The 57671-nt window shown below is 75.5% G+C and carries 33 protein-coding genes (2 of these 33 running past the window's edge); 19 read left to right on the top strand and 14 right to left on the bottom strand.

The window, feature by feature from the left end:
• The 5 genes from FHX73_RS34665 to FHX73_RS34685 form a co-directional block, all read left to right on the top strand.
• On the top strand, nt 1-304 hold the 3' end of the coding sequence (locus FHX73_RS34665) for a non-ribosomal peptide synthetase (protein WP_170305210.1). It extends 9407 nt beyond the left edge of the window; 304 of the gene's 9711 nt are visible here — the last part of the coding sequence; the start codon falls outside the window, past its left edge; the stop codon is at nt 302-304.
• 293 nt (nt 305-597) lie between these two features.
• A complete protein-coding gene (locus tag FHX73_RS34670) occupies nt 598-1218 on the top strand; it encodes a helix-turn-helix transcriptional regulator (RefSeq protein ID WP_145909971.1) in 621 nt (206 codons plus the stop codon).
• Nucleotides 1219-1253: 35 nt separating this feature from the next.
• Nucleotides 1254-1445 carry a response regulator transcription factor gene (locus FHX73_RS34675; RefSeq protein WP_246214074.1) on the top strand — a complete coding sequence of 64 codons (192 nt, stop codon included), beginning with the start codon at nt 1254-1256 and terminating at the stop codon, nt 1443-1445.
• A 107-nt stretch (nt 1446-1552) separates the two neighbouring features.
• A complete protein-coding gene (ectB, locus tag FHX73_RS34680; protein ID WP_145909972.1) occupies nt 1553-2866 on the top strand; it encodes a diaminobutyrate--2-oxoglutarate transaminase in 1314 nt (437 codons plus the stop codon).
• Nucleotides 2867-2902: 36 nt separating this feature from the next.
• A complete protein-coding gene (locus tag FHX73_RS34685; protein ID WP_145909973.1) occupies nt 2903-3832 on the top strand; it encodes an ornithine carbamoyltransferase in 930 nt (309 codons plus the stop codon).
• A gap of 104 nt (nt 3833-3936) precedes the next feature.
• Here FHX73_RS34685 and FHX73_RS34690 read toward each other — a convergent pair whose 3' ends face one another.
• Nucleotides 3937-11238, bottom strand: a complete 7302-nt coding sequence (locus FHX73_RS34690; protein WP_145909974.1) for a non-ribosomal peptide synthetase — start codon at nt 11236-11238, stop codon at nt 3937-3939.
• A 184-nt stretch (nt 11239-11422) separates the two neighbouring features.
• Between FHX73_RS34690 and FHX73_RS34695 the strand changes: the two genes are divergently transcribed.
• Nucleotides 11423-12670, top strand: a complete 1248-nt coding sequence (locus FHX73_RS34695; protein WP_145909975.1) for an MFS transporter — start codon at nt 11423-11425, stop codon at nt 12668-12670.
• A gap of 14 nt (nt 12671-12684) precedes the next feature.
• Here the strand turns inward: FHX73_RS34695 and FHX73_RS34700 are convergent, their stop codons facing one another.
• From FHX73_RS34700 to FHX73_RS34710, 3 genes are all read right to left on the bottom strand, one after another.
• Nucleotides 12685-15627 (bottom strand): helix-turn-helix transcriptional regulator, encoded by a 2943-nt coding sequence (locus FHX73_RS34700; protein ID WP_145909976.1) that lies wholly within the window; start codon nt 15625-15627, stop codon nt 12685-12687.
• A gap of 142 nt (nt 15628-15769) precedes the next feature.
• Entirely contained in the window at nt 15770-15982 is a 213-nt protein-coding gene (locus FHX73_RS34705) for a hypothetical protein (RefSeq protein WP_145909977.1), read from the bottom strand.
• Nucleotides 15983-16005: 23 nt separating this feature from the next.
• A complete protein-coding gene (locus FHX73_RS34710; RefSeq protein ID WP_170305211.1) occupies nt 16006-19014 on the bottom strand; it encodes a type 2 lanthipeptide synthetase LanM family protein in 3009 nt (1002 codons plus the stop codon).
• Nucleotides 19015-19695: 681 nt separating this feature from the next.
• On the opposite strand from FHX73_RS34710, the gene FHX73_RS34715 reads away from it, so the two are divergent.
• The gene (locus FHX73_RS34715) at nt 19696-21717 is read left to right on the top strand and encodes an AfsR/SARP family transcriptional regulator (protein WP_170305212.1); all 2022 of its coding nucleotides are present in this window, start codon (nt 19696-19698) and stop codon (nt 21715-21717) included.
• Between the two features lie 63 nt (nt 21718-21780).
• Here FHX73_RS34715 and FHX73_RS34720 read toward each other — a convergent pair whose 3' ends face one another.
• The 6 genes from FHX73_RS34720 to FHX73_RS34745 are packed head-to-tail and all read right to left on the bottom strand — an operon-like array spanning nt 21781 to nt 31967.
• Complete coding sequence (locus FHX73_RS34720; RefSeq protein WP_145909980.1) at nt 21781-23541, bottom strand: acyl-CoA dehydrogenase family protein; 1761 nt, start codon at nt 23539-23541, stop codon at nt 21781-21783.
• Complete coding sequence (locus tag FHX73_RS34725) at nt 23477-24235, bottom strand: thioesterase II family protein (protein WP_145909981.1); 759 nt, start codon at nt 24233-24235, stop codon at nt 23477-23479. The genes FHX73_RS34720 and FHX73_RS34725 overlap by 65 nt, the downstream gene beginning before the upstream one ends.
• On the bottom strand, nt 24232-27153 hold the full coding sequence (locus FHX73_RS34730; protein WP_145909982.1) for a type I polyketide synthase: 2922 nt from the start codon (nt 27151-27153) through the stop codon (nt 24232-24234). Before FHX73_RS34730 ends, FHX73_RS34725 begins: the two co-directional genes overlap by 4 nt.
• Nucleotides 27153-28448 (bottom strand): MFS transporter, encoded by a 1296-nt coding sequence (locus FHX73_RS34735; protein ID WP_145909983.1) that lies wholly within the window; start codon nt 28446-28448, stop codon nt 27153-27155. The genes FHX73_RS34730 and FHX73_RS34735 overlap by 1 nt, the downstream gene beginning before the upstream one ends.
• A complete protein-coding gene (locus FHX73_RS34740) occupies nt 28445-28660 on the bottom strand; it encodes an MbtH family protein (protein ID WP_145909984.1) in 216 nt (71 codons plus the stop codon). Before FHX73_RS34740 ends, FHX73_RS34735 begins: the two co-directional genes overlap by 4 nt.
• The gene (locus FHX73_RS34745) at nt 28650-31967 is read right to left on the bottom strand and encodes a non-ribosomal peptide synthetase (RefSeq protein WP_145909985.1); all 3318 of its coding nucleotides are present in this window, start codon (nt 31965-31967) and stop codon (nt 28650-28652) included. The genes FHX73_RS34740 and FHX73_RS34745 overlap by 11 nt, the downstream gene beginning before the upstream one ends.
• Nucleotides 31968-32158: 191 nt before the next feature.
• On the opposite strand from FHX73_RS34745, the gene FHX73_RS45725 reads away from it, so the two are divergent.
• The 3 genes from FHX73_RS45725 to FHX73_RS34760 are packed head-to-tail and all read left to right on the top strand — an operon-like array spanning nt 32159 to nt 38885.
• The gene (locus FHX73_RS45725) at nt 32159-33910 is read left to right on the top strand and encodes a condensation domain-containing protein (protein WP_211786425.1); all 1752 of its coding nucleotides are present in this window, start codon (nt 32159-32161) and stop codon (nt 33908-33910) included.
• Entirely contained in the window at nt 33907-35694 is a 1788-nt protein-coding gene (locus FHX73_RS34755; protein WP_170305213.1) for a non-ribosomal peptide synthetase, read from the top strand. Before FHX73_RS45725 ends, FHX73_RS34755 begins: the two co-directional genes overlap by 4 nt.
• Complete coding sequence (locus FHX73_RS34760) at nt 35691-38885, top strand: non-ribosomal peptide synthetase (RefSeq protein ID WP_145909987.1); 3195 nt, start codon at nt 35691-35693, stop codon at nt 38883-38885. The genes FHX73_RS34755 and FHX73_RS34760 overlap by 4 nt, the downstream gene beginning before the upstream one ends.
• Nucleotides 38886-38929: 44 nt before the next feature.
• Here the strand turns inward: FHX73_RS34760 and FHX73_RS34765 are convergent, their stop codons facing one another.
• Nucleotides 38930-42064 (bottom strand): putative bifunctional diguanylate cyclase/phosphodiesterase, encoded by a 3135-nt coding sequence (locus FHX73_RS34765; protein ID WP_145909988.1) that lies wholly within the window; start codon nt 42062-42064, stop codon nt 38930-38932.
• A 207-nt stretch (nt 42065-42271) separates the two neighbouring features.
• On the opposite strand from FHX73_RS34765, the gene FHX73_RS34770 reads away from it, so the two are divergent.
• A complete protein-coding gene (locus FHX73_RS34770) occupies nt 42272-45565 on the top strand; it encodes an amino acid adenylation domain-containing protein (protein WP_145909989.1) in 3294 nt (1097 codons plus the stop codon).
• Nucleotides 45562-46359 carry a leucyl/phenylalanyl-tRNA--protein transferase gene (locus tag FHX73_RS34775; RefSeq protein WP_145909990.1) on the top strand — a complete coding sequence of 266 codons (798 nt, stop codon included), beginning with the start codon at nt 45562-45564 and terminating at the stop codon, nt 46357-46359. Before FHX73_RS34770 ends, FHX73_RS34775 begins: the two co-directional genes overlap by 4 nt.
• Before the next feature lie 7 nt (nt 46360-46366).
• Here the strand turns inward: FHX73_RS34775 and FHX73_RS34780 are convergent, their stop codons facing one another.
• Nucleotides 46367-47080 (bottom strand): TetR/AcrR family transcriptional regulator, encoded by a 714-nt coding sequence (locus tag FHX73_RS34780; protein ID WP_145909991.1) that lies wholly within the window; start codon nt 47078-47080, stop codon nt 46367-46369.
• Nucleotides 47081-47291: 211 nt separating this feature from the next.
• Here FHX73_RS34780 and FHX73_RS34785 point away from each other — a divergent pair, with 211 nt between their 5' ends.
• Genes FHX73_RS34785 through FHX73_RS34815 form a run of 7 tightly spaced genes read left to right on the top strand, consistent with a single transcriptional unit; the run spans nt 47292 to nt 56944 of the window.
• On the top strand, nt 47292-48050 hold the full coding sequence (locus FHX73_RS34785; RefSeq protein ID WP_145909992.1) for a glycosyltransferase: 759 nt from the start codon (nt 47292-47294) through the stop codon (nt 48048-48050).
• A gap of 6 nt (nt 48051-48056) precedes the next feature.
• The gene (locus tag FHX73_RS34790) at nt 48057-49496 is read left to right on the top strand and encodes a glycosyltransferase family 4 protein (protein WP_145909993.1); all 1440 of its coding nucleotides are present in this window, start codon (nt 48057-48059) and stop codon (nt 49494-49496) included.
• The gene (locus FHX73_RS34795; protein ID WP_145909994.1) at nt 49493-52075 is read left to right on the top strand and encodes a glycosyltransferase; all 2583 of its coding nucleotides are present in this window, start codon (nt 49493-49495) and stop codon (nt 52073-52075) included. Before FHX73_RS34790 ends, FHX73_RS34795 begins: the two co-directional genes overlap by 4 nt.
• A gap of 11 nt (nt 52076-52086) precedes the next feature.
• Nucleotides 52087-52953, top strand: coding sequence for a PIG-L family deacetylase (locus FHX73_RS34800; protein ID WP_170305214.1), 867 nt, complete (start codon nt 52087-52089; stop codon nt 52951-52953).
• Nucleotides 52950-54539, top strand: a complete 1590-nt coding sequence (locus FHX73_RS34805; protein ID WP_145909996.1) for a phospholipid carrier-dependent glycosyltransferase — start codon at nt 52950-52952, stop codon at nt 54537-54539. The genes FHX73_RS34800 and FHX73_RS34805 overlap by 4 nt, the downstream gene beginning before the upstream one ends.
• On the top strand, nt 54532-55857 hold the full coding sequence (locus FHX73_RS34810) for a hypothetical protein (protein WP_145909997.1): 1326 nt from the start codon (nt 54532-54534) through the stop codon (nt 55855-55857). Before FHX73_RS34805 ends, FHX73_RS34810 begins: the two co-directional genes overlap by 8 nt.
• A gap of 13 nt (nt 55858-55870) precedes the next feature.
• Nucleotides 55871-56944 carry a GNAT family N-acetyltransferase gene (locus FHX73_RS34815; protein ID WP_145909998.1) on the top strand — a complete coding sequence of 358 codons (1074 nt, stop codon included), beginning with the start codon at nt 55871-55873 and terminating at the stop codon, nt 56942-56944.
• A 37-nt stretch (nt 56945-56981) separates the two neighbouring features.
• Here the strand turns inward: FHX73_RS34815 and FHX73_RS34820 are convergent, their stop codons facing one another.
• Nucleotides 56982-57527, bottom strand: coding sequence for a hypothetical protein (locus tag FHX73_RS34820; protein ID WP_145909999.1), 546 nt, complete (start codon nt 57525-57527; stop codon nt 56982-56984).
• Between the two features lie 78 nt (nt 57528-57605).
• Nucleotides 57606-57671 carry the end of a mycothiol transferase gene (locus tag FHX73_RS34825; protein ID WP_145910000.1) on the bottom strand. Its footprint extends 453 nt past the window's final position, so only the last 66 of its 519 coding nucleotides appear in the window; its start codon lies beyond the right edge, outside the window — the gene reads right to left on this strand; its stop codon occupies nt 57606-57608.

Genomic DNA, 57671 nt, shown 5'->3' on the forward strand with positions numbered 1-57671 from the left:
CGCCTACCTCGCGCCCCGCACCCCCCTGGAGACGGCGCTGGCCGGGATCTGGGCCGACATCCTCCGCCTCGACCGGGTCGGGGTGGACGACGGGTTCTTCGACCTCGGCGGGCACTCGCTGCTCGCCACCAGGGTGCTGGCCCAGATCCGCCAGGCCTTCGGGGTCGACCTGCCGCTGCGCCGCCTCTTCGAGGCACCGACGGTCGCCCTGCTGGCCGAGTCCGTCGAGCAGGCCGTCGAGGCGCAGATCGCGGAGCTCTCCGACGAGGAGGTCGAGCGGCTGCTCGCGGCGGAAGGCGAGTAGGCATCGCGCGAATGGGGGCGCGGCCCCCATTTTCCCGGGCGGCGGGGTGGGCACCCGCCGCCCGGCCGGGTGGGCCGTGCGTGGGCGGGTACCGCCGGTGCGCGGTTCGCGGGGCCAGCCCCGCGCACCGGCACGTGGCCGACCGGCCGACCCCGGCCCGCACCGGCCGTACCCGCCTACGCACGGTCCCCCAGGCACCGCGCGCAAATCTGGGTGCCGGTCACGGATGCCCCGGGCCCGCGGTCCGCGCAGGATCTCCACCGAGACCTGTGCAGCCGACTTGAGGGGTCCCGATGGGTGAGCCAGTGGCAGTCAGCATCGTCGCGATGGATCCGGTGCTGGGAGCCGGCGTCAGAAGCATGTTGCAGAGTCAGGCCGATGTCGCCGTGGTGCTGCCCGGCGAGCAGTCCGCGGTCGCGGTCGTCGTCGTCGACCAGGTGGCCCGTCCGGTGCTGGACCTCGTGCGGACGGCCAGGAACGCGGCCCACCGGCCCGAAGTCGTCCTGGTCGCCACCGATCTGGGCTCCGCCGGGACGATGCACGCGATCACCGCGGGCGCCCGGGGGCTGCTGCGCCGCAGCGAGGCGAGCGCCGACCGGCTGACCCGGACGGTGCTCGCGGCCGCCGGCGGCGACTACACGGTGCCGCCCGACCTGCTGGACGGCCTGCTGGAGCAGCGCGCCGCCACCCGCGCGCCCGCCGCCGAGGCCCCGGCGGCGGCCGGCAGCCTCAGCGACCGGGAGCGCTCGGTGCTGCGGCTGGTCGCCGAGGGCCGCGAGACGGCCGAGATCGCCCGGGAGCTGAGCTACTCCCCGCGCACCGTGACGACCGTGGTGCACGACATCACCCACCGGTTCCAACTCCGCAACCGCGCCCACGCGGTGGCGTACGCGATGCGGGCGGGGCTGCTGTGACGGGCGCGGCCGGGACCGAGCTGGCAGCCACGGCCGTGACGCTGACCGCCCGGCAGACCGAGGTGCTCGCCCTGATCGCCGACGGACACGGCAACGCGGCGATCGCCCGGCAGCTGTCCTGCTCGGAGCACACCGTGAAGAACGTCATCTACGAGCTGATGGCCCGTCTCCAGGCGCGCAACCGGGCCCACGCGGTGGCCCACGCGGTGCGGGACGGGCTGATCTGATCCACCCCTGCTGGTCCTTCCCTGGTGCCGCGTCCGAGCGCGTCGGCACCCTGATCCTGCCCCGCGTCCGCTGCCAGGACGCGGAACTCCCCCTGAGAGGACACCAGATGAACACCGCCACCGCCGGGACGAACGCCCCCGCCGACCAGCACGGCGGGCCGGACGACCCCACCGGCACCGCCGTCTTCGAGGACCTGGAGTCCGAGGTGCGGATGTACTGCCGCAAGTTCCCCGCCGTCTTCCACCGGGCCAAGGGCGCCGAGCTGTTCGCCGAGGACGGGCGGGCGTTCCTGGACTTCTTCTGCGGCGCGGGCGCGCTCAACTACGGGCACAACAACGACTTCATCAAGGGCCGGATCAGCGAGTACCTCGCCGCCGACGGCATCTCGCACGGCCTCGACCTGCACACCGTGGCCAAGCGCGAGTTCCTCGCCACCTTCGCCGACGTGGTGCTGCGCCCGCGCGGCCTGGACTACCGGACCCAGTTCGTCGGCCCCACCGGCACCGACGCCGTGGAGGCCGCGCTCAAGCTCGCCCGCAAGGCGACGGGCCGCAGCGGGATCATCGCGTTCACCGGCGCCTTCCACGGCATGTCCCGCGGCTCGCTGGCGGTGACCGGCAGCCGGCGCGCCCGGTCGGCCGGCGGGGTGAGCGGCGGGGACGTCACCTTCGTCCCGTACGAGGACGGCCCGCAGGGCCCGTTCGACTCGATCGCGTACCTGGAGCGGCTGCTCGCCGACCCGTCGTCGGGGGTCGGGCTGCCGGCCGCGGTGATCGTGGAGCCCATGCAGATGGAGGGCGGCGTCTACCCGGCGTCGGGCGAGTGGCTGCGCGGGCTGCGCGAGTTGACGCAGCGCTGGGGGGTGCTGCTGATCCTGGACGAGATCCAGGCGGGCTGCGGCCGCACCGGCGGCTTCTTCTGCTTCGAGGACGCCGGGATCACCCCGGACATCGTGACCCTCTCCAAGTCGATCGGCGGCTACGGCCTGCCGCTCTCCCTCGCCCTGTTCCGGCGCGAGTTGGACGTCTGGGAGCCCGGGGAGCACACCGGCACCTTCCGCGGCAACCAGCTCGCCTTCGTCGCCGCCACCGCGGCCCTGGAGCTGTGGCGCCAGGACTCGTTCCACACCGGCCGCGCGGCCGCCTCGGCGCGGCTGGCCGATTTCCGGGACGAACTCGCCGTGCTCGAACCGGCCCTGACGGTCCGCGGCCGCGGCATGGTCCTGGGCATCGACACCGGCGCCGCCGGCGGTGCGCTGCGGGCCGACCGGGTCCAGCAGTACGCCTTCGAGCACGGCCTGATCGTCGAACTGTGCGGACGCCACGACGAGGTGATCAAGCTGCTGCCGCCGCTGACCATCGAGCTCGCCCAGCTGGACCGCGGCCTCGACATCATCCGGCGCGCACTGCACACCTCCTGACGGTCCCTCATGTCACAACCCTCCATGGAGACTCCCATGCCCACGTCAGCACGCCGCCATCTGATCTCCATCGACGACCTCGACACCGAGGACCTGCACCGGATCGTGCGGCGCGGCGCCGAGTACGCGGCCGGCCGGCTCGACGAGGAGCGGCCGCTGCGCGACACCGTCGTCGGCGTCCTGTTCCGCAAGACCTCGACCCGCACCCGCACCGCGTTCAGCGCGGGCGCGCTGCGGCTCGGCGCCCAGTTGATCACCTACGGCCCGGGCGACCTGCAGGAGAACACCGGCGAGACGGTCGAGGACACCGCAGCGGTGCTCTCCCGGATGCTCGACGTCCTGGTCGCCCGGACCGCCGGCAGCGAGGCCGAGCTGCGCGCCTTCGCCGCCCAGCAGCGGATGTCGGTGGTCAACGCGATGAGCGCCGCCGAGCACCCCACCCAGGCGCTCGCCGATCTCAGCACGCTGCTGGGGCGGTTCGGCAAGATCGAGGGCCTGCGGGTGCTCTACGTCGGCGAGGGCAACAACACCGCCTCCGCCCTGGCCCTCGCGCTGTCCCGATTCGCCGGCGTCTCGCTCCAGCTCCGGACACCGCCCGGGTACGGGGTCGAGCAGCGCTTCCTCGACAGCGCCGCGGCGCACGCCGCGCAGAGCGGCGCCACCGTCGAGCAGCGCCACGACATGGCCGACCTGCCGCAGGTCGACGTCGTCTACACCACCCGGTGGCAGACCACCGGCACGACCAAGCCGGACCCGGACTGGCGCACCGTCTTCGCGCCCTTCCAGGTCAACTCGGGCGTGCTGGCCGCCACCCCGGGCGCCCTCTTCATGCACGACCTGCCCGCGCACCGCGGCGAGGAGGTGACCGCCGAGGTGCTCGACGGCCCGGCCAGCATCGCCTTCGAGCAGGCCGAGCACAAGTACCACAGCGCGCGGGCGGTCCTGGAGTGGTGCGCGGGCTCCTGACGGTCCGCCACATCTTCGTTCTCACAAGGGATATGACACGCCGCAGTGGTGAGGTTCCGTCGGACGGAACCCCACCACTGCGGCCTTTGTCGCTCCCCGCCCCGTTACTCGCGGGCCTCCATCAGCCGGGTCAGCAGGCGCGCGAGGTGGACCACGTGCGGCGGGCGCAGCACGCCGAGGTGGTCGCCGCCCACCCGGTGGATGTCGAGGCCGCCGGGCGAGAGCTCGGACCAGCGGCCCAGGTAGTCGGTGAGCGACTGGCCGATCGCGACCTCGTGGGCACCGCCGGCGAGTTCGTCGCCGATCAGCAGGTGCATCCGGCCGGGGTAGGGCCGCTGCCGGTGGTTGAGGGTGGCCTCGGCCAGCTCCCGCCAGACCCGCAGCCGGCCCGCCCAGAACGTGTCACCGGGCTCCGGTGCCAACTTGGCGCCCTCGTCGATGATGCGGTCGAGCACCTTGAGGAACTCGGCCTGGATCTCGGCGATCTCCGCCGCGGAGCCGGCCCGGTCGAGCTGTTCGAGCAGTTCCTCCCCCCGGGCGAAGGTCGCGACCTCCTCGCGGAAGTTGCTCCTGGTGTGGCTGTCGAGCGCGGGGTCGAGCAGGGCGAAGGTGACCCGCTCGCCGTCGCGCAGCAGCCGCTGGGCCATCTCGCTGGTGACCGGTCCGGCCCCGCACCAACCCAGCAGGTGGTAAGGGCCGTTCGGCCGGACCGCGCGGATCTGGGCGAGGAAGAACTCGGCGACGTCGCCGATGCTCTGCGGGGAGGGCACCTGCTGGTTGAGGCCCGGCCACTCCAGCGCCGCCACCGGCCGGTCCTCGTCCAGGCTCTCGGCCAGGTGCACGTACCACTGGCCGCCGCCGGGGTAGACGCAGAACAGCGGCGGCTTGCTGCCGGTGCGGCGGAACCAGAGCAGCGCCTCGGCGCCGCCGTCCTGCGCCGGGTCGGCCCCCGCGGCGTTCGGGTCGGCGGCGGCCCGGTCCACCGCGCGGGCCAGGTCGGCGACCGTGCGGTGCTGGTAGAAGGCCCGGAACGTCATCGAGATCCCGTGCTCCTCGCGGAGCTTGACGATCACTCGCATCGCGGTCAGCGAGTGGCCGCCGAGGTCGGTGAACGCGTCGTCGGCGCCGACCCGGTCGAGCCCGAGCACCTGGGCCAGCGCCGTGGCCAGCAGCTGCTCGGTGGCGGTGCGCGGCGCCGTGTAGGGGGCCCGGGCGTCGCGCGGGCCGGGGGCCGGCAGCGCGGCCGGGTCGACCTTGCCGCTCGGGGTGAGCGGCAGGGCGTCCAGCACGACGTAGCCGGACGGCACCATGTACTCGGGCAGCGCCCCGGACAGCCACTCCCGCAGCACGGCCGGCTCCAGCTGCTCCCCCTCGGTCGGGACCAGGTAGGCCACCAGGTCCTGGTCCCCGCCGGTGACGGTGCGCACCCGCACCGCGACCTCGCGGACCGCCGGGTGGCGGCGCAGCACCGCCTCGACCTCTCCGGGCTCGATCCGGTACCCGCGGATCTTCACCTGCCCGTCGATCCGGCCGGCGAACTCCAGGGCCCCGTCCGCGCGGTAGCTCGCCAGGTCGCCGGTGCGGTACAGCCGCCGGCCCGGCACCGCCGAGAACGGGTCCGGCACGAAGCGCTCGGCGGTCAGCCCCGGCCGCTCCGCGTAGCCGCGCCCGACCTGCGCGCCGCCGATGTACAGCTCGCCCGGCACGCCGACCGGCACGGGCTCCAGGTTCCGGTCGACCACCCAGAGCGTGGTGTTGCTGAGCGGGCGCCCGATCGGCAGCACGCCCGCCGCCAACTCCCCGGCGGTGACCGAGAGCACGCTGGCGCCGACGGCGGCCTCGGTGGGGCCGTACTCGTTGTCGATCACGGTGTCCGGGGCGTACTGGGCCCAGGCGCTGACCATCTCCCTGGTCAGCGACTCGCCGCCGGAGACCAGCCGGCTCGCCGCGGTGCGCAGCGCCTCGGGCGACAGGGTCTGGTTCAGCAGGGCCAGGTGGGTCGGCGTCACCTTGAGCAGCCCGAACCCGCCCTGCTCCAGGGCCGCGACCAGGCCGTCGATCCCGGGCGTGCCGTCGTCGGGCGTGAGGGTCAGCGCCTGTCCGCAGAGCAGCGGGGGGTAGAGCCCGGTGACCGGGAGGTCGAAGGCCACCGCGGAGTACAGCGGCGCGCCGTCTCCGGCCAGCGGCGCGAGGTGCTCCACCGACCAGCACAGGTAGTTGACCAGGTTGCGGTGCTCGATCATCACGCCCTTCGGCGTGCCGGTCGAGCCGGAGGTGTAGATCACGTACACCAGCGAGTCCGGTGTCGTGGTCCGCCCCAGGTCAGCGTCCGGGTAGCCGGCGATCCGGTCGGCGTCCCGATCGACCAGGACGGTGGGCCGGGAGCCGTCGTCCAGCGGGCCGGCCAGCTCCTGCTGGGTGACCAGGGCTGCGGCCCTGGTCCCGGCGAGCAGCGCGGCCAGCCGCGGCGCCGGGTGCGTGGGGTCGAGCGGCAGGTAGGCCGCGCCCGCCTTCAGCACGCCGAGCAGGGCGACCACCAGCTCGGGGCCCCGGCGCAGCAGCACGCCGACCCGGTCCTCCTGGCCGACGCCGAGCGAGCGCAGGTGGCGGGCCAACCGGTTGGCCCGGGCGTTCAGTTCGGCGTAGCCGACGGTGCCGCCGTCGGCGGTGCGCAGCGCGACGGCTCCCGGGGTGCGGGCGACCTGGGCCTCGAACAGCTCGTGCAGGCACAGCTCGGGGTAGTCGTCGGCGGGGCCGGTGGCGAAGGCCGACGCCTGCCGGTGCTCGTGCTCGTCGAGGACGCCGCGCCGGGCGTCGCCCGCCGGGTCGGCGGCCATCTCCTCCAGTACCCTGCGGTACATCCCGGCCATCCGCTGCGCGTTGGCCCGGCTGAGCCGTTCGGGCCGCCCGTAGAGGTTGACCACGCCCGGGAAGCTCGCCACGTCCAGCGCGAACTCGTTGGGGCTGACGTCGACGACGTCGGCCGATTCGATCTGCTGCTGGTCGAGCACGTGGAAGTCCAGGTAGGTGAAGGCGACGTCGACCAGGGGTGCGCCGTCGCCCCAGGCGCGCTGCATCTCCGGCAGCGGGAAGCGGCGGTGCGGCCAGAGGGCCAGCTCCTCGGCGAAGACCTGGCCGACCAGCTCGGTCCAGGTGGCGCCGGTCAGCTCGACGGCGAACGGCACGGTGTTCAGGTGCATGCCGCGCACCAGGTCGCCGCCCTCGGTCTCCAGCCGGCTGTTGGAGACCAGGCCGCTGTGGAAGCGGTGCGTGCCGCCGACCGCGCCGAGCACCTTGAGGTGGGCGGCGAGCAGCACGCTCTTCATCGGGGCCCCGGCGGCGGCGGCCAGTCGGCGCAGGCCCGGCTCCAGGTCCTCGTACTCCACGGCGATCTGGTAGAACCGCTCCCCCGCCTCCGGTGCGGCGGCCCAGCCGGCGGGCAGGGCGACCGGGTCGAAGCCGCCGAGCCGGTCCTGCCAGAACTCGCGGTCCGCCGTGGCGGCGAGCGAGCGCCGCTCCATGGCGATGTGGTCGGCGAAGCGCACCGTGTGGTCCAGGGCGACGGGGGCGGGTTCGCCGCCGGCCCGGATCGCCCGGTAGTCCGCCAGCACCTCGGTGATCAGCGAGTTGTGGCTCCAGCCGTCGAGGATGGCGTGGCACTCGATGAACGAGAGGGTCCAGCGGTCCTCGGCGCTCTGGTGCACGTGGAACCGGAGCAGCGGGGGCCGCCCGATGTCGAACGGCTCCCGGCGGGTCCGCTCGGTGAACTCGTCCAGTTCCCGGCGCACCTCGTCGGCGCCCAGGCCCCGCAGGTCGTCGTAGCCGACCTGCACCGCACCGGTGGTGTGCACCAGCTGGAGCGGCTCCTGATAGCTCGTCAGGTCGAAGCTGGTGCGCAGCAGTTCGTGCCGCTGGGCGAGCAGCGCCGCGGCGGCGCGCAGGGCGGGCAGCGAGAACGGGGCGTCGTCGATGAAGGGGTAGCGGGTGATGTTGTGGTACGGGTTCTCGTCCCGGTCGGCGAGCATCTGGTAGAGCATGCCCGCCTGCACCATGGAGGTCGGGTAGGCGTCGGCCAGGCCCGGCGGCAGGGCCGCCCGGTCGGCCTCGCCCAGCAGCGCGAACGGGGCGACCCGCTCCTCCTCGGCGCCGGCCTCGGAGGTCGGCCCGGCCGACTCGACGAACTGCGCCAGCGCCTCGACCGTCTGGTGCACCAGCAGGTCCTGCACCGTCAGTTCCACGGCGCTGCGGCGCAGCGCGCCGACCACCCGGATGGCCCGGATCGAGTCGCCGCCGAGGGCGAAGAAGTTGTCGTGCACGCCCACCTCGGCCACGCCCAGCGCCTCGGCCCAGGTCTGGGCGACGGTCCGCTCGACCGGGGTGCGCGGCGCGATCCGCTCGGCGGCGGCGAGCACCCGGTGCAGGTCCGGGTCGGGCAGCGCCCGGCGGTCGGTCTTGCCGTTGACCGTCAGCGGGAGCGCGTCCAGCGGGACGAAGAGCGCCGGGACCATGTAGGCGGGCAGCAGCCGGCCGAGGTGGGCGCGCAGCTCGGCGACCTCGATCGACCGGCCGGCCGCGGGCGTGACGTAGGCGACCAGCCGTGCGTCGCGCTCCCCGGCGCGCCGGTGGGCCAGCACCACGGCGTGCTCCACGTCGGCGTGCCCGGTGAGCGCCGCCTCGATCTCGCCCGGCTCGATCCGGTAGCCGCGGATCTTCACCTGGTCGTCGGCGCGACCGAGGAACTCCAGCTCGCCGTCCGGTCCCAGGCGCGCCAGGTCCCCGGTGCGGTACATCCTTTCGCCGCGCATGACGGCGTAGGGGTCCGGCACGAACCGGTCGGCGGTCAGGCCCGGGCGGCCGAGGTAGCCGTGGGCCAGGCCCGGCCCGGACAGGTGGAGTTGTCCGGGCACGCCGACCGGCACCCGGTTGAGGTCCGCGTCGAGCAGGTGGAAGCGCAGGTCGCCGAGCGGGCGCCCGATCGGGCTGCGGTGCGGCCCGGCCAGGTCGGCCACCCGGATCCGGCGGTAACTCGCGTGCACCGTGGTCTCGGTGGTGCCGTACATGTTCACCACGGCGGTGTCCGCGTCGCCGAACCGGTCGAACCAGGGTGCCAGCTCGGCCACGTCCAGCGCCTCGCCCGCGAAGACCACCGCCCGCACCGCCAGGTCGGCGGGCGCCGGATCGGCCTCGGTGACGGCCTCCAGCAGCCCGCGGAAGGCGGACGGCGTCTGGCTGAGCACGGTGACCCGCTCGTCGCGCAGCAGCCGCAGGAAGTCCTGCGGGGAGCGCGCGGTCTCGACCGGGACGACGACGACCCGTCCGCCGTGCAGCAGCGCACCCCACAACTCCCAGACGGAGACGTCGAAGGCGTAGGAGTGGAAGAGCGACCACACGTCGTCGGGGCCGAACCCGAAGTCCTGCTCGCAGGAGCGCAGCAGCCGCAGCACGTTGTGGTGGGTGACCACCACGCCCTTGGGGGCGCCGGTGGAGCCGGAGGTGTAGATGACGTACGCGACGCCGTCGGAGCTCGCGACCGGCTCGGGGTCGGTGCCGGGCCAGTCGGCGGCCCCGTCGGCCACCGGCACGGTGGTGACGCCGTCCAGCGGCTCGGTGCCGATCACCACGCGCACCCCGGCGTCGCCGAGCATGTAGGCGAGGCGCTCGGCCGGCTGCGCCGGGTCCAGCGGCAGGTAGCCGGCCCCGGTCTTGAGCACGCCGAGCAGCGCCACCACCAGGTCCAGGCTGCGCTCCAGCCGGACGCCGACCAGCGTGTCCGGGCCCACGCCGTGCGAACTCAAGGCGTGGGCCAGCCGGTTGGCCCGCAGGTTCAGCTCGGCGTAGCTCAGCGACCGGCCCTGGCAGCTGACCGCGACCGCGTCCGGCGAGCGCTCCACCTGGGCCCGGAAGGCCTCGGTCAGGCTCGGCTCGGTCGGGTACCGGTGGCCGGGCCCCGCCCACTCGGCGAGTTGCTCGTGCTCGGCGTCGGTCAGCAGGTCCAGGCCGCCCACCGCGGCGTCCGGGGCCGCCGCGGCGCCGGCCAGCAGCCGCAGGTAGTGCCCGACCAGCCGGTGCATCCTCGACTCGTCGAACAGCGCGGTCGCGTAGGTCAGTTCACCGGTGAACGAGCCGTCGGCCGCGGCGCCGAGGCTGAGCGCCAGGTCGAACTTGGCGACGCCCCAGTCCACCGGCTCCCAGGCGGCCCGCACGGCGGGCCCCAGCGCAGCCGGCTCGCCGGACTCGTCGGCCGTCAGCTGGAAGGCCACCTGGAAGAGCGGGTTGCGGGACGGGTCGCGCTCGGGCGCCAGCTCGTCGACCAGGCGCTCGAACGGCGTCTCCTGGTGCGCGAAGGCGCCGAGCGCCATCTCCCTTACCCGGCCCAGCAGTTCCACGAAGGAGGGGGCGCCGGACAGGTCGGCGCGCAGCACCAGCATGGTGGCGAACAGGCCGATCAGCTCGTGCGTCTCGCCCCGGTCCCGGCCCGCCACCGGGCTGCCCAGCACCACGTCGCTCTGCCTGCTGTAGCGGCCGAGCAGGGCTTGGAAGGCGGCGAGGAAGACCATGAACGGGGTCGCGCCGTGCTCGCGGCCGAGCCGCACCAGCGGCTCGGCCAGGTCGGCGGGCACGGTGAACGACACGGTGGCGCCGGCCGCCTCGCGCACCGACCCGCGCGGCCGGTCGGTCGGCAGCTCCAGCGGCGCCAGGTCGGCCAGTGTCTTCCGCCAGTAGTCGAGTTGACCGTCGAGCAACTCACCGGAGAGCCGATCGCGCTGCCAGGCGGCGAAGTCCGCGTACTGCACCGCAAGCGCCGGAGCCCCGACCGGCCGGCCGGCCGCCGGCTCCGGGTAGAACCGCCCCAGTTCGGCCAACAGCACCGCCTCGGACCAGCCGTCCGAGGCGATGTGATGGAGCGTCAGCAGCAGCACCCACTCGTCCGGCGCCAGTTGCGCCAGCAGCGCCCGCACCGGCCACTCGGCGGCCAGGTCGAAGGGCCGCTCGCCGGCCTCGGCGAGCAGTGCGGCCAGCCGCCGCTCGGCCTCCACCGGGCCGGCGCCCCGCAGGTCCGCCTCGGCGAACGCGATCGGCCCCGGCGGGTCGATCAGTTGGACCGGCTCGCCCTCCGTCGACGGGTAGCGGGTGCGCAGCACCTCGTGCCGGGCGACGATCTCCTCCAGCGCCCCGCGCAACGCCGCCGGATCCACCTCGCCGCGCAGCCGCAGCGCCACCGGCATCAGGTACTCGGTGCTGCCGGGCCGCATCTGGTCGAGCACCCAGATGCGGCGCTGGGCGTAGGAGAGCGGCAGCTCGCCCTCCCGCGCCACGGGAGCGATCCCGTCGTCCTGCTGCGCCTTCGACAGGCCACGCAGGCGCCGCTGCAGCAGCTCCGCGCGGGAGATCGAGCTCGTGCTCATCCTTCGCCTTCCTGTGCACGCCTATGGCCCGCCTCGGAGTTGGGCAGACCCAAGCCCAAGGATGCTCAGCCGACCGGCGCGGTCAGCAGGGTCAGCGCAGTGCCAGCGCGCGCAGCCCGGGACTGCGCGCGTGAGTGCCGGTCCTTCTCTGGGACGGCGGTGGCGGCCGCCCGAGCATGGGAGCATGACGGACAAGGTGCCTTCACTGCTTCGCAATCGGGACTTCCTGCTGCTCTGGCAGGGCTCCGCAGTGTCGAGTCTCGGCTCGAACGCCTCGGCCATCGCCTACCCGCTGCTGGTGCTCGCGCTGACCGGCTCGCCGGTCTCGGCGGGGCTCACCGGGTTCGTCGCGCTGCTGCCGCAGCTGCTCCTCCAGCTCCCGGCCGGGGCGCTGGTCGACCGCTGCAACCGCAAGCACGTGATGATCTGGTGCGACGTGCTGCGCGGCCTCGGCGTCGGCAGCATCGCGCTGGCCCTGCTCGCGGGCCGGCTGGCGCTGCCGCAGATCCTGGTCGTCGGGTTCGTCGAGGGCACCCTCACCGTCTGCTTCCAGATCGCCGCGGCGGCGGCGGTGCCCAACGTGGTGCTCCCGGCCCAGCTGGCGACGGCGCTCTCCCAGGAGGAGGCCCGCACCCGCGGCGCCACCATGGTCGGCCGGCCGCTCGGCGGGCTGATGTTCCAGTTCGGCCGGGCGATCCCGTTCGCCTTCGACGCGCTGAGCTACGTGGTGTCGCTGGTGACGCTGCTGCTGATCCGCCGGGACTTCCAGGCCCCCCGCACGCACACCCGGGAGCGGCTGCGCACCGAGATCGCCGAGGGCATCGCCTGGGCCTGGCGCCAGCCCTTCCTGCGCATCACCACCCTGCTGATCGCCGGCAGCAACCTGCTCTTCCAGGCCCTCTTCCTGAGCCTGATCGTGCTGGTCGGCCACAAGTCGTCGGCCGCGATCGGCGTGATGTTCGGCGTCGCCGCGATCGGCGGGGTGCTCGGCTCGCTGGTCGCGCCCCGGCTGGAACGCCGGTACTCCATGCGCGCGGTGGTGATCGGGGCGAACTGGGCCTGGGCGCTGCTGGTCCCGCTGCTGCTGCTGGTGCACGACCCGTACCTGCTCGGCGGGGTGTACGCGCTGATGTGCTTCGTCGGCCCGGTGTGGAACGTGGTCATCTCGGCCTACCAGCTCGCCGTCACCCCCGACCGGATCCAGGGCCGGGTGCTCGGCTCGGTGGGCATGGTCGCCTTCGGCGCCGTCCCGCTCGGCTCGCTGCTCGGCGGGCTGATGCTGAGCCGCCTCGGCGCGGACACCACCGTGTGGGTACTGACCGGCTGGATGCTGCTGATGGCCCTGATCGCCTCGGTCAGCCCCTCGGTGCGCAGGGCGCCGAGCCTGGCCGACACCCACCCGCTGCCGCCGACCCCGGTGGCGGCGGGCTGAACCGGGCCGGGCCCTCAGTGTCCGCCACCGGCCGGCGGGCGGCCCCCGCCGGCGTCGCAGAGCTCGACCGCCAGCCGGCACAGGGCCGCCCGATCCGGCCGGCCGGTCTTCCGCAGCAGGCTCGCGACGTGCTTCTCCACCGTGCGCGGCGAGATGAACAGCCGTCGGGCGATGCCCTGGTTGCCGGGGCAGTCGGGCAGCAGCTCCAGCACCTCGTACTCACGCGGCGTCAGACCCTGGGCGCGCAGCTCGGCGGGTATCAGCTCCCGCCCGCTGCGGCGCTGCCCCACGTTCGCCCCCGCCTGCCGCAGCAGCGCCCGGCAGGCGGCGGCCACCGCCGGGACGTCGAGCTCGTGGAAGTACTCCTCGGCGGTGCGCAGCCAGGCCACCGGCTCGCCCCAGCCGTCGGCCAGGGCCGCCTCGGCGACCAGCCGCAGCCCGAGGTGGTACCCGGTCGGGAAGACCCCGGCGGTCTCGCCGACCTCCTCGACGGCGCGCGCCGCCTCCGCCGCCCGGCCCTCGCGGCCCAGCACCACGGCCTCGGCCAACCGCAGGAACTGCCGGTTCCAGGCCAGCCGGCCCACCGGGGCCGCCGCCGCGGCGGCGTACTCGGCCCGGCCCCCGGCCCCGGGGAGCACGGCCAGCAGCGGGCGCAGGCCGTACCGCCCGGACAGGTAGTACAGGTTCGGGTGCCGCTCCTCCCAGGCGACGCTCGCCGCCAGTTCGGCCCGAGCCGTCTCCCGGTCCTCCTCCAGCAGGGCGCAGACCGCTCGGCACAGCCCGTGCATCAGCGGCACGAGCATCGACTCGCCGCCGCCCGCCTTGTCGAACCGCAGCAGCGCCTTGTCCATCTCCCGGCGACGGCCGCGGTGCGCCTCCAGGGTGGCCGCGATCAGCAGCAGGTAGCGGTGGGTGGCGATGTTGTGCATCCGCTCGCTGGGGTCCAGGCAGCGCTCGACGATCGCCCCGGCCGTGCCCGGGTCGCCGCGGAGCACGGCCCGCAGCGCCAGCACCGCGTCGGCCTCCTGGGTGAGCGCGAGCGCCCCCAGCTCCCGGGCGCTCTCCCGGGCCTGTTCGATCCGGCGGCCCTCGCCGGTGCGCAGGAAGGCGTTCACGCCCAGCCGCATGAGCGCCTCGACCCGCCACTGGGGCAGCGAGTTGGCCTCGGCGACGGCGAGCATCCGCTCCAGGCAGGAGTCCGCGACCTCGAACCCCAGCTCGCGCGAGAGCAGCGCGAGCACCTGCCAGGACTGGCAGGCCAGCACCGGCAGCTTCGCCCGCTCGGCCAGCTCGACCGCCTCCCGGACCAGCCGTTCGGCGTCGACGGCGCGGCCGTGCTGGCCGGGGAGCAGGGCGAGGTGCCCCTCGACGACGGCCAGCGCGGCGAGTTGCTCCGGGGTGCCGCCGGGGCCGAGCAACTCGCGGGCCAGCGCGGCCTGTTCCACCGCGTCCGCGGGCCGCTCGGCGGCCACCGCCGCCCAGGCCAGCCGGGTGCGCAGGGCGATCCGGCGGTCGTGGTCGAGCGCCTGCGCCCCGGCCGAGGGCAGGGTCTGCGCGAGGGCGACGGCGGCGTCCAGCTGGCCGGCCTCGGTCAGCGCGTACAGCAGCGACTCGGTGATGGCGGGCCGGCTGGCCGGGGCGGCCAGCTCGTGGCCGCGTTGCAGCAGCAGCACGGCCGATCCGGTCATGCCGTCGGCCAGGGCCCGGCGCCCGGCTTCGGCGAAGAGCAGGGCCGCGTCGCCCGGGTGGCCCGCCGCCACCAGCAGCCCGGCGACCAACTGGCAGCGGTCGTCCGGCAGTTCCGGATCGGCACGGTGCAGCGCCGCGGCGGCGTGCCGGGCGATGGCGGCGCGCTCCGCCGGGGGCAGGCCCGCCAGCACCGCCTCGCCGGTGAGCGCGTGGCGGAACATGTACCCGAACGGCGCCGCCGGGTCCGGCACGATCAGGCCCGCCTCGGCCGCCGCCCTGAGGTGGGCGAACAGGGCCCGGTCGTCGTGCCCGGTGATCACCCGCAGGTGGGCGACCGAGAAGCCGACGCCCAACGAGGCCGCCAGCAGCACGACTTCCCGCACCTGCGGGTCGAGCCGGGCGATCCGCTGGCCGTAGCCGCGGACCACGGTCGCCGGGAGGGTCGCGGACAGGTCGCCGACCACCTGCCAGCCCTGCGGGCCCTCGCGCAGCAGGCCGGAGCCGACCATCTCGGCCAGCAGCTCCTCGATCAGGTAGGGGTTGCCGTCGGCCACGTCGACCAGGCGCGCGACGACCGCCGCCGGGATCCGGTCGGCCGGGGTGCCCAGGCAGCCGGCGGCCAGCGCCCGCACCGCCGACGGCTCCAGCGCCCGCAGCTCGGTGACGGCGGCGGCCCGGCGCCGGTCGGCGGCGCGGGCCAGCTCCAGGGCCGGGCTCGGCTCGGGCCGCAGGGTGGCCAGCAGCAGCACCGGCAGTCCGGCGAGGTTGTCCACCAGGTACTCCGCGACGGCGATCGTCTCGGAGTCCGCGTCGTGCAGGTCCTCCAGCAGCAGCACGCAGCCGCCCTGCCGGCCCAGCACGGCGAGCAGTCGCAGCAGCGCCTCGGCCAGCTCGACCAGGCTCTCGAAGTGGGTGTGCGCGCCCGGCGCCTGCCGCCACTCCGGGACCAGCCGGGCCAGCGCGGGCCGGTACGGCAGCAGTTCGGGGTCGGTGGGCGGCCCGCCGACCCGCAGCCGCGAGGCCAGCGCCTCGGCCAGCGGACGGAACGGTGTGCCCGCACCGGTCGGCCGCCCGCGCCCGCGCAGCACCGGCAGGCCGAGCTCGCCCGCCCGGGCCGCGCATTCCTCGACCAGCCGGGACTTGCCGATCCCCGCCTCGCCCAGCAGGAACACCGCCTTGCCGGCGGGGCTCCGAAGGCCCGTCACCAGGCCGCTGAGCAGCGCGATTTCGGCGTCCCGGCCGACGGTCGCCGATGAAGTGGTCCGCATGGGACCGAGGCTAATGGATCACACTGACCACGTCACCGGACCGGCGGCCGGCGCATCCGTCCCCCGAGGGGATGCACCGGCATCCGGCCTCCCGGCACGCCCCGCACGGCTCGGCAGGGCGGGTCGGGGTGCGGCGGGTGGGTCAGAGCGACTCGTCCCCGGGCGTGAGCGGGCAGCTCGGGGTGAGCGTGGGCACGACGACGACGGTGACGTCCATGGAGGCGGACAGCAGCCCGGAGCGGCGGGCGAGCCGTCCGCCGGGGCGCAGCGTGATCTCGCCGCTGGGGTGGTCGGTGGCCGGGCCGCGCCGCGAACCCGGCTGCTTCCAGCTACGGACCAGCTCTTCGGTGTGCACTGTGATGGTTCCTTTCCGAGGGATCACGGCTTCCGTGGTGACGTCCGCCGTTGGATCGGCGGCTGCAGGAGCAGCGCCGAGGCTGTGCGCTCGGGGAACCCGAGCCGGAGGAGCCCGTGGCCGATGCCGGACAGGCCGGCCAGCAGGCCGGGCACGGGCAGGCCGCCGGGCGTCGCGCAGCGCGGCCCGGCGCGGTCGAGCGCGGCGAGCAGCGCGGCCGAGCGGCGCTCCAGGGCCGCCCGCGCGGCGGGCGCGGCAGGGCCGCCGGCCGCGCCCAGGCGGGCGAGCAGTTCCAGGGCGCCCGTCTCACCGTGGCACAGGCCGTGGTCGGGCAGCGGCCCGGCGGTGGCGAGCGCCCGGGTGGCGCGGGCGACCAACTCGGCCGATTCCGACTCCGACTCCGACCCCGGGTCCGCCGCCGCGCCCGGGCTGTCGGCGATCGCCAGCGCGATCCCGGCCGTCCCCCGGCACCAGGTCGGCGCGGTCGGCGCGCTCGCCGCGGCGGCGGCGGCGGAGCGTGCGGCCGAGCGCAGCGCCGCCAGCCCCGCGCGCTCGTGCCGCTCCGTGGCCTGGCCGGCCGCCGCGTAGCGCAGCAGGGCCCAGCCGATCCCGGCCTCGCCCGCGGCGAAGCCGGCCGGCCGCGGGGCGTCGGGGGCCGGCGGCGGGCGGTCGGCGAGCCGGTCGGCGCACAGCCGGGCGCCCTGCCGGGCCGTGGCGCTGCCCATTGCCCGGTACACGGCGAGCAGGGTGGCGAGGCCGCCGGCCGTTCCCTCGGCCACTCCTGACTGCTCGTCGGGTTCGCGCTCGGCCGCGGCGGCGGTGAGCCGGGCGGCGGGTTCGATCCAGCCGTGGACCTCGGGGTCGTCCAGCAGGACGGCCACCTGGGTGAGGGCGTAGACGAGGCCGCCCAGGCCGGTGAAGGCGCCCGAGCCGAGCAGCCCCAACTCCTCGGGCGCGGCGGCGAACCGGTCCAGCAGGCGCGGCACCGGGCGCAGCGCGTGCCGGGCGGTCTCGGCGTAGCGCGCCTGCCCGGTGAGCGCGGCGAGTTGGGCGAGGAAGAGCGCCGGGCCCGGGAAGCCGCAGCCCAGGTCGGCGCCGGCCGGGCCGAGCCGCCAGTAGCGGTCGGCGAGCAGGTCCAGGCCGAGCCAGTTCGCCCGGCCGGCGCCCCGGTGGGCGAGTTCGACCAGCCGGTCGCCGATGGCCCGGGCGGCGTCCGGCGCGGTCAGGGCCGGGGCCGGGCCAGGACTCAGGGCCACCGGCGCAGCGACCTCATGGGCCGGGACGGTGGACCTGGCGGCCATCGAGGCCCGGATGATCCACTCCTGCGCGCCGAGGTCGGCCTCCCCCATGGCCGCGACCTTGGCCAGCACCCGGTCCAGGCCGGTCCGCGCCAGCGCGCCCGGTATCCGCGCGCCCGTGCCGCTCCACAGGTCGGCCGAGCCCGGCCGGGTGGTGAACAGCGGCACGTCGCCGTCCCACAGCTCCGCGACCTCGGCATCGACCAGCGCGGGCCAGGCGGGCTCGCCGAGCGCGTCGGTCTCCAGCAGCCGCAGCACGCCGGTCCGCTCGGCCGGGTCCCGCAGGACGTCCGGATGGGTCGACTCGTCCAGCAGCGTCAGGTACGACTGGGTGGCGCGCACCACCACCCGCGCCTCGTCCCCGGCGAAGCGGTGCAACAGGCCCTGCGGGCCGACCAGTTCGGCCCGCGCGGCGGCGATCGTCCGGTAGCCCGCGCGGAACCCGGCGACCAGCGCCTCGGTGTGGTCCGCCGGATCGGCCCACGCCCCGGCCCCGGTGAGCCCGGGGCGGTTGTCGGCTCCGGCGATGTCCCCGTCCCGGCGGACCAGCCGCATCCGGTCGGTGCCGGCGTCCGCCCACTCCACACCGGCGGTCGGCGCCGGTGCTCCGGCGTCGCCGCCGAGGCCGGAGGCGTCCAACGCCGTCTCGTCGCCGAGCAGCAGGTGCGGCAGCAGCCCGGTGCGGTAGACGGAGGCGCCCAGCACCAGCGCGGCCGGGTCCTGGTCGGCGGGGTCCGGGGGCGCGGGCGGGTGGAAGAGCGTCTCGACGTCGACCGGGACGGGGTGGTCGGCGCAGGCGATCAGGTTCTCGTAGTGCTGGTCGGTCCCGTCCAGCGCGTGCAGCAGGGCGAGCCAGGCGCCCTGGCGCAGGTAGAACCGGTCCAGTTCGGCGGCCTCGGTGCACGGCCGGGCGGCGACGTGCTCCAACCAGCCGTAGCCGGGCCGCTCCAGCAGCGCCACGGTGCGCAGGCCGGGCGTCCCCGGCTGCGTGTTGAACCAGTCGACCACCTCGTTGAAGTGCCGGTGCAGGCCCAGCGGCCGCGGCTTGTAGACCAGCCGCGCCCCGCTCGCGAAGCGCAGCACCGCGACGCCCCGGCCGTGCCGGTGGCCGTCGCCGGCGCCCTGTCGGACGGCGGCCAGGGTCCCGGGGTCGTCGCCGGACAGCAGCGCGGCGACCAGCTCCGCGCGGTCGGCGGCGAACCGGACCAGCAGTTCGCCCAGCGCGTCGGCGGCGTGGCCGCTGGTCTGCGCCAGCAGCCGGGCCAGCACCGGGTACTGGTCGAGCAGCGCGGTCAGCCCGTCCCGGCCGGCGGCCTGGGCGAGGAAGTCCCGGAAGCGCTCGGCCGGCGTGTCACCGGCCAACTGCCCGGTGACCCTGGCGACGTTCAGCTCCAGCACCAGGGTGCGGGCGGCCTGGCGGGCCAGCTGCCCGGCGAGGCGCTCGACGAAGCGGGCGCGGATGGCGGGGAGGTCGACGACGCCGGCGGCCGGTCCGGCCGCCCGGGCCAGCCGGGCGCCGGCCAGCTCGGCGAAGGGGGCCAGCACGGCCTGGAAGCCGGTGGTGCCGGGGAGCGCTCCCGGCGGCAGGGCGACAGGCGCGGCGGGGGCGCCCGCGAGGGCCTGGGCGAGGAACTCCGCCCAGGGCTCGCCGGCGGCCCGCTCCGCTGCGGGAACGCGGTCCGACGACCCGTCAGACCCGGTCGATCCGGCCGCAATCGTCCCCTCGATGATCACGGGGCCAAGACTGGCAGACCCCACGCGACCCGGACAAGGGTCTGCCCGGATTCCCGATCATCGACGCCGCGACCCGGGCGCGGACCGGCGAGTCGGGCCGGACGCGAGGCATTTGACGCCCCGTCACCCACTCGAACCAGCCACCGGGCGGCCCATCCGCCCCGGCCTGGGGCGCTACCGAGCCCGGACGGCCGGAACCCGCCGGGCACTTGAATACTCTGCCCACGAGCAAACGCACATCCGAGGGGGTACGGACGGAATGTACGGGGGCCCCCGATTGGTTCACCGGCACCGCTGTTCCTGGCCATTGTTCGACCCGGTGCCACGAAACTGCGGACCGCGTGACCCCAGGTCAGCGCGAGTGACCCAATGGTTCATGTACGAATGTTCGCACCGCCGACCCCGGTCGCACGACCCGGATCCCACCGCACGCATGACGCAGTGTCACAGTTTTTGCGGAACAGATGGTTCCATCTCATCCCGGAATGCCGTCCGCGGTATGGATCCGTGATCGAGCCGCACGAAAATTGGCCGGAAACCGGGTCATGATCACCCTCACCCCCGACCGAGCGTTCGACTGGTGCGAGGGCGGGGGTAGAGCTGCCCGGGGGCGACATCAGGGACGAACCCAACCCGATGGCAGCACACCCCGTGCCCGCACCCGACCAAGGGAGTACTGACATGCCGCAGTCCGCGCCCGAGGGCGGTCTACAGTTCCGGGTCCTCGGCCCGATCGAGCTCTGGAACAGCCGCCGCGTCGACCTCGGCGGCCTCAAACAGCGCACCCTGATGGCGGCCCTGTTGCTCGGCGCCGGGCACGTACAGTCGGTGGACCGGTTGATCGAGACGCTCTGGGACGGCCCGCCACCGGCCAGCGCGCCCAACCTGGTCCGGTTCTACGTGCACCAGCTGCGCAAGCGCCTCGGCCCGGAGGGCGCCGCGCTGCTGCGCACGGCGCCGCCCGGCTACCTGCTGCCCACCGAGGGGCACCAGCTGGACCTCCTGCTCTTCGAGCAGCTGGCCGCCGAGGCCCGGCAGGCCGCCGCCCAGGGCGACCACCGGCTGGCGGTCTCCAGGTTCCGGGCCGGTCTCGCGCTCTGGCGCGGGCAGCTGCTCTCCGGCACCGAGTCCGCGCTGCTGGAACGCCTCTACGCGCCGCGGATCGAGGAGTCCCGGCTGACCGCCGTCGAGGACCTGGTGGACAGCGAGCTGGCCATGGGCGACCTGGCGGGCGTGGTCGGCGAGCTCAGCACGCTGGTCGCCCACCACCCGTTCCGGGAGCGGATGCACCATCAGCTGATGCTGGCCCTCTACCGCTCGGGCCGCCGGGTCGAGGCGCTGGAGGTGTTCCGGCGCCTGCGCGAGCAGCTGGCCGAGGAGATGGGCATCGACCCCGGGCCGAACCTGCGCCAGCTGATGCAGGAGATCCTGACCGACCAGGTGCCGACCGCCCCACCCGTGCCGGCGGCGACGGTGACCCTCACCTCGGCGCCCGCCCCGGCCGAACCGCCGGCACCGGCCGGCCCGGTGGCCGACCCCGGCCTGCCCCGCGGCCCGCAGCCGGAGTCACTGCCGCAGCCCGCGGCCGGCGACGACGCGGTGCCGCCCCCGGAGCCGCCGACCCCGGTGCGCTCCCCCTTCGGTGCGGCCGCCCCCGCGATGCGGGCGCCCGCGGCGATCGCCTCCCTGGTCGGCCGCGACCGGGAGCGCCGGCTGATCACCGACTGGTTCCGGCTCCCCCGCGAGGCGAACCCGTCCAGCTCCCCGGTGGCCGTGATCAGCGGACTGCCCGGCGTCGGCAAGAGCGCCCTGCTCGCCGCCTGCGCCCAGGACCTCCACCACCTCTACCCCGACGGCCAGTTGTACGCGGACCTGGCCGAGACGCCGATCGCCGACGCGTTGGCCGACTTCCTGGTCGCGCTCGGAGTCTCCCGGCGCGAGCTGCCGCGCGGCGCCAGCCAGCGGGCCGGGTTCTTCCGCGGGGTCACCCACGACCGCCGGGTGCTGGTGCTGCTCGACAACGTGCCGTCCGAACAGCAGGCCCGCCCGCTGCTCCCGGCCTCCCCGGGCAGCGCCGTCCTGCTCACCGCCGCCCAGCGGTTGGCGGCCCTGGAGAACGCCCTGCCGGTGAGCCTGGAGGTGCTGGACCCGGCCGGCGGGGTGGCGATGCTGGAGCAGCTGCTCGGCGCCGAGCGGGTGGCGCAGGAGCGGCGGGCCGCGCTGGAGATCGTCCAGTTCTGCGAGGGGCTGCCGCTGGCGATCCGGATCGTGGCCGCCCGCCTGGCGCTGCGCCCGGACCTGCTGCTGGCGCAGCTGGCGCACCGGCTGCGCGACCCGGGGCGCAGACTCGACGAGCTGCGGTTCGGCGACCTCGACCTGCGCGCCCGGCTGCGGCACGGCTACCAGGGCCTGGAGCGCCCGGCCCAGCACCTGTTCCGCCTGCTGGGCAGCACCACGCACGCGGAGCTGACCCTGGACCGGCTGACCCGGCTGGTGGGCGGGGACCCGACCACCGGGACCGACGCCCTGGTCCGGGCGCACTACCTGACGGTCGGCAACCGGGACGGCGCCTACCGGCGGCTCGGCCTGGTGGACTCCTTCGCCGCCGAGCTGTACGGCGGGGACCGGCTGCGCCGGTTGGCTCCCCGCGCGCTCGGCGAGCGTCCTCGCGCGCAGACGCTGGCCCGACCGGCGACCGGCTGACGTGCTCTGCCGACCCGGCGGGGCCGGGCGGGCCCGGGGCTCGCCCGGCCCCGCCCGGTCGCCTCACCGCGCCGGCGGCGTGGTGGTCAGCACGTCGTCCAGCAGCCCGGGCCACTGCTCGGCGCCGAGCCAGGCCGCGCCGGCCGCCGCCCAGTCGGGCTCCTCGCCCACCCCGTCGAGCTCGGCCCGCAGGGCGGCGATCCGCTGCCGGGCGCCGGCGCAGAACAGGTCGGCCAGCAGCCCGGTGCCGGGCTCGGCCGCCGCGCGGGCCAGCACCGCGCTGATCGCCAGCAGCTCGTTGGCGATCCGGTTCAGCGTGATCAGCAGGTGCTGACGGGCGAACAGCCGGGCGTGATCCGGCTGACCGTCCATCAGCTCTCGGCACTGACGGCCGAGTTCGGCCGCCGCCGCGCGGGCCGCCCGCAGGTGCTCCAGGTTGCGGCCGGTCAGGCCCGTCTCCCCGTCCGCCCCCTCATCGGGCGCACCCGCATCGGGCGCACCGGCATCGGGCGCCTGGTCCTGGGCGGCCAGGCGTCCCCGGGCGGCGAACCAGTCCAGCAGGAAGTCCACCCCGCCCGCGATCCGCAGACCGCGCGCGTCCCGGAAGAACCGCTCCACCGGCAGCGGGTCGGCGCCCCGCCGGGCCTTGCTGACCGCGGTCTCGAAGCCCTCGCCGCCCAGCAGGCTCATGGTCCGGTCGACCACCCGCCAACAGGCCAGCGAGGCGATGTTCTTGAGCGCCACGTGCTCGAACAGCGTGTCCGCGCCCGGGGCCCCGAGCAGGGTCCAGTCGGCCACGCTCTCGATCGCGAAGACGTCGGCCAGCGAGTCGCCGAGGATCCGCTGGATCTCCTCGTGGTCGCCGAGGCTGCGCCCGTCCACCGTGCGGCGGTTGACGAACTCCCGCGACCAGTGCAGGCACAGCCGGGCGATGGCCAGCGCCGGGGCGCCGACCACCAGGGTCCGGGCCAGGTAGCCGATCTCCGCGAGTTCGCGGGAGCGGCGCAGCTCGGTGTTGCTGCCGGCGAAGGCGTGCTGCCGGGGCACCCGCACGTCGGTCAGGCGCAGCGCGCCGTTGGGCGCCCCGCCGAGTCCCATGTACTCGTGCCGGGCCACCACTTCGAAGCCCGGGCTGTCGGTCTCGACGAAGAACGCCTGGGTCTGCGGCTCGCCGTCCACCAGCACGGTGGCGGTGACGTCCAGCAGTTCGGCGATCGGGGCGTTGCCGATGAAGACCTTCTCGCCGTTGAGCAGGTAGCCCTCGCCGTCGGCGGTCAACGTGGCGGTGGTCCGGCGCAGGCTGTTGGCCGTGCCGGTCGGTTCGGCGTCGGCCCCGGCGCCGATCGCGCCGCCGCCGATCCGCCGGTGCACCAGGTCGTGCAGCGGCCCGTCGCCCAGCAGCGGCAGGTAGGCGCCGGCGCCGAAGCCGTTGCCGATCGCCAGGGTGAAGGCCACCGCGCTCGACCAGCTGGCGGCGGTCTCCACCAGGCGGAAGGTGTTGACGGCGGACAGGCCGAGCCCGCCGAGCGCGGGGTCGAGCATCGCCCGCAGGTAGCCGCGCCCGCGCAGCTCCTCGACCAGTTCGTCGGGGAGCCGGCGGTCCCGGTCGATCGCGGTGGCGTCGACCCGGTCCACCAGGAAGGCCCGGAAGCCGGCGAGCACGGCGTCCCCGGCCTCGCGGTCGGCCTTGTCCTGCCGGGGGAAGTCCCGCATCAGGTCCCAGCGCAGCCGCCCGCGGTAGAGCCCGTCGAGGAAGCTCTCAGCCGGCCGGCTCGGGGACGGCGCGGTGGAGCGCTCCGGCGATGGTGCGGTGGGCGGCGTCATGCTGTTCCCTCAGGTAGAAGTGGCCGCCGGGCAGCAGCTCCAGCTGCGTCGGGGCGGTGGTGTGGTCGGCCCAGTCGCGCAGTTGCCGCTCGGGCTCGGTGTCCTCGCGCCCGGCCAGCACGGTGATCGGCAGGTCCAGCGGTTCGCCCGGGCGGTGGCGGTAGCCGTCCAGCAGCCGGATGTCGGCCCGCAGGCAGCCCAGCAGTTGGGCGCGCAGCTCGTCGTCGGCGAGCAGGTCGGGCGGCAGTGACTCGCCCTGGGCCGCCAGCGCGGCGATCAGCCGGGCGTCGTCGACCTCGCCCAGCGGCGGCCGACCGGGCTGGTGCCGGGGGGCGCCCAGGCCCGAGGCGATCAGCGCCACCGGCTGTTCGCGCCCGGCCGCACGCAGCGCCCGGGCGGTCTCGAAGGCGACCAGGGCGCCCAGGCTGTGCCCGAAGAAGGCGAACGGCCCGTCGAACTCGGCCTCTGCCAGCAGCCGTTGGACCAGCTGGTCGAGCCGGTCGATCGGCGGCTCCGCCATCCGGCCGGCCCGGCCCGGCGGTTGGACGCCCCAGACCTCGACCCCGGGCAGCCCGGCGCCCCAGCGCAGGTACTCGCCGGCCGAGCCGCCGCTGTGCGGGAAGAAGTAGAGGCGCAACCGGGCTCCGGGGTCGCGGTCGCGGCAGAGCAGCCAGCGGGATCGCCGGGCGGTCATCGCTCCGTCACCTGCTCCTCCTCGGCGCCGCCGGCCGCGGCCGCCTCCTCGATCAGCGGCAGCAGGCCCGCCACCGTGCGCGCCTTGAACACGGCGCGCACCGACAGCCCGACCCCGAAGGCCTCCCGCACCAGGGCGAGCAGCCGGCTGGCGATCAGCGAGTCGCCGCCGAGGTCGAAGAAGTCGTCGGTGCGGCCGAGCCCGCGCACCCCGAGCACCTGGCCGAAGAGTTCGGCCAGCCGGGCCTCGTCCGGGTTCGCGGTGGCCTCGAACTCCTGCTCCAGCTCGGGCCGTTCGGCCTCCTCCCGAGCCTCCTGGGTGGCGCCCAGGCGGTAACTGGCGTGCTGGAAGGGGTAGCTGGGCAGGATCAGCCGGCGCCCGGGGCGGCCGCCCGCGAGTGCCGTCCAGTCGATCCGCACCCCGGCCGCCCAGGCCCCGCCGACCGCGGTGAGCAGTTCGGTGCGGGCGGGCGTCTCGTCGTTGGGGTGCGGCAGGCAGGAGAGCACGGTGTGCCGGGCCCCGGCTGCGGGGTGGCGGCGGGCCAGGGTGCCGAGCGTGCGGCCGGGGCCGGCCTCGATCAGCACCTGGTCGGTCTCGTCGTCCAGCAGGGTGTCCAGCGCCTCGCCGAACCGCACGGTGTGGCGCAGGTGGCGGGCCCAGAACGCGGGGTCGGTCGCCTCCTGCGCGGTGACCGGCCGCCCGGTGGTGTCGCTGATCCAGCGCAGCTCGGGTGCCCGCAGCTCGATGCCCGCCATGAACGCGCGGAAGCCCTCGACGGCGGGCTCCACCAGCGCGGAGTGGGCGGCGCTGGAGATGTGCAGCTTGCGGTTGTCCACGCCGTCCGCGGTGAGCTGCTCGGCCAGTTCGGCCACCGCCTCGGCGGGGCCGGCCAGCACGACCTGGTCCGGGCCGTTCACGGCGGCCACCGACAGGGATTCGGGCAGCCGGGTGCGCAGCTCGGCCTCCGGCAGGCCGACCGCGAGCATCGCCCCCGGCCGCAGCGAGCCGAGCAGCCGGCCGCGCTCCACCACGACGGCGAGCGCGTCGGGCAGCGTGAGCACCCCGGCGACGCAGGCCGCCGCGTAGGCGCCCAGGCTGTGCCCGAGGACGGTCCGCGGCTCGACGCCCCAGCTGCGCCAGAGCTGGGCGAGCGCGTACTCCACGGTGAAGACGGCGGGTTGGGCCAGCTCCATCCGGTGCAGCCGCTGCCCGTCGCCGGTGGTCGGGTAGAGCACCTCGCGCAGGTCGAGCCCGAGGGCGGGGGCCAGGAGTTCGGCGCAGGCGTCCACCTCGGCGCGGAACACCGGTTCGCGCTCGTAGAGTTCGGCCGCCATGCCGGGGTACTGGCCGCCCTGGCCGGGGAAGAGGAAGCCGACCGCGGGCGGGCGGGCGCCGGCCACCCCGGTGCGCGGCCCCTCGCGCAGCCGGGCGGCGGCGGCCGCCGGGTCGCCGGCGACCACGAAGGCGCGCTGCGCGAACTCGCCCCGGCCCTCCTGCAAGGTCCAGGCGACGTCGGCGAGTTGAACCTCCGGCCGGTCCGTCAGGTGAGCGGCGAGCCGGGTGCCGGCCTGCTCCAGGGCGGCACCGGTGCGGGCCGACAGGACCAGCAGTTCGGCGCCCCGGCCGCCTTCGGCGGTCGGTCGGGCGGGCGGCTGCTGCAGCACCGCGTGGGCGTTGGTGCCGCCCAGGCCGACCGAGTTGACGCCGGCCCGGCGCGGCCCGGGCCCCTCGCTCCACCGCTCCAGCTCGGTGTTGACGGTGAACGGGGTCCTGGACAGGTCGAGTTGCGGGTTCGGCTCGGTGAACTGCGCGTTCGGCGGGATCAGTCCGTGTTCGACCGCGAGTGCGGCCTTGATCAGCCCGATCACGCCGGCGGCGGTGTCGGGGTGGCCGATGGCGCCCTTGACCGAGCCGAGGCGGCAGAACTCCTTCTCGGCGGTGCCGGCCCGGAAGGCCTGGGTGAGCGCCTCGACCTCGATCGGGTCGCCCATCGCGGTCGCCGTGCCGTGCGCCTCCAGGTAGCCGATGGTGGCGGGGTCGATGCCGGCCACCAGGTGGGCGGCCCGCACCGCGGCGGCCTGGCCGGAGACGCTGGGCGCGGTGAAGCCGATCTTGTCGTTGCCGTCGTTGTTGACGGCGGTGGCCAGGATGACGGCGTGCACGTGGTCGCCGTCGGCCAGCGCGTCCTCCAGTCGGCGCAGCACCACCACGCCGGCGCCGTCCGCGCCGACGGTGCCGTCGGCGCGGGCGTCGAACGGGCGGCAGTGGCCGTCCATCGACAGGATCCCGCCCTCGGTGGGCACCGGCACCGGGTGCGGCACCTGCACGGTGACCCCGCCGGCCAGCGCCAGGTCGCACTCGCCGGCGAGCAGCGCCTGCCCGGCCTGGTGGACGGCGACCAGCGAGGTGGAGCAGGCGGTCTGCACGGTGACGGCCGGGCCGGTGAGGCCGAGCTTGTAGGAGACCCGGCTGGTGAGGAAGTCGACGGCGGTGGCCAGCCGCAGCTCCCAGCCGGGCACGGCGGCGGACAACTCCGGGTCGGCGTAGAGGCGTTGCAGGTGGGTGGGCTCGCCGCAGCCGGCGTAGACGCCGATCCGGCCGGGGAACCGGGCGGGGTCGTGGGCGGAGCGCTCCAGCGCCTCCCAGGCGCACTCCAGGAAGACCCGGTGCTGCGGGTCGAGCATCAGCGCCTCGCGCGGCGAGTAGCCGAAGAAGGCCGCGTCGAAGCGGTCGGACTCCGCGAAGACGCCGTAGGCGGGCACCGGTCGGCCCGGTTCGGCGGGGAACCTGGTGATGAGTTCGTCGCCGTCCAGCAGGTGCTGCCAGAACCGGTCGACGTCGGCGGTGCCGGGGAACCGGCCGGCCAGGCCGACCACGGCGATCAGGTCACCGTCGGCGGGCTGCTCGAAGGCGGTCATCAGTTCGCCCCCGCGGCGGCCTCGGTGGCGGTCGCACCAGCGGCCGGGTCAGCTGCGGGCTGCGGGTCGGTGGCCGGCACGGGGTCGCGCAGCACGCTCGGGGTGAGCAGCAGCGGCAGCACGGCCGTGGCGTTCAGCGCCGCGGCCACCCACAGGTAGCCGCGCAGGCTCCAGCCCTGCGCCACGAGGCCGGCCAGCGCGGCGCCGAGCGGCACCGTGCCCCACATCACGAACCGCATGGTGGCGTTCATCCGGCCGAGCAGCGCCCGGGGCGTGATGATCTGACGGATCGTCACCTGACCCACGTTGTAGGCCATGATGCCGAGGAAGGTGACGAACAGGGCGCCGGCGAACAGCGGCAGGCCGCCGGCCAGCGGCAGCAGCCAGGCCCCGAGGTTGAACACCACGACGCCGACGATCATCAGCCCGCCGTAGCCGAACCGCTTGCGCACCGGCTCGCAGCAGAACATCGCCAGCAGCCCGCCGGCGTTGCCGATCGCCAGCGCGACACCGACCAGGCCGGAGGACAGGTGCAGGCCGCGGGTGCCGTAGAGCACCACCACGGCGAGCACGCCGCCGAAGGCGAGGTTGGCCAGCGCGGTGCAGAACATCAGCGCCCGCAGGGTCGGGGTGCCGAAGACGAAGCGCAGGCCCTCGCCGATCTCGCGGCGCAGGCTGCGCTCGCCCGCCACGGCCGCGGGCGCCGGCTCGGTGGCCCGGATCCGGGAGAGCAGGCCGGCCGAGGCCAGGTAGCTGAGGCTGTCGGCCAGCACCGCGAGCGGCGCCGAGAGCAGGCCGGTCAGCAGCCCGCCGAGGGCGGGGCCGGCCAGCTGGCTCATCGACTGGCTGCCCTGGAGCTTGCCGTTGCCGTCGCCGAGCCGGTCCTCGTCGATCAGGGTGGGCAGCAGCGACTGGTGGCCGACGTCGGAGAAGACCGTGCCGGCGCCGACCACCAGCACCGCCGCGTACACCAGCGGCAGGCTGAGGAAGCCGAGCCAGGCGGCCAGCGGGAGCAGCCCGAGGGCCACCGCCCTGGCCAGGTCGGCCAGCACCAGCACCGGTCGGATCGCCCGCCGGTCCAGCCACACCCCGGCGGGCAGGCCGATCAGCAGGAAGGGCAGGAACTCGAAGCTGGCGAGCAGCGTGGTCTGCAGTGGTCCGGCGTGCAGCCGGCCCAGGGCGAGCAGCGGCAGCGCCACCACGGTCACCTGGGTGCCGAGCGAGCTGACGGTCTGTGAGGACCACAGCCGCCGGAAGTCCGGCTGGCGGAACAGGCTGGTGGTGGACCCGGTCATCGGCCCGCCCCGCCGGTGAGGGGGGCGGCGCGCAGGCTCTTGGGGCGCATGTCGGTCCACACCGCGTCGATGTGGGCCAGGCAGTCCGCCTTGGTGCCGCTGGTCCCCTCGGCGTGCCAGCCGGCGGGCAGGTCGCGGTCCTCGGGCCAGAGCGAGTACTGCTCCTCGTCGTTGAGCACGACCTGGAAGCTGCGGGTCTCGTCATCGAACATGGTGGGTCTCCTCCTCGGTAGCGGCGGTGAGCCGGTTGCGGCGGTCGGCGAGTCGCCGGCGGCCGCCGGCGGCGGTGCCCGGCGGGGCGGACTCGGGAGCGGCGGGTGCCGGCCGGTCCGCGCCGACGTGGCCGGCCAGGGCGGCCACGGTGGTGAACTGGTAGAGCGCCACCATCGGTACGGTGACGCCGAGTTCGTCGGCGATCCGGCGGTGGACGGTGGCCAGGGCGAGTGAGTTCCCGCCCAGGTCGAAGAAGTTGTCGTGGATGCCGACCCCGTCCAGGCCCAGCACCTCGCGCCAGATCGTGGCGAGCACCGTCTCGGTGCCGGAGCACGGCGTGCCGGGGCGCCCGGTGTCGGCCGGGCGGCTGAAGTCCGGTGCGGGCAGGGCCCGCAGGTCGACCTTGCCGTTGGCGGTCAGCGGCAGGTCGGGCACCGGGACGATCGCCCGGGGCACCAGGTAGGGCGGCAGGTGCTCGGCCAGGTGGGCGCGCAGCGCCTCCGGGGTGGCGGTGGGGTCGGTCAGCACCACGTGGGCGACCAGCTGCGGTTCGCCGTTCAGCGGCCAGGTGCCGGCCACCGCCCGGGCGACGGCGGGGTGGCCGGTGAGCGCCGCCTGGATCTCCGCCGGTTCGATCCGGTAGCCGCGCAGCTTGATCTGCTCGTCGGAGCGGCCCAGCAGCACCAGGGTGCCGTCGCTCGCCCGGCGGGCCCGGTCGCCGGTGCGGTGCAGCCGCTCGCCGGGCGTGCGGGGGTGGGGGTGCGGCACGAACCGCTCGGCCGTGGCGCCCGGCCGGTCCAGGTAGCCGCGTGCCAGCCCGGCGCCGCCCAGGTAGAGGTCGCCCGGGGTGCCGGGCGGCACCGGGTGGAGGGCGGCGTCCAGGACCAGGGCGTGCAGCCCGTCGATCGGGTGGCCGACCGGGACGGGCAGGTCGGGGTCGGCGGCCGCCACGGTGTGGGCGGTGGCGGTGATGGTGGTCTCGGTCAGGCCGTAGGCGTTGACCAGTTCGGCGGCCGTGGCCGCGCGCCAGGCCAGCGCGGCGGCGCCGTCGACCCGTTCGCTGCCGGTGACCAGCAGGCGCAGCTCCGCGGGGACCGGCGCGCCGTCCAGTTCGGTGGTCCAGCGCTGCCAGTACCCGGCGGGCAGGTTGGCGACGGTGATCCGCTCGGCGGCCAGGAACTCGGCGAGCGGGGCGGGCGGCGGGGTGGGCTCGGGCAGCACGGTGACCCGGGCGCCGGCCACCCAGCTGGGGAACAACTCCTCGGCCGCGACGTCGAAGGCGACCGGCGCGAACTGCAGCACCCGGTCGGCGCCGGTCAGCCGGTAGCGGTCGGCGATCGCCTGCGCGTGGTTGGCCAGCGAGCGGTGGGTGACGGCGACGCCCTTGGGCGTGCCGGTGGAGCCGGAGGTGTAGATGACGTAGGCGAGGTTGTCGGGGGCGGCGCGGCGCGGCGGGTCGCTCGCCGCCACGGCGTCCGGTGTCTCCGAAAGCTCCGGCGCGTCCAGGCAGAGCGCCGGTACGCCCGCCGCCGCGAGCCGGTCGGCCGACTCGCGGTCCGCCGCGATCAGCAGCCGGGCGCCCGCCGCCGTCAGCAGCCCGGTGAGCCGGGCGGTGGGCTGGGTCGGGTCCAGCGGCAGGTAGCCGCCGCCGGCCTTGAGCACGGCCAGCACCGCCCGGGCGAAGCCCGCGCCGCGCGGCAGGCAGACACCGACCAGCTGCTCCGGGCCCACGCCGCGGGCGATCAGCAGATGGGCCAGCCGGTTGGCCTCGGCGTTGAGGGTCGCGTAGTCGGTCTCCCGGCCGTCGGCGGCGAGCGCGACGGCCGCCGGGGTGCGGGCGGCCCGGTCGGCGACCAGGTCGGGCAGCAGCCGGTCGACCGGCCGGGCCGGGCCCGGGCGGCCGAAGTCGCCGAGCAGCGCGGTGCGCAGCGCGGGCGGGGCCAGTTCCAGGCGCCGCGGATCGCACTCCGGCGCGGCCACCGCCGATCGCACCAACTGCCGGTATCCTGCGAGCAGTTGCTCGGCATCCTGGTGGTCGAGAAGCGAACTGTCGTAGCCGAGGGCCAGTTGGTGGCCGCCGTCGGCGGTGCCGCTCGGCGCGATGGCCAGGTCCAGGTCGAACTTCGCCGTGCTGGGAGCCAGTTGGATCGTCTCGACGGACAGGCCGGCCAGCTGCGGGGTGGCCGCCGGGGCGTGCTGCATGGTGAACACCGCCTGGACCAGCGGCGAGTGGCCCGGCCGGCGCTCGGGCCGCACCGCGTCCACGATCCGGTCGAACGGCACCTGGTCGTGCCCGAGCGCGGCCAGCGCGCTGTCGCGCACCTGGTCCACCAGCTCGGTGAAGCTCGCCGCGCCGGCCAGGTCGACCCGGATCGGCACGGTGTTGACGAAGAAGCCGACCATCTCCTCCAGTTCGGGCCGGGAGCGGCCGGCCACCGGGGTGCCGATCAGCACGCTGGTGCTCTCGGTGCGGCGGGCCAACAGGGTCGCGTAGGCGGCCAGCAGCACCATGTACGGGGTGGCCGAGCGGCTGCGGGCCAGCGCCCGGACCCCGGCCATGGTCTCCGGGTCGATCCGGTCCAGCAGCAGCGCGCCCGGCACCGGACCGGCCGTGGCGCGGCGCGGGCGGTCGGGGGCGAGCTCCAGGAAGGTCGGGGCGGCGTCCAGGTAGCGGCGCCACCAGTCGGCCGCCGCGTCCAGCCGGGGGCCGGAGAGCACGGCGCGCTGCCAGACCGCGAAGTCGGCGTACTGCAGCGGGTCGGGCGCCGACCGGCCATCCGGCTCGGCGTAGTCGGCGGCCAGCTGCTTGAAGAGCACCTCGATCGACCAGCCGTCGCAGATCGCGTGGTGCAGGCAGAGCCCGAACAGGTGGTCCTGCGGCCCCAGTTCGGCCAGCCGGGCGCGCACCAGCGGGCCGGCCTGCAGGTCGAACGGCTCCTCGGCCCAGCGGGTGGCCTCCGCCAGGGCCTGCTCGGGCCGGTCCGTCAGGTCGGTCACCGGCAGCGGCAGGTCGAGCACGGCGGCCGGCGCCTGCCGGGGCTCCCCGGTCGGGCCGGCCGGGAAGGTGGTGCGCAGGCTCTCGTGGCGCGCCACGGCGCGGCGCAGGGCCCGGTGCAGCGCGGCCCGGTCGAGCGGGCCGCGCAGCCGCACGGTGATGTGCACGTTGTAGGTGGCACTCGGACCGGTCAGCCGGTCGAGGAACCAGAGGCGTTGTTGGGCGTGGGAGAGCGGGACGTGGTCCGAGCGGTCCACCGGGGTGATGGCGGGCGTCCTCGGCCGGCCCCGCTCGCTAGCGGGCTTCGACACGGAGGTTCCTGTTCTTGACGCGCCGGGAGGTGACGGGCGCGGAACGCTTCACGGCAGCGGTGCGGTGTTCGCCGCCGCCGGGAATCGATCCTTTACGGCGGCCGACGCGGGGTCAACAAGTGCCCGGTAAACCGTTCTTCAATCGCTTCTGTGCGGGAGATAAAACCCGCTCGGCAACGATGACCGGCACTATGACCCAAACCCTTGAACCCCGGGGCGGCCACGAGCACGCCACGAATCCGCCGGCGCCGCCGCCGGCACCCACCTCGTTCGCCCAGGAACAGCTCTGGCTGCTGGACCGGCTGATCCCGCAGCGCCAGGCCTACAACGTCCCCGGGCGATTCCGGCTGCGCGGCGCACTGGACCGCGAGCTCACCGCGCGCACCCTGCGGGCGCTGATGGAGCGCCACCCGGCGCTGCGCACCGCGATGATCGAGGACGACGGCGACCTGTGGCAGCACGTGCGGCCCACCTCGGCCGTGCCGGTGCCGCTGGACTGGCACGACCTGCGCGGCCTCGCGGAGGCCGAACGGGCCGAGCGGGAGCGGGAGCTCGCCCTGGCCGAGGCCGCCGCGCCGTTCGACCTGGACCGGGCGCCGCTGTGGCGGGCCGTGCTGGTGCGCACCGCCGAGCAGGAGCACGTGCTGCTGCTGACGCTGCACCACATCATCACGGACGGCTGGTCGATCCAGCTGTTCCTGGACGAGTTCTGCCAGCTCTACGCGGCCCTGGCGGCCGGGCTGCCCAGCCCGCTGGCGCCGCTGGCCGGCAGCCCGGCCGCCTCCGCCCAGCGCCAGCGCGAGCTGCTGCGCACCGGCGGCCTGGACCGCGAACGCGCCTACTGGCGGGCCGAGCTGGCCGGCGCACCGGCGACCATGCCGGCCCTGGCCGGCCGGCCGCGGCCCGCCAAGCCCAGCTACCGGGGCGCCGCCGTGGAGTTCACCCTGCCCACCGAGCTGGTCGAGCGGACCGAGGCGCTGGGGCGGCGGCTGCGGGCGTCGCCGTTCATGGTGTTCCTGGCGGCCTTCGAGACCGTGCTGCTCCGCTGCACCGGCCGCACCGACATCCTGGTCGGTACACCGACCTCCGGACGCGGCGGGCCGGACGAGGAGAAGCTGTTCGGATTCTTCGTCAATTCCCTTCCGCTGCGCACCGACCTGTCCGGCTCACCGTCCTTCGTCGACGCAGTGAAACGGATTCGCGCCACCACTCTGGCGGCGCTGGACCACCAGGCACTGCCTTTCGAGGAAATCGTCCGCGAATCGGCGGGCCGCCGCGGAATCTCCCACCATCCGGTCTTCCAGGTCCTGTTCGCCCTGACGCTGCTTCAGGAAAACGCGGAATTCGGCGCCTTGACGATCGAACCGCTGCCGACCGCCCGCACCGGCACCGCCAAGTTCGACCTGGCGATGATGCTCTACCGCTCCGCGAGCGGAATGCGCGGAGCCGTGGAGTTCGCCACCGATCTGTTCGACCGGGACCGGGTCGAGCGGCTGGTCGAGCTCTGGACCGCACTGCTGGCCGCCGTGCTGGCCGACCCCGAACTGCCGGTCGACTCCGACCTGCTGCCGCACCCCGCGCCCGAGGACCTGGCCGCCCCGGACGAGCAGCCGCCCACCGGCGTGCCCGCCGCGCCGACCACCGCCCCCGAGACGGCAGACCGGGCACTGCTGGCCACCGTCTGGCGCGAGGTGCTCGGGCTGCACACCCTCGACCCGGACCAGGACTTCTTCGACCTCGGCGGGCACTCCCTGCTGGCCATGCGGATCACCGCCCGGGTCGGCGCCGCCCTCGACCTCGACCTGCCGATGACCGTGCTCTTCCAGAACCCCACCCTGGCCCGGTTCTGCGCCGCGGTGGACGCCGCGCTGGCCGAGGCCGACCAGCCCGCGCCCGGCGCCGACGAGCCCACCACCACTTCGACCAGCGAAGGACAATCGTGATCGACACCAGCATCGGCTCCTCCTGCGTCCACCGGATCTTCGAGGAGCAGGCCGCCCGCCGACCGGAGGCCGTCGCCCTGGTCGCCGAGGAGGGCGACCTCAGCTACGCCGAACTCAACCACCGCGCCAACCAGCTCGCCCACCAGCTGATCCGCACCGGCATCGGCCCGGACCGCCCGGTGGGGCTCTTCCTGGAGCGCTCCGCCACCTTCGTGGTGGCCGCGCTCGCCGTGCTCAAGGCCGGCGGCTGCTACGTGCCGCTGGACCCGGAGTACCCGGCGGCCCGGGTGGCGGCCATGCTGGCGGACACCCAGGTCTCGGTGGTGCTCACCCGGGCCGGTGTGGTCGACCGCCTGCCCCGCCACGACACGGTGGTCCTCTGCCTGGACGAGATCGCCGCCCTGCTGGAGACCCTGAGCAGGGCCGACCCGGCGATCGAGGTCTCCCCCGACCACCTCGCCTACATCATGTACACCTCGGGGTCCACCGGCCGCCCCAAGGGCGTGATGGTGCCGCACCGCGGGGTGACCCGGCTGGTGCGCGGCGCCGACTACCTGGAGCTCGGCCCGGGCGAGGTGCTGCCGCTGCTCTCCTCGGTCTCCTTCGACGCCTCCACCTTCGAGATCTGGGGCGCCCTGGCCAACGGCGCCCGACTGGTGGTCGGCCCGGCCACCGCACCGTCGATCGGCGACCTGGGCCGGCTGATCGAGCGGCACGGCATCACCACGCTGTGGCTGACCGCGGGCCTGTTCCACCTGGTGGTCGACGAGCTGCCCGGCGCGCTCACCGGGGTGCGCCAACTGCTGGCCGGCGGCGACGCGCTGGGCGTGCCGCAGGTGCGCCGGCTGCTCGCCGAGCACCCCGGCTGCCGGCTGGTCAACGGCTACGGCCCGACCGAGGGCACCACCTTCACCACGGTGTTCCCGCTGCCCGCGAACTGGCAGCCCGGACCGTCGGTGCCGATCGGCCGACCGGTCGCGGGCACCCTGGTGCGGGTGCTGGACGCCGAGCTGCGCCCGGTGGCGGCCGGGGAGCCCGGTCAACTCTTCGTCGGCGGCGAGGGGTTGGCCCGGGGCTACCTCAACCAGCCGGGCCGCACGGCCGACCGCTTCGTCCCCGACCCGGCCGGCCCGGTCGGCGCCCGGCTCTACGCCACCGGCGACCAGGTCCGCGAACTGCCCGACGGGTCACTGGAGTTCCTCGGCCGGTTGGACCAGCAGGTGAAGTTCCGCGGCTACCGGGTGGAGCTCGGCGAGATCGAGTCGGTGCTGCGCGAGCACCCGGCCGTGCGCGACGTGGCGGTGCGGCTGATCGGCGACTCGGTGGAGGACCGCCGGCTGGTCGCCTACCCGGTGCTGGAGCGCGCCGAGGCGCTGGCCGAGCTGCGCCCGTGGCTCGCCGACCGGCTGCCGAGCGCCCTGGTGCCGGGCCTGTGGCAGCCCCTCGACGCGCTGCCGCTCACCCTCAACGGCAAGGTGGACCGCGCCGCGCTGCCCACCCCGTCGGTGCTCGCCCCGCCGGCGCCCCCGGCCGCCGAGGCCGCCGACGCCCACGAGCGGGAGGCCGTCGCCGCGGTGTTCCGCGAGGTGCTCGGGCTGGCCGAGGCCCGGCCGCAGGACGACTTCTTCGAGCTCGGCGGCCACTCACTGCTCGCCGCCAAGGTGGTGGCCCGGCTGCGCCGCGCGCTCGGGGTCGAGCTGCCGATCAGCGTGGTCTTCGACCACCCCACCGTCGCCGCGCTGGCCGCCCAGGCCCGCCTCGCCGCCACCGGGAGCCCGGCATGACCCGGCCCGCCGCGCCGTCGACGACCGACGCGCTCGACACCGCACTGGACAGCGCCCCGGACACCGCACTGGACACCGCCGACCGGCTGGAGCCGGTCCACCGCACCATCGCCCGCCACGCCCGGCGCACCCCCGACGCGCCCGCCCTGGTCGAGGACGGCCGCACCCTGACCTACCGCGAGCTCGACGCGGCCGCCGCCCGGGTCGCCGCCGAGCTGCGCCGGCGCGGCGCCGGCCCCGGCCAGGTGGTGGCCGTGCTGGCCCCGCGCGGCACCGACGCCGTCGTGGGCGCCCTCGGGGTGCTCCGGGCCGGCGCCGCCTACCTGCCGCTCGACCCGGCCCAGCCGCGCGAGCGCCTGGCCGGCATCCTGCGCACCGCCGCGGTGGAGCTGCTGGTGGCGGCCGACTCGGCGGCCGCCCTCGCACCGCTGCCCGCCGACCGGGTGCTGCTGCTGGACGCCTGCCCGGCGGTTGACGAGCCGTCAGCACCGGCCGGCCCGGCCGACCTCGCCTACGTGGTCTTCACCTCCGGCTCCACCGGCGAGCCCAAGGGCGTGCTGGTCGGCCACGACTCGCTCGCCAACCTGTGCGCCTGGCACCGCCAGGCGCACGGCACCGGCCCGGCCGACCGGTTCAGCGCCGTCTTCTCCCCCGGCTTCGACGGCGCGGTGGCCGAGCTGTGGCCCGCCCTGACCGCCGGCGCCCAGCTGCACCTGGCCCCGGCGTCCGCCACCCTGGAGCCCGCCCGGCTGCGCGACTGGCTGCTGGAGCACCGGATCACCGTGTCGCTGCTGCCGACCCCGCTGGCCGAGGCGCTGCTCGCCCTGGACTGGCCGGCCGACTGCGCGCTGCGGGTGGTGCACGCGGCCGGCGACCGGCTGCGGGCCCGGCCCGCCCCGGAGCTGCCGTTCGCCTTCGGCAACGCCTACGGCCCGACCGAGAACACCGTGTGGAGCACCGAGGGGCCGGTGACCCCCGACGGCGAGGGCCTGCCCGACCTCGGCCTGCCGGTGGCCGGCGCGCTGGTCCGGGTGCTGGACGAGGAGCTGCGCGAGGCCCCCGTCGGCGAGCCCGGCGAGCTGTACCTGGCCGGCCCGGGCCTGGCCCGCGGCTACGTCAACCGCCCGGCGCTGACGGCCGACCGCTTCGTCCCCGACCCCACCCGCCCCGGCGCCCGGATGTACCGCACCGGCGACCTGGCGAGCCGCCGCCCGGACGGCCGCCTCGACTTCCTCGGCCGGACCGACCGGCAGATCAAGCTGCGCGGCTTCCGGATCGAGCCCGGCGAGGTCGAGATGGCGGTGCGCTCCCACGAGACCGTCGCCGACGCCCATGTGATGCTCCATCAGAGCGCCGCCGGGGACCGCCTGGTGGCCTACCTGGTGCCGACCGACCTGCGCCGCTGGACCAGCCCGGCCGAGCTGCGCGCCCACGTCGCCGACCGCCTGCCCGAGTACCTGCGGCCCGGCGTGTACGTGGCGCTGGAGCGGATGCCGCTGACCGTCAACGGCAAGGTCGACGTCGCGGCGCTGCCCGAGCCGCCGCGCACGGCCAACCGCACCGCCCAGGGCCCGCTGGTCGCACCGCGCACCGCGCTGGAGCGCGCCGTCGCGGCCGCCTGGTGCGCGGTGCTCTGCCTGGCGGAGGACGAACTCGGCGTCCACGACGAGTTCTTCGAGCTCGGCGGCTACTCGCTGCTGGCCGGGCAGATCGTCGAGCGGCTGCGCGCCGAGCTGGGCCGCCCCGTCCCGATCACCCTGCTGTTCGAGCACCCGACGGTGGCCGGCCTGGCCGCGCGGCTGGCCGAACAGGCCGGCCCCGCCGCCGTCCCCGGCGGCTGGCAGCACAGCGAGGAGGCCCGCCACCCGCTCTCGCTGCTCCAGGAGGAGGTCTGGTTCCTGGCCCAACTGGCCCCGCGCAGCGTCGCTTACAGCACCCAGACCACCCTGCGGGTGCGCGGCCCGCTCGACCTGGACCTGCTCGACCGGGCGCTCACCGCCCAGGCCCGCCGGCACAGCATCCTGCGCACCAGCTTCGTGGCGGACGAGGACGGCCGGCCCTGGCAGATCGTCCGCGACCCGGTCGAGGTGCGCGCCGAGCGGCTCGACCTGCGCGAGCTGTCCGCCGCCGACCAGGTGCACCGGGTGCGCGAGCTGGTCGCCGAGCGGGCCGAGCGGCCGTTCGACCTGGGCCGGCCGCCGCTGTACCGCTGGACGGCCTGCCGGCTGGCCGAGCAGGAGTACGAACTGATCCTGGTGGAGCACCACTTCGTGCACGACGGCTGGTCCTACGTGGTGCTCACCCGGGAGCTGGGCGAGCTCTACGACGCGCTGCGCACCGGCCGCGCCCCGCAGCTGCCGGAACTCGACCACCAGTACGCCGACTTCGCCCGCTGGCAGCGCTCCGCCGCGACCGGCCCCGAGCTGGCCGGCCAACGGTCCTACTGGCTGGAGCGGTTGGCCGGCGCCCCGCAGCGCATCGCGCTGCCCACCGACCGGCCCAGGCCCCGCCACCAGACCTTCCACGGCGGCCGGCTGCGCTTCGACCTGCCGCCCCAGGTGCCCTCCGCCGTCCGCGAGTTGGCGCGCCGCTCGGCGGCCACCCCGTACATGGTGATGCTGGCCGCGTTCGTGCTGCTGCTGCACCGGCGCACCGGCGAGCGGGACCTGTGCGTCGGTTCGGGCTTCGCCAACCGGCGCAAGGAGACCGAGCACCTGATCGGGATGTTCGTCAACAGCGTGGTGCTGCGCAACGAGGTGCCGGCCGGCGCGAGCTTCCGCGACCTGCTGGCCGGCGCCCGCAAGACCGTCGTCGACGCGGCGGCCAACCAGGAGTTCCCGTTCGTCGAGCTGGTCCGGGCGCTGCGGCCGCCGCGCGAGCTGTCCGCCAACCCACTGTTCCAGGTCATGTTCAACTTCCACGACACCCCGACGGAGGAACTCACCCTGGCGGGCGCCCCGGTGGCCGTCTACGAGCACGAGAACGAGTCCGCCAAGACCGACCTGAACATCATCGTCATCCCGCACGGCAGCCGCCGGGTCGGCACCGAGGACTACCTGGACGACCGGATGACGGTGCTCTGGGAGTACAGCGCCGACCTGTTCGACCGCGCGACCGTGGAGGCGATGGCCGCCGAGTACGTCGAACTGCTCACCGCCGCACTGGCCGACCCGGACGCCCCGGTGGCCTGAGGCACCGGCGGCCCGCCCCCGGCAAAAAGAGGGGGGCGGGCCGCCTACACCGTCAGCCGCCCGTGCAGGCGCACCAGCGCGTCGGCCTCCTCCAGCGAGAGCGGGTGGGAGAACAGGTAGCCCTGGCCGAGCGGGCAGCCCATCTCGGCCAGCAGGTCGCGCTGCGCGGTGTTCTCGATGCCCTCGGCGATCACCTCGACGCCGAGCTTCTCGGCGATCCGGGCGATGCCCTCGACCAGCGCGTACTGCTGGGCGGAGTGGGCGAGGCCGTCGATGAAGGACTTGTCGATCTTCAGGATGGAGATCGGGAACTCCCGCAGGTAGCTCAGCGAGGAGTAGCCGGTGCCGAAGTCGTCGATCGCGATCCCGATGCCGAGGTCGCACAGTTCGCGCATGTCGGCGTGCACCCGCTCGTCGCGGTTCATCAGCACGCTCTCGGTCAGCTCCAGCACCAGCGAGCCGCGCTCCAGCGCGGAGCCGCGCACGATGTCGCGGACCACGTCGACGAAGTCGGCCTCGCGGAACTGGCGGGCCGAGACGTTGACGTTCAGCCGCAGCGGCGGCACCCCGCGACCGGCGCTCGGGCCGCGCAGCCGCTGCCAGCCCTCGCCGTCGGCCACCGCGCGCTGCAGCACCCAGGCGCCCAGCCGGACGATCTGGCCGCTCTCCTCGGCCACCGGGATGAACTCGTCCGGCATCATCATGGCCCGCTGGTCCTGCGGCCAGCGCACCAGCGCCTCGAAGGCGACCAGCTCGCCGTTGCTGAGGTCGACGATCGGCTGGTAGTGCAGGGCGAACGCCGAGTCGGCGACCGCGACCGCGTTGTCCAGGTGCTCGTTGAGCTCGTGACGCTCGATCAACCCGGCCTGCAGGGAGGGGTGGTAGTGCCGCCACTGGCGCTTGCCGGCCGCCTTGGCCGCGTACAGCGCGAGGTCGGCGTGGGTGAGCAGCTCGGCCGACTGCACACTGTCCTCGGTGCTGGCGACGCCGATGCTGGCCGCGATCCTGGCCGTGCCGGAGCTGAGCCGGAAGGGCTCGTTGAAGGCGGTCAGCACGCTGTCCGCGATCGCCTGCACGTCGGCGGTGCGCAGCGCGTCCTCGACCAGCACCGCGAACTCGTCGCCGCCGAGCCGGGCCGCGGTGTCGGAGGTGCGCAGCGCGCCGCTGAGCCGCAGCGACACGGCGACCAGCAGCTCGTCGCCGACCGCGTGCCCCTGGGTGTCGTTGACCATCTTGAAGTCGTCCAGGTCGATGAAGAGCACCCCGGTGACCGTGCCGGAGCGCCGGCTGCGGGAGAGCGCGTGGTCGACCCGGTCCTGGAAGAGCACCCGGTTGGCCAAGCCGGTCAGCGAGTCGTGGAAGGCGCGGTGGGTGAGCTCGCGCTCCATCTGCCGCTGCTCGGTGACGTCGCGCAGGGTCAGTACCAGTCCACCGACGGTCGGGTCCTCGCGCAGGTCGGCGCAGTGCACCTCGGCCTCGATCGCGGTCCGGTCCTGGCGCAGCAGCCGCCAGTGCTCGCGCTGCCCGTCGTGGGCGCCCGAGCCCATCCGGGCCAGCGCCAGGCCGATGCCCCGGCTCTCCTCGGTCGGGACCAGGTCGGTCAGCCGCAGGCCGTCCAGGCTGGGGTAGCCGAGCACCCGCTCGGCGGAGGCGCTGGCGAAGCGGATCCGGTCGTCGTCGGGCGTGAGGATCAGGATGACGTCGGAGGCGTTCTGCACCACGGTGCGGAAGTACGCCTCGCTGTTGCGCCGGTTCACCTCCTGGCTGAGCACCACCCGCTCCAGCGCCAGCGCCGACTGGGCCGCCAGGATCTCCAGGGAACTCCATAAACCCGTGAGCTCGTGCTCGGTGCCGCTGACCACCAGCAGGCCGAGCAGCGAGTCCCCCGCGGGGCGCTCGGTCAGCGCGAGCGGGCAGAGCAGGGCGGCCGGGGCGGTGCCGAGCAGCTCGGCGAGCACCGGCGGGAAGTCCTCGGCCCGCCGCAGCTCGGTGCTGCGCACCGTCTCCAGGCGGGACAGCGCGAGGGTCGGCGCGGCCGGGTCGGCGGCGGCGCCGGCCGGGCGGGGGTCGCGGATCCGCAGCGCGCCGCCCTCGTCGATCGCGAGCAGCGCCCGGTAACCGTCCTCGTGCGGCATCAGCCCGCTGCCGACCACCTGCACCGCGGCCACCACCTCGTCGACCGTGGCCGCCGAGGTCAGTGCGGCCCCGGCCTCGCGCAGCGCGCGCTCACGGGCCAGCACCTGACGGTGCATCAGCACCACGCCGGCCAGCCGGGCCGCCACCAGCACGAACAGCACCGCGGAGAAGCCGCCGATCACCCCGGCGTGGTGGCTCTGCCCGGTGGAGGCCTCCAGGATCAGGATGGCCGGGGCGATCAGCGAGGCGAGCGTGAGCAGCACCAGCCGCCCGGCGCCGATGTCCCCGCTGCGCCCGGGGATCGGCCGGGTCAGCTCGACCATGGAGGGGTGCAACGCCGCGGCTCCCCACAGGCAGTAGAAGAGCGCCCACCCGAGGTCCACGGGCGTGCCGATGTGCCAGGTGCCGTGCAGCTGGATCAGCCCGTAGGCGGTGTCCGAGGCGAGCAGGCCCAGGCTGCCGACGGTGAGCAGCACCAGCGACGGACTCTTGCCCCCGTGCGGCACCAGCAGCCGCATCAGCATCGCCAGGATCAGGATGTCGCCGAGCGGGTAGGCGATCGAGACCGCCTTGGCCACCACGCTCAGGTCCGGCGTGTGCACGTTGGGCAGCACCAGGTAGATCCAGGTGAGCAGCCCGAGGCCCACGCTGAGGATGAGCGCGTCCAGCAGGCTGGCCCAGTCCTGGTGCGCGGTGCGCCAGCGGACGAAGCCGAGCACGCCGATCGCGTACAGCGCGTACTCGGCCAGGTAGAAGCCGTCGGCGACGGACGGGAACGGGTTGTTCAGGTGCAGGAACTGGGTCTGCACCACCTGGACGATCTCGCCGCAGGTGAAGCTGAAGTTGGCCAACGCGAGCAGCAGCCAGGGCACCGGGTGGGCGGGCCGGTTCAGCCGCACGCCGACCACGATGGCGGCCACCCCGCCGAACCCGATGCCGGTCCACCAGATGATCCGCTGGGTCGGATAGACGTAGTAGATCCCGGTGAAGACCACCATCCAGACCAGGTAGCACGCCATCAACTGCTGTCGCCCGCGGGTCAAGAACGCCACCTCCCGAACGGTTCGCCCCCTGGAGCGTGTGTGCGATCACCACCGCGGTCGATCCTCCTCGCGCGGCAACCAGCCGTTACGCCAGTATAGTTGGGAGGTAACGGGTGTGCCCGGCCAGCCCGGGGCCGCTCCGCCGGGGCCCTCCCCGCCGGTGCTCCGCTTCCGCCCGCCCCGCCCGGCTGCGCCGAGGTCAGAACCATGGATGATGTGCCAGCGACCGACAGTGGTCGTCACCGCGTGCTGCGCAACGGCGCGGGCGCGTACGCCGTCTGGCGCGCCGGCGCCCCGGTCCCCAGCGGGTGGCAGGAGGTCTGCGCGGCCGGGTCGCGCGGCGCGGCGCTGGCCGAGGTGGCCCGCCGCTGGGCCGGCCCGAACGGCCTGGAGCGGCGCGGCGGCGACGGCCCGACCCTGCACCGGCTCTTCCGGGCCCGGGCCGCCCGGCAGCCGCGCGCCCTCGCGGTGGTCTCCGACGAGGAGCAGCTCAGCTACGGCGAACTCGACGACCGCACCGACCGCTTGGCCGGTGCGCTGCGCGCCATGGGCGTGCGGGAGGGCGAGGCGCTGCCGATCTGCCTGCCCCGCAGCACCGACCTGGTGGTCGCGCTGCTCGCCGCACTGAAAGCCGGGGCCGTCTTCCTGCCGCTCGACCCCGACTACCCGGACGCCCGGCTGGCCCACCTGGTGGCCGGCTGCGGCGCCACCCGGGTGCTGACCAGCCGCGGCAACCGCCGGCGCTTCGCCGGCACCCCGGTCGAGGCCGTGGCGACCGACGAGTACCGCACCGGCGGCGCGGCGGCCACGTCCACCGACCCGGCCCTGGTGGGCGCCGACGACCCCGCGTACCTGATCTACACCTCCGGCACCACGGGCGCGCCCAAGGGCGTGCTGGTCAGCCACCGTTCGCTCGCCTTCACGGTGTCCCGGGCCGCCGCGGCCTACCGGATCACGCCGGCCGACCGGGTGCTGCACCTGGCCGCCCTCGGCTTCGACACCGCGCTGGAGCAGCTCTTCGCGCCGCTGCTCAGCGGCGCCACGGTGGTCCTCGGCGGGCGGACCACCTGGGCCCCCAGCGAGCTGCTCGACCAGCTGCCCCGGCTGGCGATCACCGTCGCCGACCTCACCCCCGCCTACTGGCACCACCTGCTCGGCCTGATCCCGGAGCACGAGCCGAACCCCGCCCGCCCGCGCCTGCTGATCGTCGGCGGCGACACCGTGCACGCCGACGACTGCCGCGACTGCCTGCGCCTGCTGCCCGGCACCCGGCTGCTCAACGCCTACGGCGTCACCGAGGCCGCGGTCACCTCGACGCTGTGGGAGGCGACCAGCGCGGCCCTGGCGCAGGCGCCGGCCGCCCCCGTGCCGATCGGCCGGCCGCTGCCCGGCGCCCGGGTGCACCTGCTGGACGCCGCCCTGCAACCGGTGCGCCCGGGCGAGCGGGGCGAGATCTACCTCGGCGGGCCGGGCGTGGCGCTGGGCTACTGGCGCAGCCCCGAGCTCACCGCCGAACGCTTCCTGCCCGACCCCTACGCCCGGGGCGCCGGCGAGCGGATGTACCGCACCGGGGACGCCGGGCGCTGGCGGCCGGACGGCAACCTGGAGTTGCTCGGCCGCTTCGACGACCAGGTCAAGGTCCGCGGCTTCCGGGTCGACCCGGTCGAGATCGAGAGCGTGCTCGCCGCGCACCCCGCAGTCCGGATGGCCCGGGTCTGCCCGGCCGAGGACGGCGGCCCCGACGGCGAGCGCCGGCTGACCGCCTACTACACGCTGACCGACCGGTCGCGCTCCGGCGCCGACGCCCGCCGCTCCGGGCTGCGCCGGTACCTGGCCGAGCGGCTGCCCTCGTTCATGGTCCCGGCCGAGTTCGTGCTGCTCGACCAGCTGCCGCTGACCCCGGCGGGCAAGGTCGACCGGCTGCGGTTACCCCGCACCGAGCCCCGGGTGCGCCGCCGCGCCGAGGAGGACGGCGGACCGGACGGACGCGGCCCCGGCGGCGGGGCGGGCGGCTCGGCCGCCACCCGGGCCGACCTGGCCCGGGCCTGGGAGCAGGTGCTCGGCATCGAACGGGTCAGGGCCGAGGACGACTTCTTCGAGCTCGGCGGCAACTCGCTGCTGCTGATGGAGATGCTGGCCCGGGCCCGCGGCACGTTCGGCATCGAGGTCGGGTGGATCCGCTTCCTGACCCGCTCGCTGCTGCACGACTCCCGGCTGGGCGCCTTCGCGGAGGCCGTCGACATCGCCCGCACCGGGGCCCGCCAGGCCGTCGCCCGCGAGGTGGACCTGGCCGCCGAGTCGACCCTGGACGGCGCCGGGATCCGCACCGGCGGCGGGCCGCGGCCGCGCCGGGAGGCGCCGGCCGAGCTGCTGATCACCGGGGCGACCGGGTTCTGCGGCATCCACCTGCTGGCGGTGCTGCTGGCCACCACCCGGGCCCGGATCCACTGCCTGGTCCGCGCCCCCGACGAGCAGCACGCCTGGGAGCGCCTGCGCGCGGCCCACCAGCGCTTCCTCGGCCGGGACTTGGCCGCCGACCGGGTGCTGCCGCTGGTCGGGGACCTGACCCGGCCGCGGCTCGGGCTGACCGAGCGGCGCTTCACCGAGCTGGCCGGCTCGCTCGACGCCATCCACCACCTCGGCGGGCAGGTCAACTTCATCTACCCGTACCACCAGTTGCACGCGGCCAACGTGGCCGGCACCCGCGAGGTGATCCGGCTGGCCGGGCACTCGCGGGGCATCCCGGTGCACTACCTGTCGACGCTGGCGGTGCTGGCCGGCTTCGGCGCGGCGGGGGTGCACGAGGTGACCGAGGAGACCCCGCTGGCCCACTCCGACCGGCTCGGGGTGGGGTACGTGGAGAGCAAGTGGGTGGCCGAGGCGATGCTGCACCGGGCCGCCGCGGCCGGCCTGCCGGTCACCGTGGTGCGGACCAACGACGTCACCGGCGACCTGGCCGGCGGCACCCCGAACACCGGCACCGAGATCTGTGCCCTCATCAAGTACATCGCGGAGAGCGGGAGTTGCCCGGACGTGCAGCTGCCGCTGGACTTCGTGCCGGCCGACCGGTTCAGCCGGGCGCTGGCCCACCTGGCCGCCGACGCGCCGGCCGGCGGCGACGTCTACCACGTGGTCAGCCCGCGTCCGGTGCTGCTCGGCTCGCTCGCGGCCCGGCTGCGGGCGCTCGGCCACCCGGTGGAGGAAGTGCCGTTCCCCGCCTGGGTGGAGGCCCTGGTGCAGTTCGCGGCCGGGCACCCCACCCACCCGATGACGGCCTTCGTGCCGCTGTTCGTGGACCGGGCCCCGGGCACCGAGCTGTCGATCAGCGAGATGTACTTCCGGCCGGTCTTCCCGCGCTTCTCGCGGGCCAACGCGGACCGGGCGCTGGACGGCAGCGGCGTCGAACTTCCGCCGGTGGACGACGCGTTGCTCGACCACTTCATCGGCCGGCTGCAGGCGACCGGGTGGCTGGCGGCGCCCGGGCGGGTGCTCTCGCCGTGACCGGCGCGCCGACCGACGGCCGGTGGTGCGAGGCGCTCGACCTGGCGAACGCCCCCGGCGACGCGCCCGCCGCCTTCTGCGCCGACCTCTCGCCGTCGAGCCTGCTGGCCGCCTACCGCCGGGGCCTGTTCCCGCTGCCGGCCGCCGACGAGTACGCGGCGGCGCTCAACGAGGCGCTGTTCGAGGGCCGGGTCGCGGACGGCTCGATCGGCCTGTCCGGCGCCCCGGCGCAGGCCTACCGGGTGGCCTGGTGGTCGCCGGACCCGCGCCCGGTGCTCGCCCCCGACCAGGTGCACCTGACCCGCCGGCTCACCCGCCGGCTGCGCAACGGCACGCCCTGGTCGGCCACCGCGGACCGGGCCTTCGGCGAGGTGCTGGCCGCCTGCGCGGCGGGGCGCGAGCAGCAGTGGCTGACCGCGGAGCTGCGCGCGTCCCTGGAGCGGCTGCACCGGGACGGGTTCGCGCACAGCGCGGAGGTCTGGGAGGGCGGCGAGCTGGTCGGGGGCGTCTTCGGCGTGCTCGCGGGACCGGTCCTCAGCCTGGACTCGATGTTCCACCGCCGCCCGGGCGCCGGGCAGGTGGCCGTGGCCGAGCTGGGCGCACGGTTCGCCGAGGCGGGCGGGGAGTTGCTCGACGCGCAGTGGGACAGCCCGCACGTGCGCGCGCTGGGTGCCCGCCCGGTCGGCCGGGCGGCCTACCTGGCGCGGCTGGGGCGGGACGCGGTGCCGGGCGGGCTGCCGGGCGGCGAGCGGCCGGTGGCGCGCGCGGCCGTGCTTGCCCCCGCCCGAAGTTGACGCCCCGTCAGTTCTCGGGCAGTCCGAAGGCGGCCAGCAGGGCGTCGACCCCGGCCGTCAGCGCGGCGGGGCCGGCCGGCTGCACGAGGTGCTCGGCGGTGCGGCGCAGGGCCGGGGTCTCCTGGACGGACAGGTGCTGGAGGCCGAGCCGGATGCCGATCTCGGGGGCGGTGGGGTCGTCGATCACGGCCTGGAGGTCGGTGAGGACGGAGCCGAGGGTCCACCCGGTCACGGCGCGGTAGGCCAGGGCCGCCGTCGGGTCGTCCAGGCCGGCCCGGCCGAGCAGCGCCAGCACCCGGTCGTGGGTGCGCAGCACGGCCGGGGGGCGGCGGGTCAGCGGCACCGCCAGCATCCGGGTGGCCAGCAGCGGGGCCACCTGCGGGTGCGCCAGCGCCACCCGGTAGGTGGTCAGCACCACCCGGTGGAGTCCGGCCCGCCAGTCCGCGTCCGGCGGCGCCGCGGTGCGCTCCAGCTCCTGCTCGACCTCTTCGTGCAGCACCTCGACCAGGCCGTCGAGAAGGGCGCTCTTGCCGTTGGCGTAGCGGTACAGCGACATGGCCTCGACGCCCAGTTCGGCGGCGACCTTGCGCATGCTCAGCCCGGACAGGCCCTCGCGGCCCACCAGCTCGAAGGCGGTGCGCAGCACGCGGGAGCGGCTGAGCCTGCCGTAGCGGCCTCGGTCACCGGTGCGGCGGGCTGGTCCGGCCGGGTTGCTGGACATGTCTCCCCTGCTCGTGGTGGTCGGTGCCGGGCGCCGGACCCCTTGCGGATCAGGTGTTGACCGACGGGCCGATGAGGAACATTCTGGACGTGTACGTCGTAAGCCTACAACGCCAGGTTACGCCGAAAGGCTCAGGCGAAGGCCCGTGACAAGGCCCCCGTGACCGGGCGCGGCACCACGAAGACGGACGAAGACGGACCAGGTGATCCGGATGCTCCTCCTCAGGCCTCCCACCAACCCCGCGGGCGTTCCCCCCGACCTGCGGCGACCCCCCGTCGACCTGGAGGTCGTCGTCCCCGCCAAGGACGAGGAGGGGCGGCTGCCCGCCACCCTGGAGGCGGTGCGCGGCCTGCTGGCCGCCCGCCCGTGGTCCTCGGCCGTGGTGGTGGTCGACAACGACAGCGTGGACGGCACCCTCGACATCTGCCGCGACCGCGCCGGTGCCCGCGTACCGGTCCACGTGATCGGCTGCAGCGAGCACGGCAAGGGCGCGGCCGTGCACCGCGGGCTGGCCACCTCCACCGCCCGCTACACCGGCTTCCTGGACGCCGACAACGCCACCCCCGTGCGCCACCTCGACACCGCGATGGACCTGCTCGCCCAGGGCTGGTCGGCGGTGATCGGCTCGCGGCTCGCCGAGGGCGCCCCGCGGCCGGCCCGGCAGTCGGTGCTGCGGCAGGGCGGCAGCTGGCTCTTCCACCGCACCGCCCACCACCTGCTGCCGGACATCGCCGACAGCCAGTGCGGCTTCAAGTTCTTCGACGGCGCGCTGGTGCGCGCGGTGCTGCCGCGCTGCCGGATCGACGGCTTCTCCTTCGACGTCGAGCTGCTGGCCCTGATCGCCCGCGGCGGCGGGCGGATCGCCGAGATCCCGGTGGACTGGACGGACGTGCCCGGCTCCACCTTCTCCGCCCGGCGGGACGGCCTGCGCTCGATGGCCGACCTCCTCCGCATCTCCCTCAGCAGGTGACCGACGATGACCGAGTCATGCCCCGCACCGCGCCGGCCCGCCAACCTGGCCCGGCTCGCGGACCACCGGATCCTCTTCCTCAACTGGCGCGACCCCGGCCACCCGCGGGCCGGCGGCGCCGAGGCCTACTGCTTCGAGATCGCCCGGCGCCTGGCCGCGGCCGGCGCCGAGGTCACCCTGTTCACCGCCCGCCCGCCGGGCAGCGCCGCCGAGGAGCGGGTCCAGGGCGTGCGGGTGCTGCGCCACGGCGGCAGCTACGGGGTCTACCGGGCCGCCGCGCTGCACCTGCTCACCCACCGGCACGGCTACGACGCGGTGGTCGACTGCCAGAACGGGATCCCGTTCTTCTCGCCGCTGTTCCTGGCCCGCTGGACCGCGGTGGTGATGGTCGTGCACCACGTCCACCAGCAGCAGTTCGACCGCTACTTCCGGTTCCCGATGAACTCGGTCGGGCGGCTGCTGGAGAAGCGGGTCAGCCGGCTGGTCTACCGGCACCGCCCGATCGTCACCGTCTCGCCCTCCACCCGGGCCGGCATCCGCCGCGAGCTCGGCTTCACCAACCCCGTGCACCTGGTGCCCAACGGCGGGCCCGGGCCGAGCGACGCGCCGCTGCCCCCGCGCAGCCCCCGCCCGGCCATCGCGGTGGTGAGCCGGCTGGTCGCGCACAAGCGGGTGGACTGGCTGCTGAAGGCCGCCGCCCGGGCCGCCGCGAACTGGCCCGGACTCACCCTGGACATCGCCGGCGACGGGCCCGAGCTGCCCGAACTGCGCCGGCTGGCCGCCCGCTACGGGCTGGCCGACACCGTCACCTTCCACGGCCACGTCGACGAGCGGCGCAAGCGCGAGCTGCTGGCCCGCGCCTGGCTGACCGTCATCCCCTCGGTGGCGGAGGGCTGGGGGCTCACCGCCATCGAGGCGAACACCGTCGGCACGCCGGTGCTGGCCTACGACGTGCCCGGCCTGCGCGACGCCGTCCGCGACCGGCAGACCGGCTGGCTGCTCACCGCCGGCGGCGACCTGGCCACCGGCCTGGACCGGGCGCTCGGCATCCTCGCCGACGCCGACGAGCGCGAACGGATCGCCGAGCGCTGCCGGGCCTGGGCGGGCGGCTTCTCCTGGGACGCCAGCGCCGAACGGATGGCCGGCGTGCTGCTCGGCGAGTACCGCCGGGTCGAGGCCCGGCGCCGCTCCCGCCGCCACCCCAGCAACCTGGCCGTGCGCGCCCGCTTCCCGGTCCGCGACCCGGAACAGGCCGCCCGCGCCCTGGGCACCGGGGTGCGCGGCACCGACCACTGGGCCCGCACCGCCGAGGGCTTCACCCTGCTGCTGGGCGACTGCGACGAGCTGCGCGCCTGCGCGGCCCTGCGCCGCCTCGGCTACCAGGGCGCCTCCGTCGCGCTGGCCAGCCACGTCGACGAACTGGCACCCACGGAGCCGACACCATGACCGCCACCGCCACCACCCGGCCCGCACCCCCGGACACCCGGCCCGCCGCCGTGCCCGAGCACCGCGGCGACGAGGCGACCGCGGTGGACGGCGCCCGCTGGTTCGCCGCCGCCTACCTCGCCGTCGGCGCCCTCAACTACGGCTACGCGCTGGTGCTCACCCACCTGCTGGCGCCCGGCGCGTTCGCCCGCTTCGCCGCCGGGCAGAGCCTGCTGCTGTGCGCCTCCGCCGTCTCGGTCGTCGCCGTCCCCTGGGTGCTCGCCCAGGAGCTGGCGCGCAGCCGCGACGAGGAGCAGCGCGGCGCCGCGGTGGCCTTCGCGGTGTGCACCAGCCTGATCGGCGGCGTGCTCTCCGCGCTGGCCGTGGGCGCGATCGGCGTGGAGTTCGCCGGTCCGCTGACCGCGGCCGTGCTGGCCGTGGTGACGCTGCTGATCTACCTGACCCGGGTCACCGTCGGCTGGCTGCAGGGCTGCGAGCGGCTGCGCCCGATGGCCGGCGTCGCGGTCGCCGAGGCCGCGCTGAAGGTCGGCGCCGGGCTGGTGCTGGTCGTGCTGGCCCACGAGGCGCAGGTCGGCGCGCTGGCCGCCTTCGGCGTCGGGCTGCTGCCCTACCTGCTCTACTGGCCGCGCCGCCGCTCCGGCGCCCCGCGCCGGACCTGGCGCGGCCTGCTGGCCCGCACCGCGCTGTGGCGCCGCGCCGCCGGGATCGCCTGCCTGCAGGGCCTGGTGGCCGTGCTGGCCGCCGCCGACGTGGTACTGGTCGCGATCCTGTCGCACAACTCGGCGCAGGCCGCCGGCTACCAGGCCGCCGCCGCGCTGGGCCGCACCCCCTACTTCGTCGCGGGCGCCGTCGCGATGGCCTTCTTCCCGGCCCTGTCGCGGCGCGCGGCCGGCACCCCGCTGGCCGCCCGCGCGGTGCGGATGTACACCGGCGTGACGCTGCCGCTGGTGGCCGTCTGCGCCACCGTGCCGGCCGCGGTGGTGGCCGCGGTGTTCCCCGGCAGCCTCTCCTCGGCCGGGCCGGTCATGCCGTGGGCGGCGGTCAGCGGTTTCGCGCTGGGCGTGATCAGCCTCGCGGTGCTGTTCTTCCAGGCGGTCGACGACTACGCCGTGCGCGGGCTGCTCGCGCTCGGTGTGCCCGTGCAGGGCGCCGCGCTGCTGGCCGGCTGGCAGCTGGGCGGGGTGCACGGGCTGGCGGTCGGCGCGAGCTGCGGGCTGCTCGTGGTGGCCGCGCTGGTGGTCCGCCGCCTGGTCCGCTGCCACGGCGCCGGCGTGCTGGCCGGCCTGCCGCGCCTGGCTCCGCTGCTGCTGGTCGGCGTGCTGCTGGTGCTGCGCCCGCACCCGGTGGTGTGGGCGGCGGCCGCGGTGCTGGTCTCGGTGCACGCCGTGCTGCGCTTCCTGACCGAGCGTCAGGAGGAGCCGCGGCGGCCCCGGGTGGTGGTCTCCAGCTACGACGACGCGCAGAACCCGGCCTACCGGGGCGGCGGCGCCGTGGTCATCGAGCAGATCGCCCGGCGCCTGGCCGAGCGGTTCGAGGTGACCGTGCTCACCGTCGGTCGGCGCGGCAGCGTGCGCACCGCCGACGGCGTCACCTACCGCGGGCTGCCGCTGAGCTGGGCGGGCCCGCGGGCCGGTCAGCTGCTCTTCCAGGCCGCACTGCCGCTGATGGCCCGTCGGCTGCGCCACGACCTGTGGCTGGAGAGCTTCACCCCGCCGTTCTCGGCCGCCCTGCTGCCGCTGTTCACCCGGGCCCCGGTGATCGGCCTGGACCAGGTGCGCGCCGGCCGGGTGATGTGGCACAAGTACCACCTGCCGTTCTTCCTGGCCGAGCGGCTCAGCTTCCGCTGCTACCGCGACCTGGTCGCGCTCAACGAGGCCGACGCCGCCGAACTGCGCCGCTACAGCCCCCGGGCCCGGGTGCACGTGATCGCCAACGGCGTCGAGGACCGCCCGGAGCCGGTGCAGCCGGTCGGCGGCGGCGACTTCATCCTCTACCTGGGCCGGATCGACACCTGGCAGAAGGGCCTGGACCTGCTGCTGCCCGCCTACCGGCAGGCCGCCCCCGCCCTGCCCCTGGTCCTGGCGGGCTCGGGCACCGAGGGCGAGGAGCGCCAACTGCGCCGGCTGCTGGCCCTGCACGGCCGGGACGACGTGACCTGGCTGGGCCACGTGGGCGAGGAGCACAAGGACCGGATCATGCGCGAGAGCGCGTTCATGGTGATGCCCTCGCGCCACGAGACCTTCGGGCTGGTCGCCCTGGAGAGCATGGCGTACGGCAAGCCGGTGCTCCACTTCGACCTGCCCTGCCTGCGCTGGATGAACGGCGAGGGCGACCTGAGCGTCCCGGCCTTCGACGTCGCGGCGCTGGCCGGCGGGATCCGCCACCTGGTCGAGGACGGGGCGGACCGCGCCCGGCTCGGCCGCGCGGCCCACCTGGCCTCGCGCCGCCTCAGCTGGACGGTGGTGACCGGCCACTACCTGGACCTCGTGCAGAGCCGCCTGGCGTGCGCCGCGGGCGACACGGCCGCGATTGCCGCAGCGCAGTCGCCGCCGGAACCGAAGATGATCAGGACCGTCTGATGGAGGCCGTCATGACACCAGATCGCGCAGCGTCCGCTCCCGTCGGACCGGATCCGCTGGGGCCCGACCCGCTGGCCCGGGCACTCCACCACGGCACCCGGCTCATCGTCCTCTCCCCGCACCTCGACGACGCGGTGCTGTCCTGCGGCGCACTGCTGCTGCGGGCCTGCCGCACCGCCGAGGTCACCGTGGCGACCTTCTTCACCGAGGCGGGCCCGCCGCCGCACACCCTGTCCGCCCGGCGCTACCTGCGCCAGGTCGGCGACGGCGACGCCGCCCGGCTCTACGCGGCGCGCCGGGCCGAGGACATCCGGGTGATGAACTGGCTGGCCGCCGACTGGCGGCACCTGGGTCTGCCCGAGGGCCTGTTCCGGCGCCGCGCCGCCACCACCCCGGCCCGCCGCCGGCTGCAGCGGGCGCTGCCCGAGCTCGGGCACGTCTACCCCACCTACCGCCTGCACCTGGCCGCCGGCCGGATCGCCGACCGGGACGAGGCGGCGCTCAGCGAGGCCACCGCCGCGGTGGCCCGCCTCGCCGCCCAGGGGCCGGCGCTCTTCCTGGCGCCGCTCGGCGTCGGCGGCCACGCCGACCACCTGATCGTCCGTCAGGCCGCCGCGGCGGCCGCCGGGCGGGTGGTCTACTACAGCGACTTCCCCTACAACCTGGCGCAGCCGGCCGACGCCGCCTTCGTCCGCACCCACCACCTGCGGCCGTGCGAGCCGGTGCCGACGGCGCAGCCGAAGGCCGCGCTGATCCGCGGCTACCGCTCCCAGGTCGACGCGCTCTTCCCCGACGGCCGCATCCCCGAGGCCCCCGAGCTCTACCTGCACCCGGCGCCCGCCTTCACCGGGCGGCTGATCGGCGGAGGCGTGCGATGACCCTGACCCTGCGACCGACCGTCGCGACCGCCGCCGCCCGACTGCCGGTGCCCGCCCGGCAGCGCAACCTCACCGCGCTGGTCGCCGCCGTCGCCTTCCTCGTCACGGCGGGGCTGCGGCTGATCCGGATCGGCTCCTCGGGCGACCTGTTCATCGACGAACTGATCTACCGCCAGGTCGGCCACAGCGCGGCCCAGGGCGGGTTCCCGCAGTCCGGCGGGGCGCCGTTCTTCCTCCACCCGCCCGCGTTCTTCTACCTGGAGGCCGGCTGGGAGAAGCTGTTCGGCTACTCCTCCGACACCGTGACGGCCGTCTACGGCATGCGCCCGCTCAACGCGCTCTTCGCGGCCGGCACCGCGGCGCTGATCGTGGTGCTGGTCATGCGGGTCACCCGCTCGCCGCTGGCCGCCTCGGTGGGCGCCGCGCTCTTCGCCCTCGACCCCTACGCGATCCGGCAGAACGACCGGGTGATGCTCGAGACCTCGCTGATGTTCTGGGTGCTGGCCGGGCTGCTGGTGCTGCTGCCGCTGATCGACCTGCCGAACCCGCGCCGGGCCCGCGGCCGGGCGGTCTGCGCCGGGCTGCTGTTCGGGGTCGCGCTGCTCACCAAGGACGAGGCGGTGCTGCTGACCCTGCTGCCGCTCGCCCTCGCCGTGCTGCTGCGCCTGGCCCCGCGCCGCCGCCTGCTGCTGCTCACCGGCGCCGTGGCGATCGCGCCCTACGCCTGCTACGTCGCACTGATCGCCGTCACCGGCCACTTCGGCCAGTTCTGGACGGCCAAGACCAGCGGCATCAGCCGCCTGGCCGGCCTCACCCAGTCCACGGGGTTCAACGCCCAGGGCGCCCCCTCGCTGACCGGCCGGCTCGCCGCCGAGGCCACCACCTACGGCAGCAGCTACCTGCTGCTGGCGGCCGGCCCGGTGGCGCTGCTCCTGCTGCTGCACCGGGGCAGCCGGGTGCACCGGATGCTGAGCGTGTTCTACGGCTGCTCGGCGCTGGCCCTCGGCTACGCACTCGCCATCGGCACCCTGGAGGAGCAGGCGCTCTACCTGCTCCTGGTGCCCACCACACTGCTGGTCGCGGTGGCCCTGCCGGTGCTGCGCGGCGACGCGGCGTCCCACCCCCTGCGCCGGGTCGCCAGGGTCTGCGGCGCGGGCCTGCTGGCCGTGGCGCTGACCGGCTCCGCCGCCGCCTACACCTACAACCGGGTCACCCCGGACGACGGCTACGCCCGCCTGCTGACCTACCTGGAGGCCAACGTGCCGGCCGGTTCGCCGATCTCCGCCCCCGACGGCGGCGCGACGGCGGGCGTCACCTCCTGGGCGCTGCAGGGCCGTTACCCGGTGGGCGACTGGCTGACCCTGCAGCAGCGCCAGCAGGCCGGCGCGCAGTACCTGGTGGTCCCCTGGCAGGTGATCGACCAGGGCTACGGCGCGGCGGCCCCCGCCGACGTGCACGCGCTGGCCGCCCAGGGCACCCTGCTGTTCTCCTTCCACGGCCGCACCTACGGGCAACTCGCGCTCTACCGCATCCCGTTGCCCCCCACGCCGGCCGCCGGCACCGCCCCGGGAGCCTCCCATGGCTGACCAGCGCTCCCGCCGGCGCTCCCACCAGCGCTCCCCCCGACGCGACACCCGACGCCGCCACCCGCTGGGCTGGGCGCTGAGCGCCCTCGCCCTGCTGGCCCTCGGCACCGGCCTGTCCGCCTGCGCGCCGCGGCACACCCGCTACCTGTTCGGCACCCTGCAGACCGACCCGGCGAACGCCGCCCGGGAGCAGGCCGCCGGCCTGACCCTGGCCAGCCTCCCGATCGCCTGGAACCGCTACGAACCGGCGCCCGGCGTCTTCGACCCCGGCTACGCGGCGACCGTCCGCGGCCAGATCGCCCGACTGCGCGCGGCCGGGCTGCAACTGGAGCTCGACCCCGGGCTCGCCAGCCCGCCCGACTGGCTGCTGGACCTCCCCGGCGCCCGCTACCTGGACCAGTACGGCGACGCCTTCCCCGACTGCGCCAACCTGGTGTTCAGCGCGCAGGTCCGCGACCGGGCCCGCGACTACCTGGCCCGGGTGGCCGCCGACCTCGGCCCGGCCGCCTTCCGCGCCGTGCGGATCGGCATCGACGACTCCGGCGAGTTCAGCTACCCGGCGGCCGGCCCGACCGGGCGCACCAACGCCTACTGGGCCTTCGACGCGGCCGCCCAGGGCACCGGCGCCGCACTGCCGCCAGGCACCGCGCCCAACCCCTACCCGGGCTGGCGTCCCGGCCAGACCTCCTACCAGGGACGGGAGTTCACCACCACTCAGGTGACGACCTGGTACGACTGGTACCTCGGCGCACTCAGCGGCGCGGTCGACTGGCAGCTCAACACACTGCGGGCCGTGGGCTTCCAGGGGCTGCTGCGGGTCCTGGTGCCGGGCACCGGCTACCACCCGGCGGAGCTGACCGGCGAGATCGCCGCCCACCTCGACGGCTCGGTCGAACCGACCCTCACCGCCCAGGGCGTCGGCTTCTACCTGACGCTCGGTCAACTCACCCACCTGCCAGGGGTGCAGATCGTCAGCACCGCCCTGGTCGACGGCACCGGGCAGCCCGCCGACAACCCCTGCGAGCCGGGCGACGACACCGTCGACACCCGCAGCCCGCAGGCCACCCAGGTCTACTCCTGGTCCTCCACCCGCTGGGTGGCCCGGGCCGCCCGGCAGAACGGCTTCGCGCTGCTCGGCGGCGAGAGCGCGGGCACCCAGGTCTCCCCCTACCGCCCGGGCGTGATGGCCGCCGCCGCCCGCCAGATGGCCGCCTGCGGGCTCACCGACCTCATGTGGGCGTTCGACCACAACCTCTACGACGGCACGCCCGGTTCCTCCCTCGCCGACTACTCCGCCGTCGTCCACAGCTACGGGTGACAGGAGCACCACCATGGACATCACGGTCCTCTCCCCCGAGGAACTGACCCCCGCCCAGACGGCGCTCTGGCAACGGCTGCTGGAGGGCGACCCGGAGAACGCCAACCCCTTCCTGGCGCCCGGCTACACCCAGGCCGTGGCGGCTCTGCGGCCCTGCGCGCGCACCGCCGTCATCCGCGACGGCCCCGAGACCCTCGGCTTCTTCCCGTTCGAGCGCCACCACCTCGGCGCCGGCAAACCCATCGGCTGGGGCTTCAACGACTGCCAGGGCCTCATCCACCGGCCCGACCTGCGGCTGAACGCCCACGACCTGCTGGCCGCCTGCGAGTTGGCCACCTGGGACTTCGACCACCTGACCGCCCGCCAGCCGGTGCTCGACCCGGGCACCCAACTGCACGCCGTCTCCCCGGCGATCCGCCTCGGCGGCGGCTGGTCCGGCTACCTCGACCACCTGCACGCCCGGTCGCCCGCCTTCCTGCGGAAGACCCGCGCCAAGACCCGAAAGCTCCAACAACGGGAAGGAGAACTGGAGTTCAGGTACGACGACGCCCCGGAGGCGCTCGACACCCTGATCCGCTGGAAGACCGCCCAGTTCCGGGCCCGGGGCTACCGCGACCACTTCGCCCGCCCCTTCACCGGCGCGCTGCTGCGCGCCCTGCTGCTGGCCCGCACCGGTGGCTGCACCGGGCTGCTCTCCACGCTCTACTGCGCGGGCCGGCCCGTCGCCTGCCAGTACAGCCTGCTCTCGCGGCAGGTGCAGGCGCTGTGGTTCACGGCCTACGACCCCGACTACGCGTCCTACTCGCCGGGCGTGCTGCTCAACCTCAGCATCACCCAGGCCGCCGCCGCCCGCGGCATCCGCCTGATCGACATGGGCCGCGGCGAGGACCCCACCAAACAGGCCCTCAAGACCACGGACCTGACGGTCGGCCAGGGGCAGCTGCGGCGCGGCCACGCCCGGGCGGCCGCGATCCGCGGCGGCTCGGCGGCCTACCGCTCCGTGGTGGCCCTCACCGCCAACCACCCGCGACTGCGCAGCGCGGCCCTGCGCACCGCGCACGCCGTGGACACCCTGCGCCCGAACTGAGCCGACGTGAACTGAGCTGACGTGAACTGACCAGCCATCAACTGCCCACCCACCAGACCCCACCCGCACCACCCCGGCAGCGGCGCCGTCCGACGGCCGCGCCGACGGGAGAGCCATGACCCCGGCAACACGTACGGCGACACCCACGGCGAGCACCGGCGACCTCGTCCGGCCGCTGCCGCCCGCCTGCGGCATGCTCGGCGCCGCCCTGGTCTGGCACCTGCCCCGGCCGGCCCGCAGCGCCGCCGAGCTCAAGGAGGTGCTGCGCTGGCAGCTGACCACCTGGCAGCTCGACCTCCCGGGCCTGATCGAGGCCGCCGGACTGCTGGCCGAGCGGCTCCTCGCCCGCCTGCTGCGCCGCGGCGACGGCCAGCTCTTCCTCGAACTCGTCCGCACCGCCACCGGCATCGGCCTGGGCCTGCGCCAACGGGACCTGGAGCCGGACGCCGGCGCCGGCCCGGACGCCGGGCCGGTCGGCCTGCGCCAGCGGGACCTGGACCGGCTCGACCTGCCGGACCACGTCACCGCCCGCGCCAGCGACGCCCCGCACCCCGCGGGCTGCGCCCTCTACCTCGACTGGCACGAAGTGCCCCGGGAGCGGCGGCCGTCCGGCCCGCCCGCGCGGCGGGCCCGCGGGCGGGTGCCCGCGCACCGCGCCCCGTCAGTCGCCCGTGGCGCCGTCGGCGAGCTCCCGGACGACGTCCAGGTGGCCCGCGTGGCGCGCGTA

This window comes from Kitasatospora viridis, assembly GCF_007829815.1.
GTDB classification, from domain to species: Bacteria; Actinomycetota; Actinomycetes; order Streptomycetales; family Streptomycetaceae; genus Kitasatospora; species Kitasatospora viridis.

Bases quoted from the DNA above. Each gene is read 5' to 3' on its own strand.
- FHX73_RS34760 (WP_145909987.1), top strand. From the start codon at position 35,691: ATGACCCGGCCCGCCGCGCCGTCGACGACCGACGCGCTCGACACCGCA.
- FHX73_RS34690 (WP_145909974.1), bottom strand. From the start codon at position 11,238: ATGAGCACGAGCTCGATCTCCCGCGCGGAGCTGCTGCAGCGGCGCCTG.
- FHX73_RS34805 (WP_145909996.1), top strand. From the start codon at position 52,950: ATGACCCTGACCCTGCGACCGACCGTCGCGACCGCCGCCGCCCGACTG.
- FHX73_RS34800 (WP_170305214.1), top strand. From the start codon at position 52,087: ATGACACCAGATCGCGCAGCGTCCGCTCCCGTCGGACCGGATCCGCTG.
- FHX73_RS34670 (WP_145909971.1), top strand. From the start codon at position 598: ATGGGTGAGCCAGTGGCAGTCAGCATCGTCGCGATGGATCCGGTGCTG.
- FHX73_RS34810 (WP_145909997.1), top strand. From the start codon at position 54,532: ATGGCTGACCAGCGCTCCCGCCGGCGCTCCCACCAGCGCTCCCCCCGA.
- FHX73_RS34785 (WP_145909992.1), top strand. From the start codon at position 47,292: ATGCTCCTCCTCAGGCCTCCCACCAACCCCGCGGGCGTTCCCCCCGAC.
- FHX73_RS34730 (WP_145909982.1), bottom strand. From the start codon at position 27,153: ATGACCGCCTTCGAGCAGCCCGCCGACGGTGACCTGATCGCCGTGGTC.
- FHX73_RS34735 (WP_145909983.1), bottom strand. From the start codon at position 28,448: ATGACCGGGTCCACCACCAGCCTGTTCCGCCAGCCGGACTTCCGGCGG.
- FHX73_RS34795 (WP_145909994.1), top strand. From the start codon at position 49,493: ATGACCGCCACCGCCACCACCCGGCCCGCACCCCCGGACACCCGGCCC.
- FHX73_RS34725 (WP_145909981.1), bottom strand. From the start codon at position 24,235: ATGACCGCCCGGCGATCCCGCTGGCTGCTCTGCCGCGACCGCGACCCC.
- FHX73_RS34790 (WP_145909993.1), top strand. From the start codon at position 48,057: ATGACCGAGTCATGCCCCGCACCGCGCCGGCCCGCCAACCTGGCCCGG.
- FHX73_RS45725 (WP_211786425.1), top strand. From the start codon at position 32,159: ATGACCCAAACCCTTGAACCCCGGGGCGGCCACGAGCACGCCACGAAT.
- FHX73_RS34685 (WP_145909973.1), top strand. From the start codon at position 2,903: ATGCCCACGTCAGCACGCCGCCATCTGATCTCCATCGACGACCTCGAC.
- FHX73_RS34770 (WP_145909989.1), top strand. From the start codon at position 42,272: ATGGATGATGTGCCAGCGACCGACAGTGGTCGTCACCGCGTGCTGCGC.
- FHX73_RS34780 (WP_145909991.1), bottom strand. From the start codon at position 47,080: ATGTCCAGCAACCCGGCCGGACCAGCCCGCCGCACCGGTGACCGAGGC.
- FHX73_RS34740 (WP_145909984.1), bottom strand. From the start codon at position 28,660: ATGTTCGATGACGAGACCCGCAGCTTCCAGGTCGTGCTCAACGACGAG.
- ectB (WP_145909972.1), top strand. From the start codon at position 1,553: ATGAACACCGCCACCGCCGGGACGAACGCCCCCGCCGACCAGCACGGC.
- FHX73_RS34695 (WP_145909975.1), top strand. From the start codon at position 11,423: ATGACGGACAAGGTGCCTTCACTGCTTCGCAATCGGGACTTCCTGCTG.
- FHX73_RS34815 (WP_145909998.1), top strand. From the start codon at position 55,871: ATGGACATCACGGTCCTCTCCCCCGAGGAACTGACCCCCGCCCAGACG.
- FHX73_RS34715 (WP_170305212.1), top strand. From the start codon at position 19,696: ATGCCGCAGTCCGCGCCCGAGGGCGGTCTACAGTTCCGGGTCCTCGGC.
- FHX73_RS34720 (WP_145909980.1), bottom strand. From the start codon at position 23,541: ATGACGCCGCCCACCGCACCATCGCCGGAGCGCTCCACCGCGCCGTCC.
- FHX73_RS34700 (WP_145909976.1), bottom strand. From the start codon at position 15,627: ATGCGGACCACTTCATCGGCGACCGTCGGCCGGGACGCCGAAATCGCG.